At 69.6% G+C, this 51836-nt stretch carries 44 protein-coding genes and 1 pseudogene; 9 read left to right on the forward strand and 36 right to left on the reverse strand.

The features are described 5' to 3' along the window. Positions 1 to 54 precede the first annotated feature (54 nt). The 4 genes from VM306_RS19625 to alr form a co-directional block, all read right to left on the reverse strand. The gene (locus VM306_RS19625) at positions 55 to 378 is read right to left on the reverse strand and encodes a hypothetical protein (protein ID WP_325517008.1); all 324 of its coding nucleotides are present in this window, start codon (positions 376 to 378) and stop codon (positions 55 to 57) included. 63 nt (positions 379 to 441) lie between these two features. Continuing rightward, positions 442 to 903 (reverse strand): tRNA (adenosine(37)-N6)-threonylcarbamoyltransferase complex ATPase subunit type 1 TsaE, encoded by a 462-nt coding sequence (tsaE, locus tag VM306_RS19630; RefSeq protein WP_325517010.1) that lies wholly within the window; start codon positions 901 to 903, stop codon positions 442 to 444. Continuing rightward, on the reverse strand, positions 900 to 1997 hold the full coding sequence (locus tag VM306_RS19635; protein ID WP_325517012.1) for an alpha/beta hydrolase: 1098 nt from the start codon (positions 1995 to 1997) through the stop codon (positions 900 to 902). Before VM306_RS19635 ends, tsaE begins: the two co-directional genes overlap by 4 nt. Then, positions 1994 to 3079, reverse strand: a complete 1086-nt coding sequence (gene alr / locus VM306_RS19640; protein ID WP_325517014.1) for an alanine racemase — start codon at positions 3077 to 3079, stop codon at positions 1994 to 1996. Before alr ends, VM306_RS19635 begins: the two co-directional genes overlap by 4 nt. 126 nt (positions 3080 to 3205) lie before the next feature. On the opposite strand from alr, the gene VM306_RS19645 reads away from it, so the two are divergent. Then, positions 3206 to 3829: a maleylpyruvate isomerase N-terminal domain-containing protein gene (locus VM306_RS19645; protein WP_325517016.1), complete on the forward strand. Its 624-nt coding sequence runs from the start codon at positions 3206 to 3208 to the stop codon at positions 3827 to 3829. Between the two features lie 2 nt (positions 3830 to 3831). Here VM306_RS19645 and VM306_RS19650 read toward each other — a convergent pair whose 3' ends face one another. Further along, entirely contained in the window at positions 3832 to 5214 is a 1383-nt protein-coding gene (locus VM306_RS19650; RefSeq protein ID WP_325517018.1) for an NAD(P)H-hydrate dehydratase, read from the reverse strand. A gap of 27 nt (positions 5215 to 5241) precedes the next feature. Further along, positions 5242 to 7101 carry a glutamine--fructose-6-phosphate transaminase (isomerizing) gene (gene glmS / locus VM306_RS19655; protein WP_325517020.1) on the reverse strand — a complete coding sequence of 620 codons (1860 nt, stop codon included), beginning with the start codon at positions 7099 to 7101 and terminating at the stop codon, positions 5242 to 5244. A gap of 133 nt (positions 7102 to 7234) precedes the next feature. Here glmS and VM306_RS19660 point away from each other — a divergent pair, with 133 nt between their 5' ends. After that, positions 7235 to 8062: a dienelactone hydrolase family protein gene (locus tag VM306_RS19660; RefSeq protein WP_325517022.1), complete on the forward strand. Its 828-nt coding sequence runs from the start codon at positions 7235 to 7237 to the stop codon at positions 8060 to 8062. Between the two features lie 10 nt (positions 8063 to 8072). After that, positions 8073 to 8762, forward strand: a complete 690-nt coding sequence (locus VM306_RS19665) for a hypothetical protein (protein ID WP_325517024.1) — start codon at positions 8073 to 8075, stop codon at positions 8760 to 8762. Between the two features lie 47 nt (positions 8763 to 8809). Here the strand turns inward: VM306_RS19665 and VM306_RS19670 are convergent, their stop codons facing one another. From VM306_RS19670 to VM306_RS19720, 11 genes are all read right to left on the reverse strand, one after another. Then, positions 8810 to 9325 carry a hypothetical protein gene (locus VM306_RS19670; RefSeq protein ID WP_325517026.1) on the reverse strand — a complete coding sequence of 172 codons (516 nt, stop codon included), beginning with the start codon at positions 9323 to 9325 and terminating at the stop codon, positions 8810 to 8812. Continuing rightward, entirely contained in the window at positions 9322 to 12057 is a 2736-nt protein-coding gene (locus VM306_RS19675; RefSeq protein ID WP_325517028.1) for a hypothetical protein, read from the reverse strand. Before VM306_RS19675 ends, VM306_RS19670 begins: the two co-directional genes overlap by 4 nt. Before the next feature lie 6 nt (positions 12058 to 12063). Continuing rightward, the gene (locus VM306_RS19680; RefSeq protein ID WP_325517030.1) at positions 12064 to 12369 is read right to left on the reverse strand and encodes a type VII secretion target; all 306 of its coding nucleotides are present in this window, start codon (positions 12367 to 12369) and stop codon (positions 12064 to 12066) included. A 151-nt stretch (positions 12370 to 12520) separates the two neighbouring features. After that, on the reverse strand, positions 12521 to 12799 hold the full coding sequence (locus VM306_RS19685; protein ID WP_325517032.1) for a hypothetical protein: 279 nt from the start codon (positions 12797 to 12799) through the stop codon (positions 12521 to 12523). Positions 12800 to 12825: 26 nt separating this feature from the next. Then, positions 12826 to 14160, reverse strand: a complete 1335-nt coding sequence (gene glmM / locus VM306_RS19690; protein WP_325517034.1) for a phosphoglucosamine mutase — start codon at positions 14158 to 14160, stop codon at positions 12826 to 12828. A 192-nt stretch (positions 14161 to 14352) separates the two neighbouring features. Continuing rightward, on the reverse strand, positions 14353 to 14931 hold the full coding sequence (rpsI, locus tag VM306_RS19695; RefSeq protein ID WP_325517036.1) for a 30S ribosomal protein S9: 579 nt from the start codon (positions 14929 to 14931) through the stop codon (positions 14353 to 14355). 26 nt (positions 14932 to 14957) lie between these two features. Next, on the reverse strand, positions 14958 to 15401 hold the full coding sequence (gene rplM / locus VM306_RS19700; protein ID WP_325517039.1) for a 50S ribosomal protein L13: 444 nt from the start codon (positions 15399 to 15401) through the stop codon (positions 14958 to 14960). 254 nt (positions 15402 to 15655) lie between these two features. Then, positions 15656 to 15934, reverse strand: coding sequence for a WXG100 family type VII secretion target (locus VM306_RS19705; RefSeq protein ID WP_325517041.1), 279 nt, complete (start codon positions 15932 to 15934; stop codon positions 15656 to 15658). 59 nt (positions 15935 to 15993) lie between these two features. Next, positions 15994 to 16305 (reverse strand): WXG100 family type VII secretion target, encoded by a 312-nt coding sequence (locus VM306_RS19710; protein ID WP_325517043.1) that lies wholly within the window; start codon positions 16303 to 16305, stop codon positions 15994 to 15996. A 147-nt stretch (positions 16306 to 16452) separates the two neighbouring features. Then, positions 16453 to 16851: a hypothetical protein gene (locus VM306_RS19715; protein ID WP_325517045.1), complete on the reverse strand. Its 399-nt coding sequence runs from the start codon at positions 16849 to 16851 to the stop codon at positions 16453 to 16455. 22 nt (positions 16852 to 16873) lie between these two features. Then, entirely contained in the window at positions 16874 to 18673 is a 1800-nt protein-coding gene (locus VM306_RS19720; RefSeq protein ID WP_325517047.1) for a type VII secretion-associated protein, read from the reverse strand. 192 nt (positions 18674 to 18865) lie between these two features. Here VM306_RS19720 and VM306_RS19725 point away from each other — a divergent pair, with 192 nt between their 5' ends. Continuing rightward, positions 18866 to 21592 (forward strand): AfsR/SARP family transcriptional regulator, encoded by a 2727-nt coding sequence (locus VM306_RS19725; protein ID WP_325517049.1) that lies wholly within the window; start codon positions 18866 to 18868, stop codon positions 21590 to 21592. Positions 21593 to 21719: 127 nt separating this feature from the next. Here the strand turns inward: VM306_RS19725 and VM306_RS19730 are convergent, their stop codons facing one another. The 4 genes and pseudogenes from VM306_RS19730 to eccCa form a co-directional block, all read right to left on the reverse strand. Continuing rightward, positions 21720 to 23942 (reverse strand): BTAD domain-containing putative transcriptional regulator, encoded by a 2223-nt coding sequence (locus tag VM306_RS19730; RefSeq protein WP_325517052.1) that lies wholly within the window; start codon positions 23940 to 23942, stop codon positions 21720 to 21722. A gap of 190 nt (positions 23943 to 24132) precedes the next feature. Further along, positions 24133 to 24384, reverse strand: a pseudogene (locus VM306_RS41405) (AfsR/SARP family transcriptional regulator); the annotation flags it as partial. A 130-nt stretch (positions 24385 to 24514) separates the two neighbouring features. Continuing rightward, positions 24515 to 27226, reverse strand: coding sequence for an AfsR/SARP family transcriptional regulator (locus VM306_RS19735; RefSeq protein ID WP_325517055.1), 2712 nt, complete (start codon positions 27224 to 27226; stop codon positions 24515 to 24517). A 425-nt stretch (positions 27227 to 27651) separates the two neighbouring features. Then, on the reverse strand, positions 27652 to 31668 hold the full coding sequence (gene eccCa, locus VM306_RS19740) for a type VII secretion protein EccCa (RefSeq protein ID WP_325517057.1): 4017 nt from the start codon (positions 31666 to 31668) through the stop codon (positions 27652 to 27654). Positions 31669 to 31900: 232 nt separating this feature from the next. Between eccCa and eccD the strand changes: the two genes are divergently transcribed. After that, the gene (gene eccD, locus VM306_RS19745) at positions 31901 to 33304 is read left to right on the forward strand and encodes a type VII secretion integral membrane protein EccD (RefSeq protein ID WP_325517059.1); all 1404 of its coding nucleotides are present in this window, start codon (positions 31901 to 31903) and stop codon (positions 33302 to 33304) included. Then, positions 33301 to 34719, forward strand: a complete 1419-nt coding sequence (gene mycP / locus VM306_RS19750) for a type VII secretion-associated serine protease mycosin (protein WP_325517063.1) — start codon at positions 33301 to 33303, stop codon at positions 34717 to 34719. The genes eccD and mycP overlap by 4 nt, the downstream gene beginning before the upstream one ends. 73 nt (positions 34720 to 34792) lie before the next feature. Here the strand turns inward: mycP and VM306_RS19755 are convergent, their stop codons facing one another. From VM306_RS19755 to eccB, 3 genes are all read right to left on the reverse strand, one after another. Further along, positions 34793 to 35857: a WXG100 family type VII secretion target gene (locus VM306_RS19755; RefSeq protein WP_325517067.1), complete on the reverse strand. Its 1065-nt coding sequence runs from the start codon at positions 35855 to 35857 to the stop codon at positions 34793 to 34795. Then, a complete protein-coding gene (locus VM306_RS19760; RefSeq protein ID WP_325517071.1) occupies positions 35854 to 36183 on the reverse strand; it encodes a hypothetical protein in 330 nt (109 codons plus the stop codon). Before VM306_RS19760 ends, VM306_RS19755 begins: the two co-directional genes overlap by 4 nt. A gap of 68 nt (positions 36184 to 36251) precedes the next feature. Continuing rightward, the gene (gene eccB / locus VM306_RS19765; protein WP_325517074.1) at positions 36252 to 37862 is read right to left on the reverse strand and encodes a type VII secretion protein EccB; all 1611 of its coding nucleotides are present in this window, start codon (positions 37860 to 37862) and stop codon (positions 36252 to 36254) included. A 117-nt stretch (positions 37863 to 37979) separates the two neighbouring features. Between eccB and eccE the strand changes: the two genes are divergently transcribed. The 3 genes from eccE to VM306_RS19780 all read left to right on the forward strand — a co-directional run bounded on the left by eccE (position 37980) and on the right by VM306_RS19780 (position 41860). Further along, the gene (gene eccE, locus VM306_RS19770; RefSeq protein WP_325517076.1) at positions 37980 to 39359 is read left to right on the forward strand and encodes a type VII secretion protein EccE; all 1380 of its coding nucleotides are present in this window, start codon (positions 37980 to 37982) and stop codon (positions 39357 to 39359) included. Beyond that, positions 39356 to 40081, forward strand: a complete 726-nt coding sequence (locus tag VM306_RS19775; RefSeq protein WP_325517078.1) for a hypothetical protein — start codon at positions 39356 to 39358, stop codon at positions 40079 to 40081. Before eccE ends, VM306_RS19775 begins: the two co-directional genes overlap by 4 nt. A gap of 216 nt (positions 40082 to 40297) precedes the next feature. Next, positions 40298 to 41860: a S8 family peptidase gene (locus VM306_RS19780; RefSeq protein WP_325517080.1), complete on the forward strand. Its 1563-nt coding sequence runs from the start codon at positions 40298 to 40300 to the stop codon at positions 41858 to 41860. Between the two features lie 681 nt (positions 41861 to 42541). Here VM306_RS19780 and truA read toward each other — a convergent pair. From truA to secY, 12 genes are all read right to left on the reverse strand, one after another. After that, complete coding sequence (truA, locus tag VM306_RS19785) at positions 42542 to 43336, reverse strand: tRNA pseudouridine(38-40) synthase TruA (RefSeq protein ID WP_325517082.1); 795 nt, start codon at positions 43334 to 43336, stop codon at positions 42542 to 42544. A gap of 59 nt (positions 43337 to 43395) precedes the next feature. Further along, a complete protein-coding gene (gene rplQ, locus VM306_RS19790) occupies positions 43396 to 43971 on the reverse strand; it encodes a 50S ribosomal protein L17 (RefSeq protein ID WP_325517085.1) in 576 nt (191 codons plus the stop codon). 51 nt (positions 43972 to 44022) lie between these two features. Beyond that, on the reverse strand, positions 44023 to 45081 hold the full coding sequence (locus VM306_RS19795) for a DNA-directed RNA polymerase subunit alpha (RefSeq protein ID WP_325517087.1): 1059 nt from the start codon (positions 45079 to 45081) through the stop codon (positions 44023 to 44025). A gap of 166 nt (positions 45082 to 45247) precedes the next feature. Next, positions 45248 to 45853 carry a 30S ribosomal protein S4 gene (gene rpsD, locus VM306_RS19800; protein WP_325517089.1) on the reverse strand — a complete coding sequence of 202 codons (606 nt, stop codon included), beginning with the start codon at positions 45851 to 45853 and terminating at the stop codon, positions 45248 to 45250. Positions 45854 to 45876: 23 nt separating this feature from the next. Further along, positions 45877 to 46284 carry a 30S ribosomal protein S11 gene (rpsK, locus tag VM306_RS19805; RefSeq protein WP_030478320.1) on the reverse strand — a complete coding sequence of 136 codons (408 nt, stop codon included), beginning with the start codon at positions 46282 to 46284 and terminating at the stop codon, positions 45877 to 45879. A 37-nt stretch (positions 46285 to 46321) separates the two neighbouring features. Then, entirely contained in the window at positions 46322 to 46702 is a 381-nt protein-coding gene (gene rpsM / locus VM306_RS19810; RefSeq protein ID WP_089949064.1) for a 30S ribosomal protein S13, read from the reverse strand. Positions 46703 to 46922: 220 nt separating this feature from the next. Next, the gene (gene rpmJ, locus VM306_RS19815; protein ID WP_010148647.1) at positions 46923 to 47036 is read right to left on the reverse strand and encodes a 50S ribosomal protein L36; all 114 of its coding nucleotides are present in this window, start codon (positions 47034 to 47036) and stop codon (positions 46923 to 46925) included. 25 nt (positions 47037 to 47061) lie between these two features. Next, a complete protein-coding gene (gene infA, locus VM306_RS19820; RefSeq protein WP_005166804.1) occupies positions 47062 to 47283 on the reverse strand; it encodes a translation initiation factor IF-1 in 222 nt (73 codons plus the stop codon). Between the two features lie 122 nt (positions 47284 to 47405). Then, on the reverse strand, positions 47406 to 48080 hold the full coding sequence (locus VM306_RS19825; RefSeq protein WP_325517094.1) for a hypothetical protein: 675 nt from the start codon (positions 48078 to 48080) through the stop codon (positions 47406 to 47408). A gap of 113 nt (positions 48081 to 48193) precedes the next feature. After that, a complete protein-coding gene (gene map / locus VM306_RS19830) occupies positions 48194 to 48970 on the reverse strand; it encodes a type I methionyl aminopeptidase (protein ID WP_325517096.1) in 777 nt (258 codons plus the stop codon). Between the two features lie 50 nt (positions 48971 to 49020). Next, entirely contained in the window at positions 49021 to 49581 is a 561-nt protein-coding gene (locus VM306_RS19835) for an adenylate kinase (RefSeq protein ID WP_325517098.1), read from the reverse strand. After that, complete coding sequence (gene secY / locus VM306_RS19840; RefSeq protein WP_325517100.1) at positions 49582 to 50892, reverse strand: preprotein translocase subunit SecY; 1311 nt, start codon at positions 50890 to 50892, stop codon at positions 49582 to 49584. Positions 50893 to 51836 lie beyond the last annotated feature (944 nt).

The raw sequence follows: 51836 nt of genomic DNA on the forward strand, positions 1-51836 counted from the left end.
CGTGGGGATGGCCGAAGGGCTCGTTCGGCCATCCCCACGACGCTCTGGGGCCGGTCAGCCGGCCGGGTTGCCGTCGCAGGCGGTGCGGGACGGCGAGCGGTCGACCGTGAGGATCTCCAGCGGGCCGTTCCACCGCCACGGCGCGAAGCACGAGTCGTCGAGGACGCTGATGTCCGCGCGACCGCCGACGTGGCTGCCGCGGCACGCGACGTAGCCAGGCGCGTGGCCCTCGTGCAGCAGCGACAGCGGACCGTTCCACTGCCACGGCGCGGCGCACAGGCTGCCGACGCGGTCGTGCTCGTCAGCGGACGCGGGACCAGAGACGGCCAGCACCGCGCCGCCGATGACAGCGGTCGCGAGGATCGTCGTCTTGATCATGCAAGCGTCATCGACCCGGCGAGGCCGGTCCTTGACCGGCTTCACCCCACGAGCCGAACAACGTCACACCGGCAGGGTACGAGCGGTCCATTCGCCGTGCGGGATGAGCTGAGCCGTGCGAACGTCGTCGGTTCCGCGTTCGAGGCGGATGAGGAGATGATCTTCGCTCAGGCGTTCCGCGACACCCTCGCCCCACTCGACCGCCACCACGGCGTCGACGAGGTCGGTGTCCAGGTCGAGGTCGTCCAGCTCGTCCAGGTGACCCCCGAGCCGGTACGCGTCGACGTGCACCAGCCGCACGCCCCTGCCGTCCTCGGCCGGCTCGTGCACGCGCGCGACGACGAACGTCGGCGAGGACACCCGGCCCTGCACACCGAGTCCGCGCGCGAGACCGCGCACGAACGCCGTCTTGCCCGCTCCCAACGGTCCCGCGAGCAGCAGCAGGTCGCCCGCCCGCACGACTTCGCCCAGCTTGCGGCCGAACTCCTCGGTGTCCTCCACCAGGGGGAGCTCGATCGTCTTCACGCTCGCCGCCACCACTTCTTCCGATTCTCTCCGCGATCGGCCGCGCAGCGTTCGACGAGCGCGACCAGGTGGTCGTTGACCAGATCAGCCTGCTCCATCATCACCATGTGCCCGGCACCGGGGGCCCGGACGAGGGTGGCGTGGGGCATCTCCTCGGCCATCCGCTCGGCGTGCGAGAACGGCGTGAGCTTGTCCGCGTCGCCGCTCAGGATCAGCACCTCGCAGTGCCGCAGACCGGCGAGCGCCTTGTAGCGGTCGTGCGTGCCGAGGGTCTCCAGGAACTCGGTGAGCACCTTCACCGTCGTCCCGTTGATCATCTGTTCCATCAGGTCCACGAGGGACGGCGCGACCTTGCGGTCACCGAACGCCAGCGCGCGGATGCCGCTCCACGTCAGGCTCTTCGCGCTCTTGCGGACCCACTCGACGAGACCGGGCTGCACGCTCGCGAGCCGCCCGACGCCCAGCGTCACGGGGTTGTACCGCGACAGCACGGACTTCGACAGCCCCGCGCCACCGACGGCGCCGGCGGCCGTGCCGATCAGCGCGACACCGCGCACCCGTTCCTCGAAGAGCTCCGGCATCTTCTCGGCCAGCGCCATGATCGTCATGCCGCCCATGGAGTGGCCGACGAGCACCAGCGGCCCCTCGGGCGCGATCGACCGGATCACCGAGTCGAGGTCGAGCGCGAGCTGGTCGATCGTGCTGTGCTCGACGGAGGACCGCCCCGACCGGCCGTGGCTGCGCTGGTCGTAGAGCACCTGGTGGACCCGCGGGTCGAACAGCTCGGCCAGGTCGCGGCGCTGGAAGTGCCAGCAGCGGCGGTCCAGCGCGAACCCGTGCACCAGCACGACGGTGATGTCCGGCTCGCCGCCGTCGGCGGGGTCGACCTCCTCGACGGAGATCGGCACGCCGTCCTCCGCGGCCACCGTCGACTCGCGGTCGGGCATCAGCCGCCCGAGCGACTCCTCCGCGAGGCTGCCGGACGTGGTCTTGCGCTCGTGCGAGACCTTCGCGGTCTGCGCCACGGCGGCACCGGCGACGGCCGCGCCGAGCGCGCCACCGACCCATCCGACGACCTTCCACACCGGCTTCACGTGTAGATCCTCCGCACCCGCGGCCGGTACATCCCGCAGACGATCTCGTAGTCGATCGTCCCGGTCAGCTCCGCCCACCGCCTCGCGGTCGGCTCCCCCCGGCTCCCGTCGCCGAACAGGACGACCTCCGCGCCCTCCGGAACCTCGTCGTCCCCGCAGTCCACGACGATCTGGTCCATGCAGACACGGCCGACCACCGGACGGCGCCTGCCCTCCAGCAGCACCTCCATCCGGCCGGAGAGCGCCCTCGGCACACCGTCCGCATACCCGGCGGGCACCAGTGCCAGCGTCGTGTCCTGCTGCGCGGTCCATGTCATCCCGTAGGAGACGGACTCACCTGCGGGGATACGTTTCGTGAGCGCCACGCGCGACCGGAAGCTCATGACCGGCCGGAGGTCGTGCGCGGTCGGCACGGGGTTCAGCCCGTAGATCGCGATGCCGGGCCGCACCATGTCGAAGTGCAGGTCGGGCCTGGTCAGCAGGGCCGCGGAGTTGGCGATGTGGCGCCGGGGGTCCAGGCCGAAGGCCTTCGCGACCTCGTAGGCCTCGTCGAACCGCTTGGCCTGCAGGTCGATGGACGGGTCGCCGATCTCGTCGGCGGACGCGAGGTGCGACCAGATGGCGACGACCTCGTGCTCGCGCGCGGCCTCGACGAGCGCGGGCCAGTCACGCGGCTGGCAGCCGTTGCGGCTCAGGCCGGTGTCGATCTTGAGGTGCAGCCGCGGGCGCGCGTCGGCCTCCTCGGCGGCCTCCTCGACCCTGCGCAGGTCGCTGAGCGAGGAGACGGACATGTCGACGTCCGCGGCGATGCCGGCGGCGAGGTCCTCGTCCGGGGCGTCGAGCCAAGCCAGGACCGGCGCCTGGATCCCGGCCGCGCGCAGCGCCAGCGCCTCCTGCGTGGAGCACGAACCGAGCCAGGTCGCGCCCGCCTCGAGTGCGGCCCGCGCCACCTCCACCGCGCCGTGGCCGTAGCCGTCCGCCTTGACGACGGCCATCGTGTCGGCGGCAGGGGCGAGACCGGCGAGCAGGGCGACGTTGTGCCTCAGCGCGCCTAGGTCGACGACAACTTCTGAACGAGCCATAACCTTTTCATCGTGCCATGTCAGCCGCGAACAGCGGCTATGGCGCAACTCGCACAGACGCGCCCGCGGTTCAGCCGAGCGCGAAGCACGGGCCCCGGTCACCGAGCGCTCCGCCATGCTGACGACATGGGCCCACAGCACACCTTCGCGGCAACCGCGCACGTCTTCGCCGACCTGGTGAGCACGCTGCCCGCCGACCGCCTGTCCGGACAGGGCCTCGACGACTGGACGTTGCGCGACCTGGTCGGCCACACCGTCTCCGCCGGGCTGGCCGGGGTCGCCGAGGCGCTCGGCCGCCCGGCCACCACCGAGGACATCACCACGCCGGAGGGCTACTACGCCCTGGCGAAGACCGTCGACCCCGCCTTCTACCAGGCCGTCGTCGCCCGCTCCACCACCGATGCCCTGGACTGGGGCGCACGCCTGGGCGACCAGCCGGCCGGCCAGGTCCGCCGGTTCGCCGACCGTGCCGTCGCCGCCGTCGACGCCGCCGATCCGGACGCGCTGGTCACCACGGCGGCCGGCGGCATGCGGCTCGCGAACTGGCTCCCCACCAGGACGTTCGAGCTGGTCGTGCACAGCATGGACGTCGCGAGCGCGGCGGACGTGCGTGTCGACCTGCCAGTCGACGCGCTCGCCGAGTCGGCGGCGCTGGCCGCCCGGCTGGCAGCGGTGACCGGCAGCGGTCAGCAGGTGCTGCTCGCGTTGACGGGGAGGCGGAGGCTGCCGGCGGGCTTCTCCGTGGTCTGAGGTCAGCGGGCCCTGATCGCCCTGATGGCCGCCGGGATCGCCTCCATCAGCCGCGACGCGGGCACCGGCGCGCCGTCCGCACCCAGCTCCGCGGCCAGGACGTGCAGGAAGGCCGCGTACCCCGCCGCCAGGAACGGGTCGAGCCCGCTCGCGAGCAGCGCGCCGATGATGCCCGACAGCACGTCACCCGATCCGGCCGTCGCGGGCCAGGACGACGTCGCCGAGTTGACCAGCGCCCGCCCGTCCGGCGCGGCCACGACCGTGCGGTGGCCCTTGAGCAGCACCACGGCGTCGAACCGCTGCGCCGCCTTCCTGGCCGCCGCGACGCGGTCGGGGCCGACCGGGCCCGCCAGGCGTTCGAACTCGCGGTCGTGCGGGGTGAGCACCAGTGCCGAGTCCGGGTCGCGGGCGTCCCACAGCGACGGGTTCGACGCGAGCAGCGTGATGGCGTCCGCGTCGGCGACCACCGGGACGTTGGCGTCCAGCACGAACTCCAGGACCTCGGCTGACGCGCTGCCGGTCCCCATGCCGGGACCGGCGACCCAGGCCTGGACGCGGCCCGCGTCCGTGATCGAACCCGTGCAGACGGCCTCGGGCCACCGCGCGCGGATGGCGTCGGCCGCGGGACCGGCATAGCGGACCATGCCGGAGGTGGCGAGCACGGCGGCACCGGTGGACAGCACCGCGGCGCCCGGATAGGTCGCGCTGCCGGCCGCGACACCCGTGACGCCCTGCGTGTACTTGTCGTCGGACGGGCCCGGCACCGGCCAGGCGATGTCCTCGCGGTCCAGCAGCACGAAGTCGGGGTCCACCGGCCGCAGACCGATGTCCACGAGGTGCACCTCGCCGCAGTCGACCAGTGCGTGCACCGGCTTCAGGCAGCCGAACGTGACCGTGGTGTGCGCACGGACGTGAGGTCCGGAGATCTCGCCGGTGTCCGGGTCGATGCCCGACGGCAGGTCCACCGCGAGGATCGGGACCTGCACGGTCTCGACGAGAGCAGCCGCGTCGGGACGCAGCGGACCGCGTGCGGACAGGCCGACGATGCCGTCGATCACCAGGTCGGGAGTGCCCACCGACGAGACGATCCGCCCACCGGCACGGCGGAACGCCGCCAGTCCCTCGGCGTGCGCTTTGGCCGGGTTGAGCAACACGGCGGACACCGCGACCCCGCGGCGGCGCAGGAAGTAGCCGGCCCACAGGGCGTCGCCGCCGTTGTTGCCCGCACCCACGAGCAACGTCACGCGGCGGCGGCCCTGCAAGAGCCTGAGGGCGTGGGTGGCCACACCGAACGCGGCCTTGCGCATCAACGAGCCCGGCGGGACGACCGCCATGAGCTCCTCTTCAGCGGACCTGACGCGTTCGGTGTGCCATACGCCTCTCACAATTCCCCTTAGCCCTTCGGGGTCAACTCACTCGACGGTAACGGACTTCGCCAGGTTGCGAGGCTTGTCCACGTCGTAGCCGCGGGCGGTCGCGATCTCCGCCGCGAGCACCTGCAGCGGGACCGTCGAGATGAGCGGCTGCAACAGCGTCGGGACGGCCGGGATCTCGATCAGGTGATCCGCGAACGGGCGCACGGTCTCGTCGCCCTCCTCCGCGATCACGATCGTGCGGGCACCGCGGGCCTGGATCTCGCTGATGTTCGACACCAGCTTCGAGTGCAGGACGGCGCGGCCCTTCGGCGACGGCATGACCACGACGACCGGGAGGTTCTCCTCGATCAACGCGATCGGGCCGTGCTTGAGCTCGCCCGCCGCGAAGCCCTCCGCGTGCATGTAGGCGAGCTCCTTGAGCTTGAGCGCGCCCTCCAGTGCCACCGGGTAGCCGACGTGGCGGCCGAGGAACAGCACCGCCTTGGAGTCGGCCAGCTCGCGGCCCAGGGCCTTGACCTGGTCGATGGTGCCGAGCACGCGCTGCACGGCGTCGGGCATGGCCTCCAGCTCGTGGAACTCGCGGGCGACCTCGTCCGGGTACTTCGTGCCGCGGGCCTGCGCCAGCGCGAGGCCGACGAGGTAGTTCGCGGCGATCTGGGCGAGGAACGCCTTCGTCGACGCGACACCGATCTCCGGGCCGGCGTGCGTGTAGAGCACGGCGTCGGACTCGCGCGGGATCTGCGCGCCGTTGGTGTTGCAGACGGCCAGGACGCGGGCCTTCTGCGCACGGGCGTGGCGCACGGCTTCCAGCGTGTCCGCGGTCTCGCCGGACTGCGACACGGCGACGACGAGCGTGTCGCGGTCGAGGACCGGGTCGCGGTAGCGGAACTCGGAGGCGAGCTCGACCTCGACGGGCAGCCGCGTCCAGTGCTCGATCGCGTACTTCGCGACGAGGCCGGAGTGGTAGGCGGAGCCGCAGGCGACGACGAAGACCTTGTCGACGTCGCGCAGGTCCTGGTCCGACAGGCGCTGCTCGTCGAGGACGATCCGGCCGTTCGCGAAGTGGCCGCGCAGCGTGTTGGCCAGCGCCTCCGGCTGCTCCTCGATCTCCTTGAGCATGAAGTACTCGTGGCCGCCCTTCTCGGCGGCGCTGAGGTCCCAGTTCACCGTGAACGGCTTGGCCTCCGCGGGCTCGCCGTCGAAGTCCAGGACCTCGTAGCCGTCGCGGGTCAGCACGACCATCTGGTCCTGACCCAGCTCGACGGCCTCGCGGGTGTGCGCGATGAACGCGGCGACGTCGCTCGCGACGAAGTACTCGTTCTCGCCGACACCGACGACCAGGGGCGAGTTGCGGCGCGCGGCGACGACCTGGTCCGGCTCGTCGGCGTGCGTGATCACGAGCGTGAACGCGCCCTCGAGCCTGCGCGCGACCTTGCGCACGCTGGCGGGCAGGTCGCCCTTCGTGTCGCCGTCCGCGTAGGCGAACGCCACGAGGTGCGCGACCGTCTCGGTGTCGGTGTCGGACGCCATCTCGACGCCGAGACCCTCGAGCTCGGTGCGCAGCGCGATGAAGTTCTCGATGATGCCGTTGTGCACCACGGCGACGCGGCTGGTCGCGTCGCGGTGCGGGTGCGAGTTCCTGTCGATCGGCGCGCCGTGCGTCGCCCACCGCGTGTGGCCCATGCCGACGGTGCCCGCGAAGTTGTCGCGACCCACCTCGTCGAGCCTGCTCTCCAGGTTCTGCAGCCGGCCTGCCTTGCGTTCGACGGCGAGCCCGTCGCCCGCCACGACCGCGACGCCTGCCGAGTCGTATCCCCGGTACTCGAGCCGCCTCAGCCCGTCCAGCACGACGTCGAGCGCCGACTGGTGACCCACGTATCCCACGATTCCGCACACGCAAAACAGACTAGCTAGACCACGCCGCTAACCCTAATGAGTGAGCGCGGTGCATCACCGCAGGTCAGGGACACAGGTGGTGTAGACCAATCTCAGATGTGGTGCGGACGACGGGATCGACTACGGTTCACCCATGGCTCGCCGCGTGATCACGCTGACCGCGAAACAGGCCCTCGAGCAGCTCAGCAGGCCCGGTCCGCACCCCGTGCTGCGCGGCGACCTCGCGCTCGTCGGCATGCCGGGCGTGGTCTTCACGCCGCAGTCCGGCCTGGGCCTGCCCGCCGTCGCGTTCGGACACGGCTGGATGCAGCCCGTGCGCCGCTACCACGGCCTTTTGCGGCACCTGGCGTCGTGGGGCGTGGTCGCCGCGGCACCGGCGGTGGAACGCGGCCCGCTGCTGTCGTCACGGGTGCTCGCCGCGAACCTCCTGACCACGCTGGACGTCTGCACCGGCGTGCGGCTGGGCGAGGGCAAGATCAGCGTCGACCCCGCCCGCGTGGCACTGGCCGGGCACTCGATGGGGGGCGGCGCCGCGGTGCTGGCGGCGTCCGGAGTGGACCGCGTCCGCGCCGTTGTGACTTTGGCCGCAACGGAGACGCGCCCGTCCGCACTCGACGCGGCTCGCGAGGTCCGTGCGCCCGGCCTGCACCTCGCGGCGGGCGAGGACCGGATCGCACCGCCCGTCGGCCACTCCGAGGCGATCGCCCAGGCGTGGGCGGGACCCGTGCAGTTCCGGTTGCTGCCCAAGGCTTCGCACCTCGGGTTCACCGAGGGCCGGCACTGGAGCGAGCTCGTGCTGGACGGCAGCTCCGAGCGCGGGTCGCACAAGATCGGCCGGGCGTTCGCGACGGCGTTCCTGCTGCGCGTGCTGACCGGCGAGCGCGCGTACGACGAGCTGCTCGACGGCGATCTGAAGGCCGCGAACCTGGTCTTCCAGCGGGAAGCCCTGCGTACGCGCTAGGTTGCTCGGCGTGATGCCGGGAGCGCAGAACCAGGGCTGGCACCAGAACCAGCCGCCACAGCAGCAATGGGGTCCACCCCCACCGCCGCCGAAGGGCGGCAGCTTCGCGATGGCCGTCGTCGTCGCGGTGGCCGCGTTCGGGGTCGCCGTGTACTGGGCGATCCTCGGGGTCATGCGGATCATCATCAAGCGCCCGCACGAGTCGGAGCCGGACGTCGTCGCCCGCCTGCTGGCCCAGACCGGCGGCAACGGCGACCTGCTGGCGCCGTTGAGCATCGCCGACATGGTGCTCAAGCTGCTCGCGGCGGTCGTGCTGATCTTCGGTGCGTTGCTGATAGTCCTGCGCAAGATGCCCGGCGCGTTCCTCGTCGCCGGTGCCGTCCTGCTGGGACTGCTCGCCGCCGGCTGCCACTTCTTCTACTACGACCAGCTCGGTTGGAGCGGCACGAGCGACACCTACGTCGCCGCCGTGCTCACGCTCGTCGTCGGGGTGGTGGCCATCCTGCCGCCGGTGACCAAGGCTCTGCAGCCCGCCGGTCAGCCGCAGCCCGGCCACCCTCAGCACGGTTATCCGCAGGGCGGACAGCCGCAGTTCCCGCAGCAGCAGTTCCCCCAGCAGCAGTTCCCCCAGCAGCCACCGCCGCCCGGCTACGCACCCCCTCAGGGACCGCCGCCGCCCGGTTACGGCCCACCGCGCTGACGACGAAGAACGCCCCCGGATCCGTTGATCCGGGGGCGTTCTCGCTGTCAGGACAACCAGCTCTGGTTGCTCAGGTCGTCGTCATCGTCGACCGGCGGGCGCGGGCGCCGCACCGGCGGAGGCTGACGGACCGGTGGCGGAGGAGGCGGCGGTGGCCCCGGCTGCTGAACGACCGGCGGCTGCCGCACCGGTGCCTGCGGGGCCTGGTCCGGCCCGCGCATGAAGGCCTCGGACTGCGCGCGCATCTCGCGCTGCTGCCGTTCCTTCTCGATCTGCGCGAGCTCGTCGGCGAGGTCGTCGTGCGGGGCGGCGGTCTCGTCCTCCAGCCCGAACGAGAGCTCCTTGCCGCGGTCCTTCTGCTGGCCCTCGCCGCGCTGGTTGCGGGCCATCTCGCGGAGCCGTTCGGTGAGCCGCTGCTTGCGGTCGGCGAACTTGTCGTGGCTCTCCTGCGTCGCCTTGGCCGACTCGTCGAACTTCTGCCTGGCGTCCGACATCCGCGACGAGTGCTCCGAGGAGATGCCGGAGAGCTTCGCCCTGAACGCGGCCAGGTCGAGATCGCTCACCAGCTACCTCCCCGGTTGCCGTCGTCACCGCTGAGCACGCCCTGGGCGCCGCTCAGCGGGTTGCTGTCCTCGTCGAACAGCGTCCCGGTGGTGCGCCACTGGCTCGCGCCCCGCTCGGAGTCGCCGCCCTGCTGACCGCCGGCACCGCCGCCCATCATGCCGCCCCCCATCATCCCGCCGCCCATCATGCCGCCGGACGCGGCACCGGACGTGGGCTGGCCTTGGGCGTCCTGCAGGGACGGCAGATTCGCCGACCCAGCCTGACCGGCCTCGGAGGCGTTCGTGTCGAACGAGCCGCCGTTGTCGCTCTGCGACGGCGTGTTCCAGGCGCTGTCGGCCGGCGACGACCCGCCGAGCACCGACTCGCTGGAGGAACCGCCGCCGGTGAACGAGACGCCGGAGGTCGTCGTGCTGTCCGACGACACCGCGTGCAGCGGGCCGTCGGCGGGGATCCGGGGCTCGCCGAGGCTCGGCATGATGCCGTTGTCCTCGATGAAGCTGCGGGCCACCGAGTCCTGGAAGCGGTCGGCGATGTTCGGCGCGCCGTCCTGGCCGGGCGGGCTCCAGACCTGCTCCGCCTGAGCGGGCATGGTCTGGAAGTCGGCCTGCGCGGGCATCGCCTGGAACTCGCCCTGGGCCGGCATGGCCTGGAAGCCGCCCTGGGCCGGCGTGGTCTCGAACTCGCGCCCGACCGCCTGCGGGAAGTCCCGGTCCGGCAGGTCCAGCGGCTGGCCCAGGTCGCCCGACCAGGCCCCACCCGCACCGCCGCCGGCACCGCCTCCTGCACCGGCCGCGGGGTTCTCGTCCTCGCCGAAGCTCACGCCGATCTGGTCGGGCGTGCCGTCGCCGTTGTCCGCGGTCAGGTTGATCTCGCCGGTGGAGGCGTCGACCTCGGCGGTGAAGCTCACGCCGTCCTGCTCGATGTGGATCTTGCCGTCGGCACCGACCTCGACCGGGATCGGGTTCGACTCCGACCCTGGCGGACCGGCGGTGGGAGCGGCGGCGCCACCGGCGACGCCTGCGGCACCAGCGGTGGCCGGGGACGCGCCGGTCGCCGGGCCACCCGTGGTCGCCGTGCCGGTGAGCTGGTTGGCCATGGCCGTGATGGCCTGCGTGCCGTTCTGGCCCATCAGCGCCTTGGCGGCCTCGGGGTTCTTGCTGAAGTCGAGGTCGTAGGTCTTCGGCTCGCCCTTCGGCGTGTCGATGGTCATCTTCACGTGCCCGTTCGAGTCGGGCTCCGTGACCTTGATCGTGTTGTCGCCGGCCTTGACCGTGAGGGACTCGAGGTTCTCCTCGGGCTTCGGCTGCTGGTTGTCCGGCTTGCCGTCACCGTCGAGGTCGTCGGGCTTGCCGTCGCCGTCGGTGTCACCGGGCACGTCGGGCTTGCCGTCGCCGTTCTTGTCGAGGCCGGTGTCCGGCTTCGGGGTCTCCGGCATGCCCCCACCACCCGGCGGGGTGCCGCCACCGCCCGGCGGAGTGCCCCCACCGCCGGGCGGGGTGCCGCCGCCACCGGGCGGGGTGGCGCCGCCGCTCTGGTCCTTGCCGCCACCGCCGGTGTCGTCACCGGGCTTCTCGGCCGGCTTCTCCTGCTTGGCGGGCTCGAACGGCTTGGTGTTGATCTTGTCGATCTCGGCGCCGAGCGCGTTCCACGCGTCGTCGACCGCCTTCTTGGTGTTCTCGCACAGCTGGACGAAGTTCTTGTACTTCGTGCTGACGTCGTTGTGGAACGTGGTCTGCAACCACTCGCGGCAGCCCTTGCGGACCTCGCCCTTCCACACGTCGTCGTCGCACGCGCCGTCGTCGATCTGGATGCCGACGTGCCCGGCGGCGCGCTTGAGCAGGCCCTCGTCCTCGCTGTCGGCGGCCTGCACGACCTCGCGGATCTGCGGCGGCGTCTTGCCCGCGACGTCGAACGGGCTGCCCACCCCGTTCAGGACGGTGTTCGCCTTGTCGTTCACCAGCTGCGAGACCGTGTGGCACGCGAGGCGCGTCGCGTCGGCGATGTGGTTGACGCCGTCGGCGACGGTGGAGGCCTTCTTCGAGAAGTCGGCGACGTAGGCGCGCGAGTTGTCGGCGGCCTTGCCGTCCCACGACGACCACAGCTTCGACATCGACTTCTCGGAGTCGGACTGCTGCGTGCGCAGGTCGGTGGAGACCTGGCGCATCTCGACGATGTCCTCGTCGATCTTGTGGAAGTCGATGTCGCGCTGCTGTTCGTACAGCGTCTTGACGTTGTTGTAGTCGGTGTTGACGTCCGACCCGACGCCGATGACCGACTTCGCCTCCGCGTAGACCGGGAGGAAGTTCTCGAAGTACTTCAGGCCGGGCATGCCGGCGTCGAGCAGGAAGTTCGAGTTGCCGACTCCCGCGCCACCGTCAGCCGCGCGCTGTTCCGACTGGTCCAGGACGTCCTGGCCGGACTTCTTCGAGTTGTTGTAGTCGTCGATCTTCTTCTGGCCGGCCTCGCCCGACTTCTTGGCGATGTCGTAGGCGTTGTTCAGCCGCTCTTCCGAACTGTCCGACCACGGCATCGAGTTCGACAGCGACTGGCCGAAGCCGTCACCGTAGGAGACGTCGTAGTCGTCGAGGTACTTCTCGAGCTCGTCGTTGTGCGTGCCCGTGAAGTCCTTGTCCATCTCGGTCGTGTAATACGCCTCGAGAAGGGCTTTCTTCTGATCCGGTGGGACCTCGGGGTTGTCGCAGAGCTTCTTGACTTCTTCCCAGCTGGGCATCTGCGACTACCTTCCCTGCTTGGTGACCTTGGCCGCGTTGGCCTCTTCGGTCCACTCGTAGCCGTTCGCGGATTCGCGCAGCTTGTCCGAGAGACCCTTCATCGCGGCGGAGTAGGCACCGATCGCCTCGGCTAGTTTCGGCAGGCCGGCCTTGTACTTGGCGCCGCCGGTGGTGTGCGCGCGACCGAAGTCCTTCTCGCTCACGGCACTCGCGGTGATCTTCGCCTTGTAGTTCTCGATCTCGGTCGCGATGCCCTGGATGGTCGTCGCGGACGACATCATTTCGCCAGCGTTCGCCTGAAAGCCAGACATGTGCTCCTGCCTCCCCTAGTCCCCGATCTGACGCAGTTCGGCTCAGCGGGGTTCCGCCATACGATGCCAGGCCGGATCACATGCCGACCTGGGCTTCCACGATGTCGGTTGCCTTAGTAAACAGCGGCCGGACGCGGGCCGCCGGGGATCATCACTGACCGGGTGGCTGCTGGTGACCAGGGGGCTGCTGGGGCCAGGGCTGACCGGGAGGAGGCGCGGGATGCCCGCCGGACGGCGGGCCCTGCTGCCACTGCTGCCCCGGCGGCGGGCCCTGCTGCCACTGCTGCTGGGGCGGGTACGGCTGCTGCGGGTGACCGTAGCCGGGAGGAAGCGGGGGCCGGGCCTTGTTCTTCTTCGACGCCGAGACCGCGATGACCACCACCACGACCAGCCCTCCCAGCAACACCAGGAGGATCAACAGCATCAACATCGTCACAACCGGCCCCCGATCAGTCCTCAACGCACTGAGGAAACCACATCCGCCAGGCGTCGCGCGGCCGACTCGGCCTGGTCGTGGCTGGTCGCCTCGACCATCACCCGCACGAGCTGCTCGGTGCCGGACGGGCGCAGCAGCACGCGGCCGGTGTCGCCCAGCTCGGCCTCGACGGAGGCGACGGCTTCGCTGACCGACGCGGCCTTGGCGACGGCGGCCTTGTCGGACACCTTGACGTTGATCAGCACCTGCGGCAGGCGGCGCATCACCGAGGCGAGGTCGGCGAGCGGCTTGCCGGTCTCGGCCATGCGGGCCATCAGGCGCAACGCGGTGAGCAGGCCGTCGCCGGTGGTGGCGTGCGCGGGCAGGACCACGTGACCGGACTGCTCGCCCCCGAGCGAGTACCCGCCGGCCTTGAGGTCCTGCAGCACGTACCGGTCGCCGACAGCGGTGGTGCGCAGCTTGATCCCGGCGTCCTTCATGGCGAGGTGCAGGCCGAGGTTGCTCATCACGGTCGCGACGAGCGTGTCGTCGTACAGCTCGCCCGCGTCGCGCATGGCGAGCGCGAGGACGGCGAGGATCTGGTCGCCGTCGACCGGGGCGCCCTCGGCGTCCACGGCGAGGCAGCGGTCGGCGTCGCCGTCGTGGGCGATGCCGAGGTCGGCACCGTGCTCGCGGACGGCGGCGGCCACGACGTCGATGTGGGTGGAACCACAGCCGTCGTTGATGTTGAGGCCGTCCGGTGCGGCGTTGATCGCGACGACCTCGGCGCCGGCGCGGCGGTACGCGTCCGGTGCGGCCACCGACGCGGCACCGTTCGCGCAGTCCACCACGACCTTGAGGCCGTCGAGGCGGTGCGGTGTGATCTTGAGCAGGTGCTCGACGTACTGGGTCTCGGCGTCGGGAACGTCGCGGACCCTGCCGATGAAGGCACCCGTCGGGCGTTCGAACCCGGTGCCCATGAGCTGCTCGATCTCGTCCTCGACGGTGTCGGGCAGCTTGTGACCACCGGCGGCGAAGAGCTTGATCCCGTTGTCCGGCATGGCGTTGTGCGACGCCGAGATCATCACGCCGAGATCGGCGCCGAGCGCGGAGACGAGGTGCGCGACAGCGGGCGTGGGCAGCGCTCCGACGCGCAGCACGTCCGCACCGGCCGAGGTGAGGCCCGCGGTGACGGCGGCGTCGAGCATCTCGCTGCTCGCCCTGGGATCGCGGCCGACGACGGCGATGGGCCGGTGGGAGCGGTCGTGCTCGGCGAGCACGCGAGCGGCCGCGGCGGCGACGGACATCGCGAGCTCAGGGGTGAGATCGGCGTTGGCGAGACCGCGCACACCGTCGGTGCCGAACAGGCGGGCCATGAATCCTCCGTTGTGGACACTGCGAGGCGGCGGGAAAGACCCGGAAAACACCACGGGAGCAGCAGTTCGAGGTGAACTGCTGCTCCCACGGGTACAGCTGCGTGCTCGGGGTGCGGAGGTGTCCCCGCTGTCACCGCGGAGGAGCCGGGGTCTGACGAATGCAGACGCGGCTCTCCCGGTGACGGAGCACGATCAGCGCTTGGAGTACTGAGGCGCCTTGCGGGCCTTCTTCAGACCGTACTTCTTGCGCTCCTTGACCCTCGGGTCACGGGTGAGGAAGCCGGCCTTCTTGAGCACCGGACGGTCCTCGGCGTCGATGACGATCAGCGCACGCGCGATGGCGAGACGCAGCGCACCGGCCTGGCCGGTGATGCCGCCGCCGTGCAGGTTGCCGATGACGTCGAAGGTCTCGGGCTTCTCCGTGGTGACGAGCGGCTCCCTGATGAGCTGCTGGTGCACCTTGTTCGGGAAGTAGTCCTCGAGGGTCTTGCCGTTCAGCGTGAACTTGCCGGTGCCGGGCACGAGGCGGACGCGGACGACGGCCTCCTTGCGGCGGCCGACGGTCTGCGCGAGGTGCGCGGCGCCGTTCAGCGAGGGCGCGACCACCGGCGCGGAGGTCTCCTCGACCTCGGCCTCGTCGGCGTCAGCCTCGACGGCCTCGGCTTCGGGAGCCTCTTCGGCCTCAGGAGCGTCGACGACCTCGGCCTCGACAACCTCGGCCTCGACCTCGGGGGTCTCGACCTCAGGGGTCTCGTTCTCAGGGGTGGTCACAGGAACTTCCTCGGTGTACTCGTCGCTCACTGGGCGATCTTCTTGATCTCGAAGGCCTGCGGCTGCTGCGCCGTGTGCGGGTGGTTCGGTCCGCTGTAGACCTTCAGCTTGTTCGCGATCTGACGGCCAAGGCGGTTCTTGGGCAGCATGCCCTTGATCGCCTTCTCCACCAGGCGGTCCGGACGGGTGTCCAGGACCTCGCCGAAGGACTGCTTGCGCAGGCCGCCGGGGAAGCCGGAGTGGCGGTACTGGAACGCCTGGTCGCGCTTCGCGCCGGTCAGAGCCACCTTGTCAGCGTTGATGATGACAACGAAGTCACCGGTGTCAACGTGAGGGGCGTAAGTCGGCTTGTGCTTGCCGCGCAGCAGCGTCGCGGCCTGGGTGGCGAGCCGGCCGAGCACCACGTCCTGGGCGTCGATCACGTGCCAGGTGCGGGTCACCTCACCGGGCTTCGGGCTGTACGTGCGCACGGATCTACCTCGTCGTCACTTGCGTCTGGGGTCACTGCGGCGGTTGCCCCAGACCGATCTTGGACGAACCAAGCGGTGGTTCCGAGACAGGCGCGGCACACATGGGCGCCAGCTACCGCACAACAACGTAAGAAGATACCGGATGGGTGGCGCGGGGACCAAAACGGGTCCTCCAACGCCCCCTCCTCCGGACGTACGCGAGCCCCGGACCACGTGGTTCCGGGGCTCGCGAGGTCTTGCTTCAGCTCACTGACTTACCAGCGCGAGGCGTTCGCCTGCTCGGCCTGGGCGTACGCCTCGGAGGCCTGCTGCACGGCGACACCGATGGCCGCGAGGACCTGGTTCAGGTCGGCGGACGCCGTGTCCCAGTTGCGCTGGGCCTCCTGGTACGCCGCACCCGCGGAGCCCTCCCAGTTGGCGAGCGTGGAGGTGACCTTCGACTTGAGCTGGTCGTTGAGGTCGTCGATGGTCTTCGACGAGGTCGCGATGGTGGAGGCCGCGTTCGAGATCTCGGCGAAGGTAGCCTTGATCATTTTTCATCTCCCCTTGAGTAAGCGTGGACGTGCTGAGGTGAAGTGCTGGTCGAGCGGAATCAGAGACGGCTCGCGATGTTCGAGACCGCTCCCTCCTGCTCCTCTTCGTTCTGGGCGTAGACCTTCGAGGTGCTCGAGATCTGCTCCTCGATCGCCTGCAGCGCCTGGTCGAGCTTCCGCACGTCCTCGTCCATGCGCACCATCAGGTTCTGGAACGCGGCCGCGGCGTTGCCGGCCCAGCTGGCCGCCACGCCCTCAGCCGCACCCTTGACCGTGCGGGCCTGGCCCTGGATCTGCTCGCTGATCTCGCTGATGTGCTTGGCCAGCGCGTCGAGATCCGCCGTGGTAACCGTAAATGCTCCGCCACCCATGGGAGCTCCCCTTAAGTCTCGATGTCAGGTCGTACTTCTTGGTTCGTACGCCTCTTACGACGGAGACCTTGCCATGCTGGTTCCGTCCTGTCCCAACTTCTCTCGAAGTAGTTGCGCTAGTAAACGGCCCTGGGTGAAACCGCGGCATCAGTAGAGGATTCGCGACTGCGAAAAGTCCTCGTCATCGTCACCCGTACGAGGAAGCTGACCACTCGGACCGGCGACAGCGGTCGATCCCCGCGCGACCAGCGGTTCCGTCTCAACTGGAGCGGAAGTTCGCGGCGCGGTGAGCTCGGCGACGTCCGGGACCTGCTCGACGGGCAGCCCGCGGTCGTGGCGGAACCCCGCGGAGGATTCCCTGACATCAGCGGGAGTCGCCAGAGCGCCGGGCTCGGCCTTGCGCTGACGAGCCTTCTCAGCCAGGTCACGAGTGCGTTCCCGCAGCTTGGCATTGCGTTCACCTATGTCGCCGGCGGCGCGGCGGGCACGGGTGATGGCAGCCCCGACCTCGGCGCGGAACCGGCTCAGAGCCTCGGCGGCGGACATCGGCAACTCCCCGGTGGTGCGGCTACGACTTGATGACCAGCGTGCGGACGACTTCCTCGCAAGCGGTCTTGACCTGCGGCTTCGCGGCATCCGACGCCTGGCAGCCCACGCTCACCTGGACCTGGCCCTGGAACTGGATGTACCAGTCGACCCCGGTGGCGCCGACCACTTCGCGATAGTGAACAACAGACTTTCCCGCAAAAGTGCGGTTATCGGCGAAGTCGGCGACACCATCACCATTGTCCTTGCGTTCCTGGTACGTGTTCCGCAGCTCGGTCAACGCGCGCACGCGGTCTTTGTCGCTGTCATAAGTGAGAGTTTGCTCCTGCACAGCAATACGCGCTTCCGGAGATTTGCTATCGGAATTCTTGCGCTCGACCGGTTGCAAAAGCACCTGGCGATCGGTGGCGGCGCCGCCGGTCTGCTCCCAGCCGTCCGGCCGCGTGAAGGCGTAGTCGTACACGGCGATCTGGTTGCTCGGCGGGTCCGCCCGCTGCTGCGTCTTCTCGCGGTTCAGCCAGAAGTAGCCACCGACCCCCGCCGCCGCGAGCACCACCACGACACCGATCGCGACGAACAGGGGTGTCCTGCTCTTCCTGGGCGGCGGCGGGCTGGGGAACACGGCCGGGAACTGCGCGACCGGAGGAGGCGTGATGCGACGGGTGATCTTGCGCGTGGACTCGTCGGAGACCCGGAGGTTGTGAGTGACATCACCTGGGCGGGGCGTGTTCTGCCGCGTCATCCCACCGGTGCGTTCCGGATCGGTGCTGACGGCTCTGAGCGCACCTCGGGCGACGACCGTCTCCGGCTGGTCGATGCTCGTCGGCACCACGCGGATGTGGTCGTGCACCAACCGGGCGACCAGCGGGATCCGGCTGGACCCGCCCACCAGGAACACCCCGGCGAGCTGCTGGGGCGCGAGCCCCGCGTCGCGAACGGCTCCCGCGACCAGCGCGGCGGCCCGGCTGAGCGGCGCCGTGATCAGCTGCTCCAGGTCGGACCGCGTGACGTGCGCGTCGGGGAACGGCGGCGGCATCGGCACGTCGGTGTAGGCGTGCCGGGACAGCGTCTCCTTGGCGCCTCGCACGTCCTGGCGCAGCACCCGCCGCTTGCGCCTGTCGGCCATCTCACGCCCCTCGACGAGCTGCCGCCACGCCTCGGGGTCCTTGGCCCCCACGAGGCTGCCGACGTGCTCCAGCAACACCTGGTCGACGTCGGCCCCGCCGAAGCTGGGGTCGCCCTTCGCGGACAGCACCCGGAAGCTCTTGCCGTTGCGAGCCACGACGCTCGCGTCGACCGTGCCACCGCCGAGGTCGAGCACGGCGAGCGCGGCACCGTCCGGAATGGAGTGGCTCGCGGAGTGGAAGACGGCCGCCGCCACCGGCTCGGGCACCAGTACGAGTTCGCGACCGAGCCCACGCGCCGCTTGGAGGAGGACGCGGGTGCGCACCGTGCCCCAGTCGGCCGGGTGCGTGAGCACGAGGAGATCGACGGGCACACCGCCACCCACGCGCCGTGCTTCACCCACGGCCCGTGTCAGCACCGCACGCACAACGTCCACAACAGGCAGCACGGAACTGCCGAGCAACAATTCACCCTCGTCGACACGACGCTTCGGATGCGGCTCGTACCGCGCGGGGTCCACGGCAGCCTGCCGCTCGGCCTCCTGACCGACGAACAACGTCCCGTCGGCCGCGGCGAACACGGCGGACGGCACCAGCGGCTGGCCGTCGAACACGACAACCTGCGGCTCCCTGCCGTGCGCGGAGATCGCGACGCAGGTGCTCGACGTGCCGAAGTCGACCGCGACGTGCAGGCTCATGCACCTTCCCCTCTTTCGCGCACATGCTTACCCGATGCGACCGGCCAGGACGACATGGATGGCCAAACCCCGCCACTCCGGTCCGTGATCGGTACCGGCGGCGGCTTCACCGTGATCCCGTCGACGTCGTCGAAGAGCTGCGGAGCCCGAGGACGGTGATCACACCCTGTTGCACCGCCATAGACTTTCCGTGTGCAGGGAGCGGAGTACCGCGTTCTAGGACCGTTGGAGGTGCGCTTCGACGGCGACCCGGTCGTCGTCCCCGCCGGCAAGGGCCGGGTCCTGCTCGCCACCTTGCTCCTGCGTCCCGACGAGTTCGTGTCCGTGGACGAACTCGTCGAGCGGCTGTGGGAGGGTTCGCCGCCGTCAGCCGACCGGGCAGCGAAGACGTTGCACATGACCGTCGCCCGGCTCAGGCAGGCGCTGGGTCCCGCGAACTGCGTCGTCACCGGCAGGAACGGCTACCTGGGCGAAGTGGGGAACCTCGACCTCCTGCGGTTCCGCGCGCTGGCCGGCAGCAACCCGCACGCGGCGCTGGGCCTGTGGCGCGGCCGTCCGCTCCAGAACGTCGTCTCGGACGCACTACACCGCGACGACGTGCCGTCACTCGTCGAGGAACGGCTCGTGGTGCTGGAACGGCGCATCGAGCAGGACCTCGACGACGGCCGCACCGCGGAACTGGTGCCCGAGCTGAGGGCCTTGGCCGCCGAACACCCCATGCGGGAACGCTTCTGGGCGCAGCTGATGGTCGCGCTGTACCGCTCCGACCAGCAGGCGGCGGCCCTGGACGCGTACCGCCAGGTCAGCACCCTGCTTGCGGACGAGCTGGGCATCGACCCGGGCACATCGCTGCGAAACCTGCACCAGTCGATCCTCCGCGCGGAGCCGGAGCTGAGCACGCGCCGCGACGTGGTCGTCCCCCGCCAGCTGCCACCTGACCTCGCGCTCTTCACGGGCCGCGAGGACGACCTGGCCAGGCTCGACCGGCTGCTGCCATCGGGCACCGCCGGGCGAGCCGTGGTCATCTCGGCCATCGCGGGTTCAGCCGGAGTCGGGAAGACCGCGCTCGCCGTGCACTGGGCGCACCGGGTGCGGGAGAGGTTTCCCGACGGGCAGCTCGCGGTGAACCTGCGCGGCTACGACCGCGAGGCCCCGCTGAGCCCGCACGACGCACTGGGCCAGTTGCTGCGAGCGCTCGGTCGTTCTCCCCAGGAGATCCCTCCCGAAACCGACCAGCGCATCGGCGTGTACCGGTCGCTGCTCGCCGACCGGCGTGTTCTCGTGCTCCTCGACAACGCGCGCACCGCCGACCAGGTGAGACCTCTTCTTCCAGCGGGAGGCCGCTCGGTCGTCGTGATCACGAGCCGGTCCGACCTGCGCGGCCTGGTCGCGTTGAACGACGCGAAAGTGCTGAAGCTCGGCGTGCTGCCGCCCGCGGACGCGGTCCAGCTGCTCACGGACATGATCGGCGCGGACCGTGCGCTGGCAGAACCGGAAGCTGTCGCCGAGCTCGCGCGGTTGTGCGCGTGCCTGCCGCTGGCGTTGCGGATCGCCGCGTCGATGCTCGCAGGCGAGCCCCACCTCGCCGTGCGTGACCTGACCGACCAGCTCAGCACAGCGGACCGGCTGGCGGAGCTGGAAGTCGGCGACGACCGGGAAGCGGCGGTTCGTGCCGCCTTCGATCTTTCCCACGCGGCCCTCCCGCCGGAGGAACGGCGGATGTTCCAGGTGCTCGGGTTGCCGCCGCGCGCCGACTTCACGCCCCTGTCGGCGGGCGCCCTGCTCGGGGTGACCAGCAGGCAGGCGTTGCGTCTCCTGCGCACACTGGCACGGGCCCATCTCGTCGAAGAGCACGCACCCCAGCGGTTCTCGCAACACGACCTGCTCCGGCTGTACGCCGGTGAGCGCGCGGCGGCCGAGATGTCCGCGATGGCGCGAAGGGCGTCGATGGTGCGGTTCCTGGACCACTACCTGCACTCGGTCGACAACGCGGAGCGGTCCATCCGCGCGAACCGGCACGAGAAACCTCTCACCGAACGAGATCCCGTCGTCGAGGCAGTCGAGTTCGGCGACCGGGAGAGCGCGATCGCCTGGTGCCGTCGCGAGCACGAGCTCCTCGTCGAACTGAACGAGTTCGCACTTGCGCACGGGCACTTCGGCCACGCTTGGAAGTTGCCGTCCTGCATGTGGGGTCACCTGCAGCTCCACGGGTCGACCGACGACTTCCTGCGTCTCTTCGGCATCGCGCTGGAAGCGGCCAGGCGGTCGCAGGACCGGTACGGGGAGGCCGTCTCGCTGCACAACCTCGGGGTGACGTACAAGAACATGCATCGCCTTGATGACGCCCTCGACCTGTTGCACCGGGCGTGGCGCATCCGGCAGGAACGCGGTGACCACTTCGGCCTCGCCGTCAACTGCTCCGAGCTGGCCGCGGTCCACCTGCGCCGGGGCGACCCCGCGGCGGCCCTGCGCTACGACCGGGAGGCAGGCGAGCACCACCGCGCCGCGGGCAACGCGGTCGGCTTGGCCAGGTCGTTGAACAACCTGGCGAACACCCTGCTGGAAATGGGTGAGTTCGTGAAGGCCTCCGAGGCCGCCGACGACGCGGTGGACGTCTACTCGTCACTCGGGGGCCCGGACGTGGCGCTGGAGGACACGAGGGCGATGGCGAAGTTCGGCATGGGAGACCTGGACGCCGCCGTGCGGATCTACCGCGACATGGCCGACAAGCCGCTGCTCGACCACACGAACAACTCCACGAAGGTCGAGATCCTCCTCAACGGCGCCAAGGTGTTCAGCGCGGCAGGTGACCGGACAGGAGCGCTGTCGTGGGCCCGCAAGGCTCTGACGGTCACCGAGCGCGGCAAACTGGCGGGAGGGAACCAGATCCGCGACCTGGTGCGGGAGCTGGAGGACTAGAAGTCGCACGGCGCGGTGCCGCCGATGCCGCCGCGCCGCCGATCATCACGGCCGCAGGACCGGCGGTGCCGAGCCCGGCCAGGTCCGCGTTTCGTCCCGCGAAGTGCGGCTCGCTGCGGCACTCGCCTCACTCGGGCCCAGGTCCGCGCACGAGGGCGAGCTTGGTCTCCAGCCCGGCGGCTCGCGGGTTCCCCGCCGACAAGGCCACCTCCAGCGCCTCCTCCCAGGCCCGCACGGCGTCGTCGTGCCGTCCCATCCGGAACAGCAGCACGGCCAGGTCGTCCTCCAGCGTCGAGACCGGTGAGCGTGCGTCCGAGAACTTGCGCAAGCCCTCCACGCACCGCTCCGTCACGGCCAGTCCTTCGTCGAACCTGCCCACCTCGGCCAGCGCGGGACCGACGAAGTTGTCCAGCCGGGCCTCGAGGTACTCGTCGCCGAGCTTCCGCATGGCGACGCGTGCTCGCTCACTCGCCTCGGGGTAGCGGCGGAGGTCGTTGAGCGACCCGACGATGTTGGCGGCGCAGATGGCCTCCATGGTCAGGTCGCCGATCTCGACCGCCAGCTCGAGCGTGCGGTGGTTGACCTCGAGCGACTCCTCCCTGCGGCCCTGGGAGAGGAGCGCGATCCTCATGTTGTTCAGGGCGGACACCTCCGCGAGCCGCTCCCCCGCCGCGCGCACGAGCGGCAGTCCGGCCTCGAACTCGCGCAGCGCGTCCTCGTACCGCTTGACGTCGACGTACTGCGCGGCCAGCTTCACCCTGCTCAGTCCCTGTTCGCGCGGGGACCCGAAGCCCTGCACCGCCTCGAACATCGCGACCAGCTCGTGGAAGCGGATCCGTTCGACCAGGCTGTGGGTGCGGACGTGCGCGGGGATGACCTGTGCCAGTGCGCCCCAGCCGCGGTGGAGAGCGGCGTACATCACCGCGCTGAGGTTGTCCCACTCGTTGCGGCACCAGGCGAGCGCGTCGAACCGGCTGGTGAACGTTCGCGGGACGACAGCGGTCGTCAGATCCCCGGCCCGCAACGTCTGCTTGGACGGGTGCATGCCCGCCGCGTTCTGCAGCGTGTGGACGTACCACTCCGTCAAGCGCAATGCGGCCAGCTCGTCGTCACCGCACAACTCCGTCGCGTAGGCCTTCACCAGGTCGTGGAGGTCGTAACGGCCAGGTGAGCGCGACTGCACCAGGTGGTCGGCAACGAGCCGCTCCAGCAGGCGGCGGGCCCAGGCGACGGTCACGCCGGCCAGAGCGGCCGCCGCACCGACGTCCAGATCGGTTCCCGGGTGGACCGAGAGCAGCCGGAAAATCCTGGCGGCCTCGGGGTCGAGCGCGCGGTACGACCACGAGAAGACCGCCCGCACGTCCACGTCGTCGAAGTCGCTCAACGCATCAAGCCTCGCGTTGTCCAGCTCCGCGACGAACTCGCACAGCGACGTGTCCGGGAACCGCGACACCCGTTCGGCGAAGACCCGCAGCGCCAACGGCAGTCCCGCGCACCGCTCGACGATCTCCCGCGCCGCGTCCGGCTCGACGTCGAGCCGCGCGTCCCCGAGCACCGCGGCGAGCAACGACCGCGCCGCCTCGAACTCCAGCTGCCGCAAGCCGATCGTCGTCGCGTCGTGCCGCGAGACGAGGGCTCGGAGCTGGTTGCGGCTCGTGATCACCACTCGCACACCGGCGGCACCGGGCAACAGCGGGAGGACTTGGCTCACCGAGGCGGCGTTGTCCAGCACCAGCAGCAGCCGCCGGTCCGCCAAGGTCGTGCGCGACAACGCGAACCGCGCCTCGGCGGCGACGGGGACGTCGTCCACTCCCAGCCCGACGAGCAGAACTTCGGCCGCGGCAACGGGATCCACCGGCCGCGCCTCGGGATCGAACCCGCGCAGGTTCACGTGGAGGTCACCGTCGGGAAAGCTCTCGCGTGACTCCTGCGCCCACCGCAGGACCAGCGCGGTCTTGCCCACACCACCGACGCCGTGCACGACCGTGATGCCGGTCGGCTTGTCCAGGAGCCCGAGCTCTTCCTCCCGGCCGACGAAGTTCCGGACCCCGCGTGGCAGCTGACGCGGTACCTGACGACGGCCGGGAACGACCTCCGCACGAAGGATCCGCTGGTGCAGTTCCCGAAGGGCCTGGCCGGGATCGACGCCCAGCTCCTCGGCGAGCTTCTTCCTGATGTCCTGGTACGCGCTGAGCGCCTCGGCCTGCTGGCCCGACCGGTACAGCGCGAGCATCAGGTGCTGCCAGAACGACTCCCGCAGCGGGTGGTCGGCGACCAGCGACCGCAGCTCGGCCACCAACTCGCCCGCCAACCCGCGGTCCAGGTCGGCCTCGATCCGCCGTTCGAGCACCGCGAGGCGCTCGATTCACCAGCTGCGGCACGTCCTCGCGGTGCAGCCGCTCCGACCGCACGTTGCCGAGCACCGGTCCCCGCCACAACGCCGACGCGGCACCGAAGTCACCGGAGCCGGCCAGTGCGCGGAACCTCAGCAGGTCGAGCTGGTCCGGTTCGACCGTCGCCTGGTAGCCGCCTGCCTTCGTGCGCACGCAGTCCGCGTCACCCAGCGCTACCCGCAGCCTGCGCACGATCTGCTGCAACGTCTTGTGGGCGCGGTCGGCCGTGGGCGGTTCGCCGTCCCACACGCGGTCGACCAGCCCGTCGACCGGAACGTACTGGTTGGGGCGCAGCAGCAGGACCGCGAGCAGCGCGTGGCACCGGCCGGCGGGTACGGCCACCGGTTCGCCGTCGAGCAGTACCTCCAACGGCCCCAGCACGCGGTACTCGGCTCGCACACGTCCCCCAGGTCGCGACCAGTTCAAACGGGTGTGATCACGGTGTGAGCGAAGTGTGAGCGGGGTGGTGCACAGTTGCTTTCGAGCGGTGCTGGTGGCAAAGCTCCTGGGGGGCCACCAGCACCGTTCGTCAGTTTTCTGGCAGGGCGGCGAGCTTGGCCCGCAGCTGCTCCGCGTGAGGATGCCGGCGCGATTCGTAGTAGGCGAGCGACTCGGTCCACCAGCGGCGCGCCTCGGTGAGTTCTCCGAGCTCGTGGTGCGCGTCGCCGAGCACCTCGTGCGTGGCCGCTCGATCCATCAGCCCGCCCATCTGGCCGAACCAGCCGAGCGCGCGATGCAGCATTTCGACCACACCACCGGTTCGCCCAAGCCCGATCAGCGCCCGGGATCGGGTGACTGCCGTCTGCCCCAGGGAGCCGGGGCTCAGCTCGTGCACCCGGTTTAGCGCATCCCACTCGGCGAGGCGCTCAAGGCCTTCCTGGTACCGGCCGGCTTCGACCAGCGCGAACGCGACCTGGTAGAGCGCCATAGCCACCCGATCGGGATCGGCGTCCGGTTCACTGCGCTGCAGTTCCAGTGCCCGCCGTGCGACCTCCAGCGACTCGTGCGGGCGGTTCAGCATCCCCAGGATCCAGGCGACACCGCTCTGAGCCCGTACCTGCTCGTCGACCACACCCAGCACCCGGAAAGCCCGGCTGCTGTCTTCGAACAGTTCGATGCCGCGCTCATAATTCCCCTGCCTCCCATAGCCGAACGCCTGCAGGAACAGGAGCTTCGCGGCCACGCGCCGCTCGCCGACGCGGGTGGCGGCCTGTGCACCACGTCCCATCGAGTCGAGCCAGTCCGGCCAGGTGCCGAACCAGTCGATCTGGGGAGCGGCGAACCACGGGAGCTGCCAGCTGTAGCGGTCCAGGCCATGCCGATCCGCGAGTGCGACGAGGGCGCGGAGCACTGCCCGTTCCGAATCGAACCACTCGGCTGACGCCGGCTGGCTGTCGAACGTCTCCGACCCGACCCGAGGATCGGGAAAACCCTCGACGCGCCGCTCTCCCCAGTTGTACTCACGGTCGATCCAGGCGAGCGTGTGAACGTAATGGTCGAACATGCGCGTTCGAGCCTCGGCTCGCGACTCGGACGTCTCCTCCGCCGCGGCACGATCCGCCGCGTACACGCGCAACAGGTCGTGGGACGTGAACCGGCCTGGAACGTGCTCCACCAGCAGGTTCGCCCGCGCCAGCTCCCGCACGCACTCGCGCGCCTCGTCCACGGACCACCCGGCGAGGCTCGCGGCCGCCGCGACGGTGATGTCCGGGCCGGGATGCACCCCGATCAGCCGGAACATCCGGGCCGCCGGCGCGCTGAGCTGCTGGTACGACCACTGGAAGACCGTGCGGACGCTGGTGGCCGCGTCGCCGGTGTCCAGGGTGTCGAGGCGGGTGCGTTCGTCGGCCAGCTCCGCCGCCAGTGCCGACAGCGGCAGTTTCGGGGACTGCGCTGCTCGGGCCGTCACGATCGCCAGTGCCAGGGGCAGACCGCCGCACCACCTGATCAGGTCAGCCGCCTCGACGCCCACCCGATCCGCGCCGAGGCGGCTGACCAGCAGGGCGTGGGCCTCGGCGTGGCTCAGCACGTCCAGCGCCAGTTGCCGCATGCCCTCGTTGACGACCAGGCCGGTGAGGCGGTCGCGGCTGGTGATCAGCACCAGGCAGTGAGAAGGCCCCGGTAGCAACGGACGCACGTGCTCGGCGTCGCGGGCGTTGTCCAGCACCACCAGCATCCGGCGGTCCGCGACGAGGCTGCGGTACAGCGCCGCGGCGGCATCGAGGTCGGCGGGGATTCGTTCAGGGGCGATTCCCAGTGCTTCGAGGAAGCGGCTCAGCGCGTCGCCGGGCGCCATCGGATCGCGGTGACGGTCGAAGCCGCGCAGGTTCACGTAGAGCTGGCCGTCCGGGAAGCGGTCGGCGACGCCACGCGCCCAGTGCACGGCCAAGGTCGTTTTGCCGACGCCCGCGGTGCCGGTGATCGCAGCGACTACCAGCTCATCGCGCACGAGATCGGTCAGGCCCGTGAGCTCCGAGGTACGTCCGACGAAGCGTGGTACGGCCGTCGGCAGTTGGCGGGGTACGGGACCGCGCACCCGCACCGAACCGGAGAGCACCTGGTGATGCACGGCCCGCAGTTCCGCGCCGGGATCTACGCCCAGTTCGTCGGACAGCAGCGCGCGGACGTCCTGGTACACGGTCAGCGCCGCCGCCTGCTGACCCGACTGCGCGAGCGCCATCATCAGCTGGCCCCAGAACACTTCCCGGAACTGGTGTTCTGCGGTCAGCCCGCGCAGTTCGGCCACGAGGTCAGCGGCTCGGCCCGCCTCCAGGTCGGCGGCGATGCGTCGTTCCAGCGCCAGCAGCCGCTCCTCGACCACCGGCGGCACGTCGTGCTGGTGCAGGGCGTCGGACCGGACGTCCGAGAGCATCGGGCCGCGCCACAACCTCACCGCGGCAGCGAAGTCACCGGTGGCGACCAGTGAGCGGAACCGCAGGAGGTCGAGGGTCGACGCGTCGACCGAGGCGCGGTAGCCACCGCTGGAGGTCTGCACGCAGTTCGCCGGGCCCAACGCCTGACGCAGGCGGGCGACGACCATCTGCAACGTCTTGTCCGCCCGGTCCGCGGTCGGTGGCGCGCCGCCCCACACCCGTTCCACCAGCTCGTCGACGGACATGAACTGGTTGGGGCGCAACAGCAACGTGGCCAGCAGCACCCGGCACCGCCCGGCGGGCACCGCCACCGCGACGCCGTCCCGCAGCACCTCGAGCGGCCCGAGAACGCGGTACTCGGCAGGCACGCTCCCCCTTCCAATGACGTGTGACCGAAGTGTGAGGCTGATCCACCACCCTAGGGTCGGCCGGTCCCACCGCAGTCACCTCCCTCTTCACTGCCGTGGGACCGGCTTTTGCACGCGCGGGGACGCGGACTCGGTTGTGTGACCGAAGTGTGAGCGCGACCGGGCAGAGTACTGATCAGCCGGAAGACGACGGTGGCACAGGAGTTTGGGGGGTGTCGCGGTCGTCGTACCCCTTCCCGGCCGACCCTCCCCAGTGGGTTCGGTCAGGACGGACCCGGTCATGGGGGGAACCGGACAGTCCCCTGCTGTTCGGTTGTGGGCCCGCGACTCCGGTCGCGGGCCCTTTTTCTTCGCCCGGAAGGGAAAACGACGCGTGGGTGGCCCCGCCGGAAGGCGGGACCACCCACGAAGTCGTGAAGCCGGGACTACTCGGGCGAGATCCAGGCGAACTGCATGCGCTGCTGACCGTGCTTGCGGGTCACCATCGTGCCCCGGCCGGGAGGCTGCGGCGACGGCTTGAGGTTGCCGACGATGTTGCCCTCCTCCTTCGAACCGGAACCGACGAACAGCGGCGCCGAGATCTCCTTCAGCTTGCCGAGCACCGGGTCGTACATCGCCCGGGACGCGCCACCCATGCGGCGGGCCAGGATGACGTGCAGACCGACGTCCTTGGCCTGCGGGATGAACTCGGCCAGGGGCTGCAGCGGGTTGGCCGCGCCCTGCGGTGCCACGAGGTCGTAGTCGTCCACGATGATGAACACCTCGGGACCGGTCCACCAGGAGCGGTTGCGCAGCTGCTCCTGCGTGACGTCCGGGCCGGGCATGCGCTTGGTCAGCGAGCCCTTGACCTCCTGGACGTTCTGCGTGAGCTGGGCGCCCGACACGGCGTAGCTCAGCAGGTGGTCCGTGTCGATGAAGCCGAGCAGGGTGCGGCGGTAGTCCGCGAGCAGGATCAGCGCCTCGGACGAGGTGTAGCTGGTCATGATGCCGCGGATGATCGTGCGCAACATGTTCGTCTTGCCGGACTCGCCGTCGGCCAGCGTGAAGAAGTGCGGGTCCGCGTCGAAGTCCATGTAGACCGGCGCGAGCTCGTCCTCGTTGACGCCGACCGGGACCAGGTGGCCGCGGTTCGGGTTGGACTGCTGGACCTGCGCCATGAACTGCCCGTAGTCGAGCAGGTCGGGCAGCATCCGGACCTGCGGGGCGCGCGGGCCCTGCCAGGACTGGTTGAGCTTGAGGCTGAGGTCCTGCACGCCCGACGAGATGGTCGTCGGGTCCTGCGAGGTGTCGATGCGCGGCAGACCGGTGAGGAAGTGCAGCTTGTCACCGGTGAGACCGCGGCCGGGACGGCCGGGCGGCACGTTGACGGCGACCTTACGGTCGATCTCGGACTCGCTCGGGTCACCGAGGCGCAGCTCGAACCGCGTGCCGAGGAGGTCCTTCATCGCGGGCCGGATCTCCGCCCACCGGTTGGCGGCGACGATCACGTGCACGCCGTAGGACAGGCCCTGCGCCGCGATCGCCTGGACCTGCGGCTCGACCATCTCGAACTCCTGGCGGAAGTTCATCCAGCCGTCCACGACCAGGAACGCGTCACCGAAGTTGTCGTCCCTGATCTCACCGCGGCGCCTGCGGTTGCGGAACTCGCCCATCGAGTCGATGCGCTGATCGCGCCACCGCAGCTCGCGTTCGGTGATCAGGGTCTGCAGCTCGGCCACCATGCGGCGGACCTTGTCGACGTCGAGACGACCGGCGAACCCGCCGACGTGCGGCATGTCCTCCATCGACGCGAGCGTGCCACCACCGAGGTCGATGCAGTAGAACTGCGCCTCCTCCGGCGTGTGCGTCAGCGACATCGACGCGATGATCGTCCTGAGCAGCGTCGACTTGCCCGACTGCGGGCCACCGACGACCGCGCCGTGGCCGGCGGCACCGGAGAAGTCCGCCCACAGCAGGTCGCGGCGCTGCTCGAACGGCTTGTCGACCACGCCGACCGGGATCTGCAGCGTGCCGTTCGCCGGGTAGCCCGGTGACGTGAGACCGCGGTCCGGCGTCACGTCGAGCGGCGGCAGCATCGTGTCCATCGTCGGCGGCTCGTTGAGCGGCGGCAGCCACACCTCGTGCGCGGGCGGGCCCTGGCCGACGAGGCGGTCGACGATGAGCTCGAGCTGCGTCGGCTCGTTCGCGTCCTCCTTGACCGGCGCGGCCGCGACCGGGACCGGCTCGAGCGGCCGTTCCGGCTCCTTCGGGATCTCGATGAAGTCCGGCACGAAGAACCGCGGACGCTTGTCGCTGCGCACCGCCACCGACTCACCGGCGGACTGCATGCCCGACGGGCGGTAGGTGCCCGAGACGTAGAGCGCCTTGAACCTGGTCAGCGGCATGCCCTGCACGCTGAGGTAGCCGGAGCCCGGGATCGGCGGCAGCTCGTAGGCGTCCGGCACGCCGATCGCCGCGCGGGACTCGGCCGCGTTGAACGTCTTCAGACCGATCCGGTACGAGAGGAACGTGTCCAGACCGCGCAGCTTGCCCTCCTCGAGCCGCTGCGACGCGAGGAGCATGTGCATCTGCAGCGACCGGCCGACACGACCGATCTGGAGGAAGATGTCGATGAAGTCCGGCTTCGCCGTCAGCATCTCGGAGAACTCGTCGATGCAGATGAAGAGCGCGGGCAGCGGGTCGAGCTGGGCGCCGTTCTCACGGGCCTTCTCGTAGTCCCAGACGTTCTTGTAGTTGCCCTTCGCCAGGACCTCCTGGCGGCGCGACACCTCGCCGGCGATGGCGTCCTTCATGCGGTCGACCAGGGTGAGGTCGCCCGCCAGGTTGGTGATCGTCGCGGCGACGTGCGGGGCCTTGTCCAGGCCGAGGAACGTCGCACCACCCTTGAAGTCGACGAGGATCATGTTGAGCGCCGTCGACGAGTGCGAGGCCAGCAGGCCCAGCACCAGGGTGCGGAGGAACTCGGACTTGCCGGAACCGGTGGCGCCGATGCACAGGCCGTGGGGGCCCATGCCGTCCTCGGCCGCCTCCTTGATGTCGAGCTCGACCGCCTGGCCGTGCTCGCCGATGCCGAACGGGATGCGGTAGCGGTCGCGCTTGGGGCGGGGCCGCCACGCCTGCTGCACGTCGAACGTGATCGGGTCGCCGGGGATGCCCATGAACTCGAGGATCGGCGGGTTGTTGGTCATCGCCAACGGGTCCTCGCCGCTGTCGCCACCGGCCTCGCCGGCGGCGCCCATGCGGTACGGGGAGAGCCTGCGGGCCAGTGCCTCCGCCTCGATGACCGACAGGCGGTCGGGCGCGCCGAACCACTCGACACCGCTCGCGGAACGGGCGCCGAGCTGGTTGTTCTCGACGACGAGGCGCAGGCCGCGCCGGGCCGTCAGGTTGCCCAGGCACTCGCTCAGGTCGAGCAGCGTGACGCCGACCAGGCCCTCCTCGAGGATGATCATCTCTTCACGGCTGATGTCGCCGTCGTCGATGACGATCACGATGTGCGGCTGGTCGGGCGGTGGCGGGGCGTTGCGGGTGAACCGCTGCCGGTCGCGCAGGTTCTCGTCCAGCATCGCCTCGATCTCGGCGAGCGAGTTCGCCATCATGCGGCGCTGGCCGATGCCGTCGATGTCGGTGGGGTGCTGGGCGTGCGGCAGCCACTTCACCCACTCCCACAGCTGCTTGGTGCGGCCCGCGCTGACGACCGCGATCAGCAGGTCGTCCGGGGCGTGGAACGTGACGAGCTGGGCGAGCAGGGCGCGCGCGAGGTCGCGGCGGTCCTCCATCTCGCCGAGCAGGCCGACCGCGGCGAACCCGCGCAGCGCGATCGAGATCGGCAGGTCGGGCACGAGCGAGTGGGCGCGCACGAACCGGCGCAGCGCCAGGGTCGCGATCGGCTCCAGCTCCTCGACCGGTCCGGTCTGCGGCGGCACCAGGCGGGTGGCGAGGCGCTGCGAGCCGCGCCCCGCGCGGAGGTGGCAGAAGTCGGGGTCGTTCTGACGGCGTTCCCACATGCGCCGGGTGGTGGCGAGCGACCACAGCATCTGCGGGTCGGGGTGCACCCACTCGCGCTCGGCGCGCTGCTCGTCGGCGGCCTCGCGGGCGCGGTCGCGCATCTGGCCGAGGTACCGCAGGTAGTCCTTGCGGTCCTCGTTCATCTCGGCTTTCTTCTGGCCCTTGCCGGACCCCATGCCGCTCGCCATCATGCCGATGGTCGAGATCATCATCATGCCCGGCATGATCATCGCCGCGGGCTGCCGCGGCGCGAGGAAGACCATCATGCCCATCATGCCCGCGGACGCGATGATCATCACGACGGGCATCGCCTTCATCATGATGTTGCCGGGGATGATCCGGGGGACCTCTGGTGGCGGCTCGAGGTGGACCTCGCCGCCGGGAGGCCGGGGAGCAGCAAGGCGTGCCGTTCGCTTGAACTGCAGCGTGCTCAACTGACAGGCACCTCTTCGACTCTTGATACGCCACCGGTAGCAACCGACACTATTGCGCATCCGCGCGCGTCACGAAGGTGGGTCGGGTAAAAAACCCAGCCGGACGTGTTCCGCGAACCACACGTGCAAGAGGCGTCGGTGCGGCCATACTAGGGCCGCCCGGCGACCGCCCAGGTGGACCAATAGGGTCGGGCCAAGAGTTCGCAACGCAGATCTTACTTAGGGGGCCCTGGTGGCGACCGGTACGACGGTGTTCAGCCGTGTCACGGTGGTGGCACCTCGGACGCGTATCGACGTCGCGCTGCCTGCCGACGTGGCGGTGGCCGATCTCCTGCCGATGCTGCTCGACATGGCGAGAGAGGCCACTCCGGACGGTGGGGTCAGGCACGGCGGCTGGTGCCTCGCCAAGCTCGGCGACAGCCCTCTCGACCCGGCGCGCACGCTCGCCTCGCTCGGCGTCGTCGACGGCGAGCTGCTGCAGCTGCGGCGCCGCAACGAGAACCCGCCGCCGCCGTTGTACGACGACGTCGTCGACGCGATCGCGGAGTCCGACCCGGACTCGTTCCGGCCGTGGACCAAGGAGACCGCGCAGCGGTTCGGCCACATCGCCGGCGCGCTCGCGCTCATCGCGGCCGCGGTGGCGCTGTTCCTGTCCGGCCCGCTCACGGCCGATGGCGCGGGCAGCGGTCTGGCCGCCGCCATCGCCGGCGGTGTCGGCGCGGTCGCCATGCTGGCCGCGGGCGCGACCATCGCGCGGGCGTACTCGGCGGCTTCGACGGGTGTGCTGATCGCCGCGTGCGGTTCGCTGCCGATGGCGTTCGTCGCGGGCTACCACGCGGTGCCCGGCGTCGGCTTCACCCCGAAGATGCTGCTCGCCTCGGCGTTGCTGATGATCTTCGCGTGGGGCGGCATCCTGCTGATCGGCCACGGCATCACGGTGTTCATCGCCGCGGCCACGGCCGGCACGTTCGTGTCGCTCGCGTTCCTCGTCGCGACGTTCGTCGAGCACCCGCTGCCCGGTGTGGCCGCCGCGACCGGCGCGGTCGCGCTCGGCGCGCTGTCGCTGCTGCCCAGGCTCACGCTGCAGCTGGCCAAGATCCCGCCGCCCGTCGTGCCGACGAACGCCGAGGACCTCAAGGAGGACACTGGCTTCCCGGAGTACGCGGTCATCGAGCGCCGCACGGCCGTGGCGCACGAGTACCTGACCGGCATGATCATCGGCACCGGCACGGTCGCGGCGCTGGCCGCCATCGTCGCCGCGTCCGCCGACACGATCTGGGGCCCGGTCTACGGCATCGTCGTCGCGATCGTGCTGATGATGCGCGGCCGCGCCTACGCCAACGGCGCGCAGGCCGTGGCCCTGCTGTCGACCGGCATGGTCGCGAGCGCGGGCATCCTGCTCGGCTGGCTGATCCTGTCGTCCCCGTTCAACCGCATCGCGTTCGTCTTCGGCGCGCTGCTGCTGCTCGGCGCCGCCGCGCTGGTGCTCGGCGTCGTCTTCCCCGGCCAGAAGTTCTCGCCGCCGCTGCGCCGCACCGTCGACATCATCGAGGCGATCCTCATCGCCGCGGTCGTGCCGCTGGCACTGGCCGTGATGGACATGTACTCGGTGTTCAGGGGCCTGATCTCGCTATGAGGTCCGGCATCAGGCGCACCGCGGCGGCAGCGACCGCCGGACTGCTGCTGCTGACGGGAGCGCTTCCCCAGGCTTCCGCGCAGCCGTCGTCGTCCACACCGGCCTCGGCCCGCCCGAACTCGGTGCCGCCGGACCTCCCGCCCGGCACCCCGCCCCCGAAGGACGAGGGCAGGCCGGACGTGACGTACAAGCGCACCAACAAGGGCTGCGTCGAGTCCGACACCAAGAGCGAGCTGATCGAGACCAAGCCGTGGGGCCAGGTCCAGCTGAACCTGGAGCAGGCCCACAGGTTCGCGACCGGCAAGGGCATCAAGATCGCGATCATCGACACGGGCGTCGACCCCCGCAACCCGCGCTTCGGCGGCCGGGTCCAGGGAATCGGCGAGTACGTCGACGGCAACAAGAACGGCACGGACGACTGCGACGGCCACGGCACCGAGGTGGCGGGCGTCGCGGCGGCGGCCAAGACCGAGGGCGACTTCGTCGGCGCCGCACCGGAGGCGACGATCCTCGCGATCCGGCAGACCAGCGACCGCTTCGAGTTCGGCGGCGACGCGAACAACCCCGAGAAGCGCACGTCGGCCGGCAAGGTCGGCACGCTGGCCCAGGCCATCGTCCGCTCGGCCGACCAGGGCGCCAAGGTCGTCAACATCTCGCTGACCAACTGCAACGCTCCCAAGGGCTTCAGCTCCGACGACCAGAAGCTGCAGGCCGCGATCAGGTACGCGGTCGACGTCAAGGACGTGGTGATCGTCACCGCGGCCGGCAACAAGGGTGACCAGGGGACGGGCTGCGGCAAGCAGAACGACAACCTGGACCCGACCAACGTCAACTCGGTCTCGTCGCCCGCGTGGTTCGCCGACGACGTGCTGTCCGTGGCGTCGATCGGCCGCTCCGGCGCGGTCTCCGACTTCAGCATCTGGGGCCCGTGGGTCAGCATCGCGGCGCCCGGCGAGGAGATCATCTCCGTCGACCCCAAGGGCACCGGCCTGACGAACGCGAACGTGACGGCGAACGGCGTGCAGGACATCAAGGGCACGAGCTTCGCGTCCCCGTACGTCGCCGGCATCACCGCGCTGGTGCGCCAGCGGTTCCCGGACCTCAAGGCGCGCCAGGTGATGGACCGCCTCAAGGCCACCGCCCTGCACCCCGGCAACACCTCCGGCAAGGACAACAAGACCGGCTTCGGCATGGTCAACCCGGTCGCGGCGCTCACCGCGGTGCTGCCAGCCGAGTCGCCCGGTTTCCAGAAGGCGCAGCCGAAGGAGCTGACCACCTCCGTCACCCCGCCGCCGGGGCTCGACTGGCCGCCCATCATCGTGGCGCTGAGCGGCATCGGCATCGGTGGCGCGCTGCTGATGCTGACGCTGGTCATCCGCAACTCGCTCAACCGCAGGCGCCGCACGCCCGCCTAGAGCGCCGAACAACGTGGACGGGCCCCGCCGGAACTCAACCGGCGGGGCCCGTCCACGTTGTCTGCCAAGATTTTCAGTCGTCGTCACCGATGGTCTTCGGCGCGGCCTTCTTGGGTTTGCCGAGCAGGTCGTCGATCGAGCCGGTCAGCCGTTGCCGCGGCTTGTGCTCCTTGTCGCCGCCCTGCTGACCACCACCGCCCATCATGCCGCCCATCATCGGCATGCCGCCCATCATCCCGCCGGGAGCGCCGCCAGGACGTCCACCGGCGGCCGCGGCGGCCGGAGCGGTCCCGGCACCCTGCTGCGCGGCCGGAGGTTGCTCAGCGACGCCTGTGGCGCCTCCGAACTGCATCGGCGTCGGCGTCGCGGCGGCAGCAGCCGGAGCGGCGACCGAACCGACACCGCCGCCTCCACCGGCCGGAGTTCCACCACCCGAAGAGCCGCCACCCGTGCCCGCGGGGGCCGTCGCCGACGCCCTGGCCGGTTCCGGCACCTTCACCTCGGGCTTCGCGGGCGCCGCGTACGTCCAGTCCTTCTCGGGGTACCGGTGCTCCATCCGCACGGCGTCGAAGCCGTCGTCCTCACCGGACACCCCGTCGCACAGCCGGAGGAACGCCTCCATCACCTGCCGCGCGGACTCGTGCAGCTCGCGCACCGGGTCCTTGATCTCCTCGATGTGCCTGACGGCCCGCTGGTCGCCCTCCAGGGGCAACGAGGCCGTGCCGGACACCGAGTCCGCGGCGTCGGCGAGCACGTGCGCCATGTCCCGCACGATGTCGCGAACGGCCTCGGCGGTCTCCTCCAGCGCGTCCGCCATCGCGTTCATCGCGTCGGACATGTCGCCGCCCGCGAGACCCACCTTGCGCATGTGGTCGAGGAACGCGTCGGCGTCCTTGCCCTCCCACCGCGCGTCGACGCCGCCCAGAGGTGCCGCGATGTGCACCGTGACCGCCTCGGTCACCTTCGCGGCCTTGCGCCAGCGTCCGGCTTCCTCGCGCAGGTCGTCCCAGTCGCCCACGAGCGGGTCGAAGAAGTCGTGCACGAGGTCCACGACACCGAGCTTGCGGCTCACCCGCGAGAGGTAGTCGAGCTCGGGGCCGACCTCGGCCGCGATCTGCCTGCCGTCCTCGGCCGTCACGAGGTCCCCCTGCCGCGGTCGGCCCTGTTGATGAGCCGCAGGCTCTCCTCGTCCTGGCCGCCGTGCTGCTCCGCGACGGCGTGCAGGCCCCTGGCGGCCGCGTCGAGCGTGTCGCAGGCGCGGGCGAGCTGCGAGTTGAGCAGCTCCGCCGCACGCGCGTAGGCCTGGGCCGTGCCGACGGTTCTGCCGATCTCGCCGAACGACCGCGGGCGCAGCGGGGACACCCTCATGGCGTCCCGCACGCGCCTCAGATCGTCCGTCGTGCCGTCGATCCGGTCGGCGTACTGCTCCAACCACTCCGGATCGACGGATATCCGACCGGCCACGGTGTTCCCCCAACAGGTCCGGGTGCGTTTCGTCCCGATTCGACGGTGACGCACCCGGACCGGTTCCGCTACTTCTGCTGAACGGCCTGCGGGTCCTGGATCGAGCCGCTGGACGTCTGGATCGCGTCGTAGCTGCGGTTCGCCTCGTTCTTGTTGAGCTGCGGCCCCATCGGCAGCAGGCTCAGGATCTGGTTCGGTGCCGGCGGGAAGGTCCCGTCGAGGCCCAGCGCCGCCGCGGTGGCGGCGTCCGGGACGCCGTAGCGGACACCGCGGCCCGTGACGACCTGCACCGGACCGGTCCCGAAGTCGCCCTTGCCCTGGCTCGCCCGCACGACGGCGGCCTTGCCCGGCAGCATCATGAACTGGTCGATGATCTCGCCGGCCGCACCGGCCGCGTTCAGGGCGACCGGGGTCATCTCCTTGGGGCCGGGCAGCTTCGAGCCGATCGTCACCGAGGTGTGCTCGGCCTTGTTCTGCTCGGTGAAGTTCTCGGCCTTCCAGCCCAGGCACACCACGGTGTTGTTGGCGTTCGCCTCGAGCGTGGTGGGGATCTTCGCCGGGTAGGAGTCGAGCGTCAGCGGGTTCTTCGGGTTCTTGTTGCCGGAGACGGCGCTCGGCGAGAGCTGGATCGGCTTCTTGGCGTTCGAGTACGCGAAGCGCAGCAGGTCGCCGACGGTCTGGTCGACGTCCTGGAAACCGTCGGGGAGCGCCACCATGAACTGCGCGGTGTTGGTCAGGCTCACCTCGACGACCTCGCCGATGTTCACCCGCGTCTCGGTGACGTAGGTGGCCTGCTTGCCCAGGTCCTGGATCTTCGGCGCGACCAGCGGGGCGACCTCGGGGATGGCGTTGAGCAGCGCGGTGCTGATCGCGCGCGGCTGCTTGCCCTTGAGCTTGAGGGCGTTCATCACCTTGTCGTCCTTGAGGTCCACCTCGGCGCGGACCGTGGACGACGAGATGTCGCGCAGGCTGTTCGGCTTCTTGTAGATCAGGTACGCCTTCTTGGCGCCCGTGCGCTGCTGCACCAGCACGGCCTCGTCGCCGAGGTCGGGGTTGCCGCCGCTGACACCGGCGATCACGGAGGTCTTGATCTGGTTCTCCGCCGCCTGGTTCTCGCGGAACTCGTCCAGGTCGAGCGTGTCGCAGACGGACCACTGCGCGTCGATCCGCAGGTTCGGCTTCGGCAGCACGTCCGGCGCGTCCGGCAGACCGGTGAGCCTGCCGCGCGGCAGGTTCGCGAGCGCGGCCTCGCTCACGAGCTTCGGCTCACCCCCGGCGGCGCCCTGCGCGGTGCCCGCCGTGCCGCCCGGCGCGTCGCCGCCGCCGGACTGCTGGTCGGGGCTGTTGCGCGAGAACCAGAGCAGCCGGGCCGACGCCAGGTTCGTCATCGGGATCAGCCGCTTCGGCGACGCGTCCACGACGTAGACCTGGCCGGTCTCCTTGCTGATGGCGATCTGCGTCTGGTCGTCCAGCTTCGGCGCCGGCTTGAAGAGCCCGAACACGAGGAAGCCGAGCAGACCGACTACGCCCAGGACAACACCGACCGCTGTCGCCCGCGAGTGGTTGCGCATGGGGTCATGCAGCATCACCGCGTCTCTGCGGACCAGAGCGGACTGCATCCGCCGCAGGACGAATTGGTAGGCCTGGACCTGTGACTTGGTGGTGGGTGTTGATGCCATTCTCGGCTCGCTGCTCTCCCAGTCGCGGTACGGTTCGGCAGGATAGCCGGACGCAGGTTGCTTCGTGGGCCGGTTCGCCAAGCCCACCGACCGTCGAGGGGAAAGAGACCACAACGGATGTCCGTGACCACTCCACATCCGCCCCGGCCCAACCCAGGGACGGCACGGCCGCAGGGTCCAGGGGGTCCTGGGGCTCCAGGGGGTCCTGGCCAGCAGGCACCCGCGCCTCCTCGTCCGGTCGGGCGCGTCCGCCGCAGGACGGCGAACGTCAGCATCGGCTCCTTGCCCGTCTCGAACGTAGTCACGATCGAGGTCGGCCTCGCCATCGCACTCCTCGTGCTCACGTTGATGGGCGTGAAAGAGCCTTCCGGCGCGCTGAACGTCGTCTCCGTCTCAATAGCCGGCGGTGTGCTGTTCATCGCACTGGTCCTCGCGTTCACCCGCCGCCGCGGCCGCTGGCTCACCCAGTGGATCGGCGTCCGGCTGCGCTACAACTTCCGGTCGCACACCCGCACCGCGAAGCGCATGGACCCCTCGGAGTCCAAGCCGGGTGACGACGAGCTGCCGGTGCTCGGCCCCGAAGACCCGCGCGTCGCGTTGCTGCGCCTCGCGATCCCGGACCTGGTGATCGCCAAGGGCGTCGACCACGAACGCCGCCCGCTCGCGCTGTCGTGGCACGACGGCGTGTGGACCGCGGTGCTGCTCGTCGACCCGACCCCGCCGCTGATCTCCGCGATCGGCACGGCGCCGTCGCTGCCCCTGGGAGCGCTCGCACCGTGCCTGGAGGACCGCGGGGTCGTGCTGGACGCGATCACCGTGATCTGGCACTGCTACCCCGGCAGCGCGGCGCTTCCGCCGAACTCGCCGGCCATCAGCTCGTACATGGAGGTGCTCGGCCCGCTGCCCGCGGCGGCCAGGCGCACCACGTGGATCACGGTCCGGCTCGACCCGCGCCGCTGCGGCGAGGCGATCCGGGAGCGCGGCGGCGGCGTCGTCGGCGCGCACCGGGCGCTGATCGGCGCGTTGTCCCGCGTCCGCAACGCCCTGGAGTCCGCCGGCGTGACGATCCGGCCGCTCGACTCGGACGAGCTGCTGCGCGCGGCGATCTCGTCGGCCGAGCTGACGGCCGCCGTCGGCAACACGAACCCCGTGTCGCTGCGCGAGAAGTGGTCGGGCGTCACCGCGGGTGGCGTCGGGCACGCGAGCTACGCGATCACCGGCTGGCCGTCGAAGGGCCTCAAGGGCAGCCTGAACTCGCTGACCGGCGTGCGCGCCCTCTCGTCGACGCTGGCGATGTCCATCTCACCGTCGCGCGAGGACGGCCAGGTCTCGCTGCGCGGTCTGGTGCGGGTGAGCGCCCGCACCCCGAGCGAGCTCGACCGCGCGGACGACCAGCTGTCGAAGCTCAGCGACAAGCTCGACATCACGCTGACCCCGTTGAAGGGCATGCAGCTCGCCGGCCTCGCCGCGACGCTGCCGCTGGGAGGTGTGGCATGAGCTCGTCCCGTCTGCTCGACACCCGCGGCCGCGGGGCGGTGGCACCGGAGTTCCTGGTGACGCCGAACATGCTCGACCTGGTCAGCCCCAGCGGCGACCGCGGCGGCATGATGCTCGGCCAGGGCACGAAGGGCGAACCGCTCAGCGTGTCCGTGCTGCGGCCCACGCCGACCCGCATGGTGGTCGTGGGCGGCCTGTACCTGGCCCGCCAGATCGCGTTGCGCGCCATGGCGACCGGCGCGTGGATCATCATCGCGACCGGCCGTCCCCAGGCGTGGCAGCCGGTGGTGCGCGCCGCGGGCCAGGGCCCCGACGGCCGCCCGTCCCAACTGGTGCAGCTGCGCCGCCTGTCCCCGGCGGACCTCCCGCGCCCGACCGAGGACATGCCGCTGCTCGTCATCCACGACGGCGGCCACGTCCCGCAGGAGCTCTTCCCGCCGCGCGCGCCGTGGCAGACCACGATGTACGTCCTGCCGTACCTGCACCCGCAGGCCTCGTCGACGGCGAACAACGCGGATCTCGTGCTGCTGCAGCGCCTCCCGATGGGCCAGGCGCAGCTCGCGGGCCAGATGTGGCGCCTGCGCCCGCAGATGTTCCAGCAGCTGACGCAGCTGAAGGACGACCAGGTCATCGCCATGGGCCAGGACATGTGGGCGCACCTGCGCCTGTACACGACCCCGGCCGAGCAGCAGATCCTCGGAGCAGTGCGCCGAGGCGATTAGGGCTCAACGGAATAGTCGAAACTGCGCCCCGGACGGTTCATCGTTCGGGGCGCAATTGTTTTGTCCATAGATCAGCGGAACCAACTAATTCACATCGCGGTCAAATCTGTTGATTCGCCATTGGAAGGCAATTTCGTGGACCGTCTTGTGGCCAATCAGTCCGCGCCACTAAGAAAACTCTCACTGCACAACCCTGCGACGAGGGAGCTTGCTGCTATGGGAGAATCGTGGGCCAGACGAGCGGCCGGAATCGGACTGGTGGCGGGCACTGCGCTCGTCCTGTCGTCCGTCTCCGCCACCGCTGCGCCCGAGGGGGAGATTCGCAACCTCGGTGCGTCCAACGCGGTCAAGGACAACTACATCGTCGTGCTGAAGGACGTGAGCACGAGCAGCGTGGAGACCCTCAGCGCCAAGTACAGCGCGACGGTCAAGCACACGTACAAGTCCGCTTTGCGCGGTTTCTCGGCGCAGATGTCCGAAACCCAGGCCAAGCGCCTGGCAGCAGACCCTTCCGTCGCCTACGTCGAGCAGGACGGTGAGGTCCACCTGACGGAGACGCAGGCCCCGACCCCGTCCTGGGGCCTCGACCGCATCGACCAGCGAGCGCTCCCGCTGGACGACAGCTACACCTACCCGAACCGCGGCGCGGGCGTCACCGCGTACATCATCGACACCGGCATCCGCTTCAGCCACAGCGACTTCGGCGGCCGCGCGGTCTCCGGTCGCGACACCGTTGACAACGATGACGACGCCACCGACTGCGCCGGCCACGGAACCCACGTCGCGGGCACCGTCGGCGGCACGAAGTACGGCGTGGCCAAGGACGTGAAGCTGGTCGGCGTCCGAGTCCTGAACTGCGCGGGCTCCGGCACCTTCGCGGGCGTCATCGCGGGCATCGACTGGGTCACCGAACAGGTGACCAACAACCCGGCCAACAAGCCCGCGGTGGCCAACATGTCCCTCGGCGGCGGCGCCAACCAGACCGTCGACGACGCCGTGACGCGCTCCATCGCGGCAGGCGTCACCTACGGCCTCGCCGCGGGCAACGACAGCGGCGGCAACGCCTGCAACACCTCCCCGGCCCGCACCCCGAACGCCATCACGGTCGGCTCGACCGACCGCACCGACGCCCGCTCGTCGTTCTCGAACCTGGGCACCTGCCTCGACATCTTCGCCCCTGGCCGCGACATCACCAGCGCCTGGCTGACGAACGACGAGGCCACCAACACCATCAGCGGCACCTCGATGGCCACCCCGCACGTGGTGGGCGCCGCAGCCGTCTACCTGGGCTCGTCCCCCACCGCGACCCCGCAGGAAGTCCGCGACGCCCTGGTGGAGAACGCCACGAGCGACGTGGTCACCAACCCCGGCACCGGCTCCCCGAACAAGCTCCTGCACATCACCGGCACGGCCCCCGGCAACCCGCCCGGCCAGTGCCCGACGGCAACGAACGACACCGACACCGCCATCCCGGACGCCTCCTCGGTGACCTCGTCCATCACCATCGCCGACTGCCTGGGCAAGGCCAGCGCCACGGCCTCGGTGAGCGTGGACATCAAGCACACCTACCGGGGCGACCTGGAACTGGCCCTGATCGCCCCCTCGGGCACCGTGAAGCTCCTGAAGGTGGGCAACGGCAACGACAGCGCCGACGACCTGAAGGCCACCTACCCGGTGAACGTGTCCGCTGAGGACGCCAACGGCACCTGGCAGCTGCGAGTGCGCGACCTGTACCGCCAGGACACGGGCCACATCGACTCGTGGACGCTCGACATCTGATCCACTCCGCCACCCCTCGGAGCCCCCGGCCAGTGGCCGGGGGCTCCTCCCTTTGCGGCGCGGGCCACAGACAGGCAGGCAGGGGCGAGACGAGTGGAGGAGACCGCAGGACGCGAACGCGAACGCCGAGATGAGCTGTGGCGGCATGTCGAGCGACGCGACGGGTGGGCAGGGCCCGGACGCGGTAAGGCTCGGCAGGGCACGGGTGAGACCAACAGCGCGGTAAGGCGCGGGGTGAGGCCAGCAGCGCGGTAAGGCGCACAGAGCGCGGGTGAGGCGCCGCTAGGCGTAGGTGAGGCCGGGCGGGCACTGAGGGCGCGGCAGGGGTGCAGTCAGGCGCCTCAGGGCACGCTCACGCAAGGGTCCCCTTGGATTTCGGCTCCCCCGCGACCCAACGTACAGACGAGGTCTGACACTCCCGCGAAGCCGCAGGCGCGATGGCGCGATGGCGAGCCCGCCCGCGATGGTGAAGCCGAGCCCGCCCGCGAAGCCGCAGGCGAGCCGCCTTTCACAAAGCCGCCTGGGGGGTGGTCCTGTCACGCCAACAGCAACAACCAACCAAACAGCAAGCCGCCCAACACAAACAGGCGTGCCATCAACCCACCCAAGGCGCTGGCGGGTCCTTGATCAGCTGACGGGTCTGGGGCAGCGCCCCAGCGACAGCAAAAAGAACGACAAACCTCAAGAAGACAAAGTCCGAACCCGCCGAGTGACCTCAGCCCGAGCCCCCAACTCGTCATCAGCCGGAAAATCCACCCGAACCAAGCACAACCCATGAGCAGGGGCCACAGCAACCCCACTGGCCCGCCCAGTGAGAGCCAAAAGAGAAGAAGGCCACTCAACAGCCTTCCGCCCCTCCCCCACAGCGAGCAAAGCCCCGATCAGCGACCGAACCATCGAATGACAAAAGGCATCAGCGGAAACGAACGCCGTGACAACCCCATCATCCGAAGACCGAACAAACTCAATCCGCTGCAGCTCACGAATAGTAGTAGCCCCGTCACGCCGCTTGCAAAAAGCACAAAAATCATGCTCCCCCAACAAAAGGGCAGCAGCAGCGTTCATCGAGGAAACAGACAACGGACGAGGCCAAGCAAGCGTGTCCAGCCGCCGCAACGGATGCGCCCCAAAATCAGCATCCGCAACCCGGTACTCGTAATGCCGCCGCAAGGCAGAAAACCGGGCGTCAAAGGCAGCAGGCACGACCCGAGCCGAGAACACCCGCACATCAGCAGGCAGAACCCGGGCCAACCGACGAGCAAGCCCAGGAACGTCCGCGGACGACGGCAGATCGACGTGGGCCACCTGACCGGAAGCGTGCACCCCGGCATCGGTGCGCCCCGCCACGGTCAGGACGACGTCCTCGCGCAGCACCATCGACATGGTGTCCTCGAGGACGCCGCACACGGTCCGACGGGAAGGCTGACGCGCCCAGCCGGAGAACTCGGTTCCGTCGTAACCGAGGTCCAGGCGCACACGAACGAGCCCGCCGCCCCCGGAACCGGGAACGACGGGCTCGTCAGCAGGAGAACCGCTCAGGACTGGTCCTTCTTGTCCTTGGCCTCTTCCGCCTCGACGTCCTCGGCCGACGGCTCGCCGTCGACCTCGACAGCGCCCTCGGCGGGATCGGCGGCAGCGTCCTTCGTCGCGGACTCGGGCGCCTCGGCGTCCTGGTCGACGACGGCGGTCTCGGCCGGCTTCTCGTCCTTGGCGAACTTGGTCTTGCGCGCAGCCTCGGCCTCGGTGGAGACGAGCTTCTGCTGCACCAGCTCGATGATGGCCATGGGGGCGTTGTCGCCCTTGCGCGCCAGCGTCTTGGTGATGCGGGTGTAGCCACCGGAGCGGTCGCTGAAGAACGGACCGATCTCGGCGATCAGCTTGTGCACGACGTCCTTGTCGCGGATCACCTTCATGATCTCGCGGCGGTTGTGCAGGTCGCCGGCCTTCGCCTTGCTGATGATCTTCTCGGCGTACGGACGCAGCCGCTTCGCCTTGGCCTCAGTGGTCTTGATCCGGCCGTGCTGGAACAGCGCCGTCGCCAGGTTGGCGAGCAGCAGCCGCTCGTGCGCCGGAGACCCACCGAGCCGGGGGCCCTTGGTAGGGGTGGGCATCGCTTGCTCCTGTAGTTACTAAAAGAGATCCTCTAGCTCTGGATCAGAGCGTCAGAGCTGCTCGGTCTCCGCGTAGTCCTGGCCGTCGTCGTGCGGGTCCAGACCGGCACCGGCACCCCAGCCGGAGTCACCGGCGTGGTAGTCCGACGCGGCGGCGGACGGGTCGAACCCAGGAGGCGAGTCCTTCAGCGCGAGGCCGAGGCCGACGAGCTTCATCTTGACCTCGTCGATCGACTTCGCACCGAAGTTGCGGATGTCCAGCAGGTCCGCCTCGCTGCGCGACACGAGCTCGCCGACGGTGTGGATGCCTTCCCGCTTCAAGCAGTTGTAGGACCGGACGGTGAGGTCCAGGTCCTCGATAGGCATCGCGAACGCGGCGATGGTGTCAGCCTCGGCCGGCGACGGGCCGATCTCGATGCCCTCGGCGTCGATGTTCAGCTCGCGAGCGAGGCCGAACAGCTCAACCAGGGTCTTGCCCGCGGAGGCGACCGCGTCCCTCGGGGTGATCGAGGGCTTGCTCTCCACGTCGAGGATCAGCTTGTCGAAGTCCGTACGCTGCTCGACACGAGTGGCCTCGACCTTGTACGTCACCTTGAGAACCGGCGAGTAGATCGAGTCAACGGGGATGCGGCCGATCTCGGCGCCCGCCTGCTTGTTCTGGACAGCCGGGACGTAGCCGCGACCGCGCTCGACGACGAGCTCGATCTCCAGCTTGCCCTTGCCGTTCAGGGTGGCGATGTGCAGGTCGGGGTTGTGCACGGTGACACCGGCCGGAGGCACGATGTCGCCCGCGGTCACCACACCGGGGCCCTGCTTGCGCAGGTACATGGTCACCGGCTCGTCCTCCTCGGACGAGACGACGAGCTCCTTCAGGTTCAGGATGACGTCGGTGACGTCCTCCTTCACCCCGGGAACCGTGGTGAACTCGTGCAGCACGCCGTCGATGCGGATGCTCGTGACAGCAGCACCGGGGATCGACGAGAGCAGCGTGCGGCGGATCGAGTTGCCGAGCGTGTAGCCGAAGCCCGGCTCCAGCGGTTCGATGACGAACCGTGAACGGGTCTCGGAGACCGCTTCCTCGGCGAGCGAGGGGCGCTGGGAAATCAGCACTGGGTTCAACCTTTCTACAACGACGCCCGCTATTTGACGCCGTCAACAACAGCCAGTCGCGGAGACCGGCAAACGCACTCGGCACACCCTTCGCGCCGATGCGGGACCCGACCCGAGCCACCGTCCCCAGCGTGATCACACACTGTGGACAGTGGCTCGGAGAGGATCACTTCGAGTAGAGCTCGACGATGAGCTGCTCGGTGACAGGCGTGTCGATCTGCGCGCGCTCGGGCAGCTGGTGCACGAGGATGCGCAGGTTCGACGGAACGACCTGCAGCCAAGCGGGAATCGGGCGGTCACCGAAGGACGCGCGAGCAGCCTCGAAGGGCAGCGTCGGCATGGACTTCGGCTTCACGTCGATGATGTCGAACTTCGACACCTGGTAGCTCGGGATGTTCACCTTGTGGCCGTTGACCAGGAAGTGACCGTGGCTGACCAGCTGACGAGCCTGGCGACGCGTGCGGGCGAGGCCCGCGCGGTACACCACGTTGTCGAGGCGGGCCTCGAGGATCTGGAGCAGGTTCTCACCGGTCTTGCCCGGGCGACGAACCGCTTCCTTGTAGTAGCGGACGAACTGCTTCTCGAGGATGCCGTAGGTGTAGCGAGCCTTCTGCTTCTCCTGGAGCTGCAGCAGGTACTCGGACTCCTTGACCCGGCCACGGCCGTGCTGGCCGGGCGGGTACGGACGGCGCTCGAACGCCTGGTCCCCACCAACGAGGTCGACCTTCAGGCGGCGCGAGATGCGCGTCGCGGGTCCCGTGTAACGAGCCATTAGTTCTTACTCCTCCCCGTGCCTCAGACCCGGCGCCGCTTGGGCGGGCGGCAGCCGTTGTGGGGCTGCGGGGTCACGTCCTGAATGGTGCCGACCTCGAGACCGGCGGCCTGCAGCGAACGGATCGCGGTCTCACGGCCGGAGCCGGGACCCTTCACGAACACGTCCACCTTGCGCATGCCGTGCTCGGCGGCCTTGCGGGCGGCGTTCTCGGCAGCCATCTGCGCCGCGAACGGCGTGGACTTGCGCGAGCCCTTGAAGCCCACGTGGCCGGCGGACGCCCAGCTGATCACGTTGCCCAGCGGGTCCGTGATGGACACGATGGTGTTGTTGAACGTGCTCTTGATGTGCGCCTGGCCGTGCGAGACGTTCTTCTTTTCCTTGCGCCGGATCTTCTTGACCCCGGCTCCCGTGCGGGACTTGGGTGGCAAAACGAACTCCTAAGTTGAGGGCAGCAGACCCGAGGTCTTACTTCTTGCCGGCCTTCTTCTTGCCGGCCACGGTCTTCTTCGGACCCTTGCGGGTACGGGCGTTCGTCTTCGTGCGCTGTCCGCGAACGGGCAGGCCGCGACGGTGCCGAAGACCCGCGTAGCAACCGATCTCCATCTTGCGACGGATGTCGGCCGCGACCTCACGGCGAAGGTCACCCTCGACCTTGTAGTTCGTCTCGATGTGGTCCCGCAGCTTGGCGAGGTCGTCGTCCGTCAGATCCTTCACCCGGAGGTCCGGGGAGATCTCCGTGGCGGCGAGCAGCTCCTTGGAGCGCGTACGACCGATGCCGAAGATGTAGGTGAGCGCGATCTCCATCCGCTTTTCGCGGGGGAGGTCGACGCCAGCGAGTCGTGCCATGTGGCGGTTAACTCCTGTCGATTACTTCCAGGTCTGCTCCTCGTCCAGTTCCGGTGACTGACTCGCTGTCTGTCGTTCCGGCTGCTCTCGCAGCCGGTGTCCCGGCCCCGGCCTGGAATCCGGGGGTGTCCGCACGCTGAGAACCCTGCGTGCGGCAGGTACGAGGAGGCTTCTCGTTACTGCGTCATCGAAGATCTCGACGGGCGCGTGGTGGGACTGGTCAGCCCTGACGCTGCTTGTGGCGCAGGTTCTCGCAGATCACCATGACCCGGCCGTGACGGCGGATCACCTTGCACTTGTCGCAGATCTTCTTGACGCTCGGCTGGACCTTCACGCCTGAGATCTCCTGCTACTGGAGGTCACTTGTAGCGGTAGACGATGCGCCCGCGGGACAGGTCGTAGGGCGAGAGCTCCACGACAACCCGGTCCTCAGGGAGGATGCGGATGTAGTGCTGTCGCATCTTGCCGCTGATGTGCGCGAGTACCTTGTGACCGTTCTCCAACTCGACTCTGAACATCGCGTTGGGGAGCGGCTCGACTACGCGGCCCTCGACCTCAATGGCCCCGTCCTTCTTGCCCATGTCCTCCGCGTTTCGTGACGGTGGTAATAACCTTTGGACGCGTTCCAGCCCGGCTCGATCTCACCTGCAAGGGCATGACTGAACCGGCGCGACGGATGCGCCACCTGACAAGTGTACGCAGTTCACTCCGGCAACCCAAATCGGGTCCCGTCAGGGCCGTCACCGGGCCGCGCGCAGCTCTCCAGCAGGATCCGCAGCTTCGCGATCTCGCTGATCTCGGCCTCGTGCGTGCCGAGCACGGACTTGAGCGTGCGGACGCGCTGAGCGGCGACCGCGGCTCCGTAGCCGGTGTCGTCGGAACACCTCTGAGCTGCGTTGTCGAGCGCGGCGTCACCCGATCCGATGCCGTAGCTCTCCAGGCTCGGCGTGCCCGGCCCCCGCTGGGTGAACCCGGCGCGGTCGAGGCAGTGCAGCAGGATGACGTCCGCGGCGCTGCGTTGCGCGACCTCCGGCCCGGACGCCAGCCGAGCGGTCCACTCGCGCACCACGGTGGTGTGCAGCGCCGTGATGCGGCTCACGGCGTCGACGTACTCGGGCCCGGCGTCGATCCGGGCCTGGCCGCCGCACCCGCCGTCGACCGGAGCCGGCGGGCTGACGAAGTCGGGCCGGACGACCACGACGTCGCCGAACGGCGGATCGCAGTGCTCGACGGCGGCGATGGAGTCCGCCAGGAAGATCCGGGCGGCGATCTTGTCCGCCGGGACGTCCTGGTAGGTGAGGTCGGTGGCCGGCTTCGTGGCAGCGCAGCCCGGAACGCAGATCAGTAGAGCGGACAGGACGAAACGGGTTACCCCCACAATGCCCCCAAGCATTGGACTCGTTCGTCACCTCGACGGTATCGCTGGTGGCAAACGAAATAGCCCCGTTCACCGGACGGCGAACGGGGCTGCTCGTGAGGCGTGGGGGGTGCTCAGTCCTCTTCGGGTGCGGTGAGCACCCAGGGACCGTCCTCGGTGATCGCGACGCTGTGCTCCCAGTGCGCGGCACGGGTCCCGTCGAGCGTGATGACGGTCCAGCCGTCTTCCAGCTCCTGCGAGTCGTCGGTGCCGAGCGTCAGCATCGGCTCGATCGCGATGGCCATGCCGACCTTGAGCTTCGGGCCCTTGCCGGGCTTGCCGTAGTTCGGCAGGAACGGGTCCATGTGCATCTTGGAGCCGATGCCGTGGCCGCCGTAGTCCGCGACGATGCCGTACTCGATGCCGTCGCGCTCCCCCGACTCGACGGCCGAGGACTCGATGGCGAACGAGATGTCCGTGAGCCGCCCACCGGGCACCGCGGCGGCGATGCCCGCGAGCATCGACAGCCTGGTCGCCTCGGACAGCTTGTGGTCGGCGGGCGAGAGCTCACCGACGCCGACCGTGACGGCGGAGTCGCCGTGCCAGTCGTCGAGGATCGCGCCGCAGTCGATGGAGATCAGGTCGCCCTCGGCCAGCACCTGCGTCTTGCTGGGGATGCCGTGGACGATCTGGTCGTTCACCGAGGCGCAGATGCTCGCCGGGAAACCGTGGTAGCCCTTGAACGACGGGATGGCGCCGGCGTCGCGGATGGTCTGCTCGGCGATCTCGTCGAGCTCCCACGTGGACACGCCGGGCTTCACCGCGTCGACGACGTTGCGCAACGCCCGCGCCACGACCAGGCCGGAGGCGCGCATGGCCTCCAGCTGGCCGCGGGTCTTGATCTCGATCATGCGTTCACTACCCGTGACGACGGAGCGGAGCCGGTCAAGCAGTCCACCCGTCACTTCTCGTCGCGCAGGGAGTGCAGCGCGGCCAGCGCCCGCTCGCTGATCTCGTCGATCTCGCCGACGGCGTCGATGGAGACGACCTTGTCGGCGTAGTAGTCGAGCAGCGGCGCGGTCTCGTTGCGGTACACCTGCTGGCGGTGCCGGATGACGTCTTCCTTGTCGTCCGTGCGCCCGCGTGCGAGCAGCCGCTCCACCACGACGTCCTCGTCGACCCGGAACTCCAGCACCGCGTCCAGCGAGTGACCGCCGACGGCCAGGAACTCACCCAGCTTGTCCGCCTGGGCGACGTTGCGCGGGAACCCGTCGAGCAGGAACCCGTCCGTCGCGTCGGACTCGGCCAGACGCTTGCGGACCATCTCGTTCGTGATGGAGTCCGGCACGAGCGCGCCCTCGTCGAGGATGCTCTGCACCTCGAGGCCGAGCTCGGTCTGGTTGCTGATGTGTGACCGGAAGAGGTCGCCCGTCGAGATGTGCGGCACACCGAGCTTGCGGCTCAGCACTTCGGCCTGGGTGCCCTTGCCCGCACCCGGCGGGCCAACGAGAACGAGTCGCATCTAGCGGAGGAACCCTTCGTAATTGCGCTGCATGAGCTGGCTCTCGATCTGCTTCACGGTGTCGAGACCGACACCGACCATGATCAGAACCGCGGTGCCGCCGAACGGGAAGTTCTGGTTCTGGCCGTCACCGGTCAGGTCCAGGAACAGGTTCGGCAGGATCGCCACGATGCCGAGGTAGAGCGAGCCGGGGAGCGTGATGCGACCCAGCACGAACTTGAGGTACTCGGCGGTCGGGCGACCGGGACGGATGCCGGGGATGAAGCCACCGAACTTCTTCATCTCGTCAGCGCGCTCGTCCGGGTTGAACGTGATGCCGACGTAGAAGTACGTGAAGAAGACGATCAGCAGGAAGTACGTGGCGATGTGCACCCAGCTCGACTGCTTGACCAGGTAGGTCTGGACGAACGTCGAGAACCAGTTGGGCTCGGTCGACGTGCCCTGGGTGAGGCGCACGATCAGGTCCGGCAGGTAGAGCAGCGACGAGGCGAAGATGACCGGGATGACGCCGGCCTGGTTCACCTTGAGGGGGAGGTACGTCGACGTGCCGCCGTACATGCGGCGGCCGATCATGCGCTTGGCGTACTGCACCGGGATGCGGCGCTGGGCCTGCTCGACGTAGATGACGCTCGCGATGATGATCAGAGCGGCCACGATCACGAGGGCGAAGGTGATGCCGCTCTTGTCGAGGATGTTCTTGCCCTCGGCCGGGATGCGGGCGGCGATACCGGTGAAGATCAGCAACGACATGCCGTTGCCGATGCCCTTCTCGGTGATGAGCTCGCCCAGCCACATGATGACCGAGGTACCGGCGGTCATGGTGATGACCAGCACGATGAGGGTGAAGATGCTGTCCTTGGCCGGGATGACGTCCTGGTCGCACTCACCGAACAGCTGACCGCGCACCGCCAGGGCCACGAGACCGGTGGACTGCAGGATCGCCAGCCCGATGGTCAGGTACCGCGTGTACTGCGTCAGCTTGCCCTGACCAGCCTGTCCTTCCTTCTTCAGCTGCTCGAACCGCGGGATGACCACGGTCAGCAGCTGAATGATGATGCTCGCGGTGATGTAGGGCATGATGCCCAGCGCGAACACCGACAGGTTGAGCAGAGCGCCACCGCTGAAGAGGTTGATCAGCGAGTAGATGTTCTGGCCTTCGAGCTGTTCAGCGCACGCCCGCACATTCTTGAAGGACACGCCCGGCGCGGGCATGGTCGCACCAAGCCGGTACACAATGATGATCCCGAGCGTGAACAGGATCTTCTTGCGTAGATCCGGCGTCGCGAGAGCCGAGCGGAATGCGCCGAGCACGCGAACCTCCTGAGCGTTGCCGACCCCCAGGGACCGGCACATGCGGTAGTTGGCAGGCCGCAGCAGGCAGCCACGACCAAGCAACCCGGAGGACATCCGGGTTCAGCCCGCGACTCTAACAGTCTCCCGCGATCCCGCCGTACCCAGTGGCCAATCACAGGTTCCAACTCGTTGATCTCTCACCGCACGACTGGGCCATCCGGGGTAGAGACCTCGGCGATTCCGTGCTACCAGCAGCGTTTGCGCCCACCTGGAACGTTCACACCCACCCCACAATTCCCGTCACGTCCGTGAATCTTTCAGCTGACCGCAGAACCCGCCTGGAGCCCCGCTGGACGACGACCGCGCACCCCGGCGGACGCGGATGGGCGGGCTACAGCGCCCGCCGAGTACGCCAGGCGCGGTGCCAACGGAAAACGGCCCCGCGCGATCCCTGCCGGGTACACCCGAAATAGCGATGCGAAGCGAGCCGGACAGCCCTGTGAACCGCGGGTTAGCGGTGTGGCCCTTGGCTTTGCGATTGGGGCTTGACTTCGGGTGCGAGGTGCTACCTTGCCGGGATCGGGCGGGCGCGGAGCGTCCGGCCTTTTCCGCCCGATGAAGCGCCTCGCAAGGGGCCTCGAAGTCAAGCCCCAATCGCTATCGACGCGAAGCGGCGATGACCAACCCGGCGTCGAAACTGCCCGAGAGACCACCAACGCAAGGTGACCCGAACGGCCAAGGGTGACCCCTCCGCTGGAACAGCAACTCACGCGGCAAAGCCGACCCGCGCCGCAAAGCCGCCCACACAGCCCCCGCACGCCCCCTCACAGCCCCACCAAACGCCAAAGGGCCCCGGGGCGATGCCCCGGGGCCCTTCAGACAGCCAAGAGCTGTCACACCACGGTGGAAGACCCACCAGCGGCGGCCAGCTTCTCCACAGCGGTCTTGGAGAACTTGTTGGC

The organism is Lentzea sp. (assembly GCF_035525475.1).
Lineage (GTDB): Bacteria > Actinomycetota > Actinomycetes > Mycobacteriales > Pseudonocardiaceae > Lentzea.

Bases quoted from the DNA above. Each gene is read 5' to 3' on its own strand.
- VM306_RS19625 (WP_325517008.1), bottom strand. From the start codon at position 378: ATGATCAAGACGACGATCCTCGCGACCGCTGTCATCGGCGGCGCGGTG.
- alr (WP_325517014.1), bottom strand. From the start codon at position 3,079: ATGGCTCGTTCAGAAGTTGTCGTCGACCTAGGCGCGCTGAGGCACAAC.
- VM306_RS19645 (WP_325517016.1), top strand. From the start codon at position 3,206: ATGGGCCCACAGCACACCTTCGCGGCAACCGCGCACGTCTTCGCCGAC.
- VM306_RS19660 (WP_325517022.1), top strand. From the start codon at position 7,235: ATGGCTCGCCGCGTGATCACGCTGACCGCGAAACAGGCCCTCGAGCAG.
- VM306_RS19675 (WP_325517028.1), bottom strand. From the start codon at position 12,057: ATGCCCAGCTGGGAAGAAGTCAAGAAGCTCTGCGACAACCCCGAGGTC.
- VM306_RS19680 (WP_325517030.1), bottom strand. From the start codon at position 12,369: ATGTCTGGCTTTCAGGCGAACGCTGGCGAAATGATGTCGTCCGCGACG.
- VM306_RS19685 (WP_325517032.1), bottom strand. From the start codon at position 12,799: ATGTTGATGCTGTTGATCCTCCTGGTGTTGCTGGGAGGGCTGGTCGTG.
- glmM (WP_325517034.1), bottom strand. From the start codon at position 14,160: ATGGCCCGCCTGTTCGGCACCGACGGTGTGCGCGGTCTCGCCAACGCC.
- VM306_RS19705 (WP_325517041.1), bottom strand. From the start codon at position 15,934: ATGATCAAGGCTACCTTCGCCGAGATCTCGAACGCGGCCTCCACCATC.
- VM306_RS19710 (WP_325517043.1), bottom strand. From the start codon at position 16,305: ATGGGTGGCGGAGCATTTACGGTTACCACGGCGGATCTCGACGCGCTG.
- VM306_RS19715 (WP_325517045.1), bottom strand. From the start codon at position 16,851: ATGTCCGCCGCCGAGGCTCTGAGCCGGTTCCGCGCCGAGGTCGGGGCT.
- VM306_RS19720 (WP_325517047.1), bottom strand. From the start codon at position 18,673: ATGAGCCTGCACGTCGCGGTCGACTTCGGCACGTCGAGCACCTGCGTC.
- mycP (WP_325517063.1), top strand. From the start codon at position 33,301: ATGAGGTCCGGCATCAGGCGCACCGCGGCGGCAGCGACCGCCGGACTG.
- eccB (WP_325517074.1), bottom strand. From the start codon at position 37,862: ATGGCATCAACACCCACCACCAAGTCACAGGTCCAGGCCTACCAATTC.
- eccE (WP_325517076.1), top strand. From the start codon at position 37,980: ATGTCCGTGACCACTCCACATCCGCCCCGGCCCAACCCAGGGACGGCA.
- VM306_RS19775 (WP_325517078.1), top strand. From the start codon at position 39,356: ATGAGCTCGTCCCGTCTGCTCGACACCCGCGGCCGCGGGGCGGTGGCA.
- VM306_RS19780 (WP_325517080.1), top strand. From the start codon at position 40,298: ATGGGAGAATCGTGGGCCAGACGAGCGGCCGGAATCGGACTGGTGGCG.
- rplQ (WP_325517085.1), bottom strand. From the start codon at position 43,971: ATGCCCACCCCTACCAAGGGCCCCCGGCTCGGTGGGTCTCCGGCGCAC.
- rpsD (WP_325517089.1), bottom strand. From the start codon at position 45,853: ATGGCTCGTTACACGGGACCCGCGACGCGCATCTCGCGCCGCCTGAAG.
- rpsM (WP_089949064.1), bottom strand. From the start codon at position 46,702: ATGGCACGACTCGCTGGCGTCGACCTCCCCCGCGAAAAGCGGATGGAG.
- infA (WP_005166804.1), bottom strand. From the start codon at position 47,283: ATGGGCAAGAAGGACGGGGCCATTGAGGTCGAGGGCCGCGTAGTCGAG.
- map (WP_325517096.1), bottom strand. From the start codon at position 48,970: ATGATCGAGATCAAGACCCGCGGCCAGCTGGAGGCCATGCGCGCCTCC.
- VM306_RS19835 (WP_325517098.1), bottom strand. From the start codon at position 49,581: ATGCGACTCGTTCTCGTTGGCCCGCCGGGTGCGGGCAAGGGCACCCAG.